At 48.5% G+C, this 50,696-nt stretch carries 43 protein-coding genes; 30 read left to right on the plus strand and 13 right to left on the minus strand.

All coding sequences use genetic code 11. The features are described 5' to 3' along the window. On the plus strand, positions 1 to 901 hold a 901-nt coding region (locus ACJAYR_RS12065), incomplete at its 5' end, for a sulfatase/phosphatase domain-containing protein (protein WP_415236831.1). Here the strand turns inward: ACJAYR_RS12065 and ACJAYR_RS12070 are convergent. Both ACJAYR_RS12070 and ACJAYR_RS12075 read right to left on the minus strand, forming a co-directional pair. After that, positions 898 to 1,869, minus strand: a complete 972-nt coding sequence (locus ACJAYR_RS12070; protein ID WP_415236832.1) for a 2-hydroxyacid dehydrogenase — start codon at positions 1,867 to 1,869, stop codon at positions 898 to 900. The genes ACJAYR_RS12065 and ACJAYR_RS12070 overlap by 4 nt on opposite strands. A 26-nt stretch (positions 1,870 to 1,895) precedes the next feature. Next, positions 1,896 to 2,762, minus strand: a complete 867-nt coding sequence (locus ACJAYR_RS12075) for an alpha/beta hydrolase (RefSeq protein ID WP_415236833.1) — start codon at positions 2,760 to 2,762, stop codon at positions 1,896 to 1,898. Between the two features lie 160 nt (positions 2,763 to 2,922). On the opposite strand from ACJAYR_RS12075, the gene ACJAYR_RS12080 reads away from it, so the two are divergent. From ACJAYR_RS12080 to ACJAYR_RS12100, 5 genes are all read left to right on the plus strand, one after another. Beyond that, positions 2,923 to 3,390: a MaoC family dehydratase gene (locus ACJAYR_RS12080; RefSeq protein WP_415236834.1), complete on the plus strand. Its 468-nt coding sequence runs from the start codon at positions 2,923 to 2,925 to the stop codon at positions 3,388 to 3,390. Between the two features lie 30 nt (positions 3,391 to 3,420). Beyond that, entirely contained in the window at positions 3,421 to 4,341 is a 921-nt protein-coding gene (locus ACJAYR_RS12085) for an SDR family oxidoreductase (RefSeq protein ID WP_415236835.1), read from the plus strand. Between the two features lie 103 nt (positions 4,342 to 4,444). After that, on the plus strand, positions 4,445 to 5,431 hold the full coding sequence (locus ACJAYR_RS12090) for a phosphatase PAP2 family protein (RefSeq protein WP_415236836.1): 987 nt from the start codon (positions 4,445 to 4,447) through the stop codon (positions 5,429 to 5,431). Positions 5,432 to 5,512: 81 nt separating this feature from the next. After that, positions 5,513 to 6,181: a TetR/AcrR family transcriptional regulator gene (locus tag ACJAYR_RS12095; protein WP_415236837.1), complete on the plus strand. Its 669-nt coding sequence runs from the start codon at positions 5,513 to 5,515 to the stop codon at positions 6,179 to 6,181. Then, positions 6,159 to 6,470 (plus strand): cupin, encoded by a 312-nt coding sequence (locus ACJAYR_RS12100; RefSeq protein ID WP_415236838.1) that lies wholly within the window; start codon positions 6,159 to 6,161, stop codon positions 6,468 to 6,470. The genes ACJAYR_RS12095 and ACJAYR_RS12100 overlap by 23 nt, the downstream gene beginning before the upstream one ends. A gap of 2 nt (positions 6,471 to 6,472) precedes the next feature. Here the strand turns inward: ACJAYR_RS12100 and hutU are convergent, their stop codons facing one another. The 4 genes from hutU to hutI are packed head-to-tail and all read right to left on the minus strand — an operon-like array spanning position 6,473 to position 11,766. Then, positions 6,473 to 8,140: a urocanate hydratase gene (gene hutU / locus ACJAYR_RS12105; protein ID WP_181017956.1), complete on the minus strand. Its 1,668-nt coding sequence runs from the start codon at positions 8,138 to 8,140 to the stop codon at positions 6,473 to 6,475. A gap of 11 nt (positions 8,141 to 8,151) precedes the next feature. Continuing rightward, complete coding sequence (hutG, locus tag ACJAYR_RS12110; RefSeq protein WP_415236839.1) at positions 8,152 to 8,961, minus strand: N-formylglutamate deformylase; 810 nt, start codon at positions 8,959 to 8,961, stop codon at positions 8,152 to 8,154. Positions 8,962 to 8,966: 5 nt separating this feature from the next. Next, on the minus strand, positions 8,967 to 10,505 hold the full coding sequence (gene hutH / locus ACJAYR_RS12115) for a histidine ammonia-lyase (protein WP_415236840.1): 1,539 nt from the start codon (positions 10,503 to 10,505) through the stop codon (positions 8,967 to 8,969). Between the two features lie 31 nt (positions 10,506 to 10,536). After that, a complete protein-coding gene (hutI, locus tag ACJAYR_RS12120) occupies positions 10,537 to 11,766 on the minus strand; it encodes an imidazolonepropionase (protein ID WP_415236841.1) in 1,230 nt (409 codons plus the stop codon). A gap of 61 nt (positions 11,767 to 11,827) precedes the next feature. Between hutI and ACJAYR_RS12125 the strand changes: the two genes are divergently transcribed. From ACJAYR_RS12125 to ACJAYR_RS12135, 3 genes are all read left to right on the plus strand, one after another. Beyond that, complete coding sequence (locus ACJAYR_RS12125; RefSeq protein ID WP_415236842.1) at positions 11,828 to 13,198, plus strand: formimidoylglutamate deiminase; 1,371 nt, start codon at positions 11,828 to 11,830, stop codon at positions 13,196 to 13,198. Between the two features lie 11 nt (positions 13,199 to 13,209). Then, entirely contained in the window at positions 13,210 to 13,959 is a 750-nt protein-coding gene (gene hutC / locus ACJAYR_RS12130) for a histidine utilization repressor (protein ID WP_415236843.1), read from the plus strand. A gap of 153 nt (positions 13,960 to 14,112) precedes the next feature. Beyond that, positions 14,113 to 16,329, plus strand: coding sequence for an ATP-binding protein (locus tag ACJAYR_RS12135; RefSeq protein ID WP_415236844.1), 2,217 nt, complete (start codon positions 14,113 to 14,115; stop codon positions 16,327 to 16,329). On the opposite strand, the gene ACJAYR_RS12140 is transcribed toward ACJAYR_RS12135, so the two are convergent. Next, entirely contained in the window at positions 16,326 to 17,864 is a 1,539-nt protein-coding gene (locus ACJAYR_RS12140; RefSeq protein WP_415236845.1) for a trimethylamine methyltransferase family protein, read from the minus strand. The genes ACJAYR_RS12135 and ACJAYR_RS12140 overlap by 4 nt on opposite strands. Before the next feature lie 256 nt (positions 17,865 to 18,120). Between ACJAYR_RS12140 and ACJAYR_RS12145 the strand changes: the two genes are divergently transcribed. The 8 genes from ACJAYR_RS12145 to ACJAYR_RS12180 all read left to right on the plus strand — a co-directional run bounded on the left by ACJAYR_RS12145 (position 18,121) and on the right by ACJAYR_RS12180 (position 26,825). Further along, entirely contained in the window at positions 18,121 to 20,559 is a 2,439-nt protein-coding gene (locus ACJAYR_RS12145; RefSeq protein WP_415236846.1) for a GcvT family protein, read from the plus strand. A 24-nt stretch (positions 20,560 to 20,583) separates the two neighbouring features. Further along, the gene (locus ACJAYR_RS12150; protein ID WP_415236847.1) at positions 20,584 to 21,270 is read left to right on the plus strand and encodes a corrinoid protein; all 687 of its coding nucleotides are present in this window, start codon (positions 20,584 to 20,586) and stop codon (positions 21,268 to 21,270) included. After that, on the plus strand, positions 21,270 to 21,905 hold the full coding sequence (locus ACJAYR_RS12155) for a DUF1638 domain-containing protein (protein WP_415236848.1): 636 nt from the start codon (positions 21,270 to 21,272) through the stop codon (positions 21,903 to 21,905). The genes ACJAYR_RS12150 and ACJAYR_RS12155 overlap by 1 nt, the downstream gene beginning before the upstream one ends. Continuing rightward, entirely contained in the window at positions 21,895 to 22,194 is a 300-nt protein-coding gene (locus tag ACJAYR_RS12160) for a virulence factor (RefSeq protein WP_169546028.1), read from the plus strand. The genes ACJAYR_RS12155 and ACJAYR_RS12160 overlap by 11 nt, the downstream gene beginning before the upstream one ends. Then, the gene (locus ACJAYR_RS12165) at positions 22,194 to 22,733 is read left to right on the plus strand and encodes a methylenetetrahydrofolate reductase C-terminal domain-containing protein (protein ID WP_415236849.1); all 540 of its coding nucleotides are present in this window, start codon (positions 22,194 to 22,196) and stop codon (positions 22,731 to 22,733) included. The genes ACJAYR_RS12160 and ACJAYR_RS12165 overlap by 1 nt, the downstream gene beginning before the upstream one ends. Further along, entirely contained in the window at positions 22,714 to 23,814 is a 1,101-nt protein-coding gene (locus ACJAYR_RS12170) for a methylenetetrahydrofolate reductase (protein WP_415236850.1), read from the plus strand. The genes ACJAYR_RS12165 and ACJAYR_RS12170 overlap by 20 nt, the downstream gene beginning before the upstream one ends. Before the next feature lie 70 nt (positions 23,815 to 23,884). Continuing rightward, entirely contained in the window at positions 23,885 to 24,790 is a 906-nt protein-coding gene (locus tag ACJAYR_RS12175; protein WP_415236851.1) for a methyltetrahydrofolate cobalamin methyltransferase, read from the plus strand. After that, on the plus strand, positions 24,783 to 26,825 hold the full coding sequence (locus tag ACJAYR_RS12180; RefSeq protein ID WP_415236852.1) for an ASKHA domain-containing protein: 2,043 nt from the start codon (positions 24,783 to 24,785) through the stop codon (positions 26,823 to 26,825). Before ACJAYR_RS12175 ends, ACJAYR_RS12180 begins: the two co-directional genes overlap by 8 nt. Here ACJAYR_RS12180 and ACJAYR_RS12185 read toward each other — a convergent pair. Together ACJAYR_RS12185 and ACJAYR_RS12190 are read right to left on the minus strand one after the other, a co-directional pair. After that, positions 26,822 to 27,823 carry a GlxA family transcriptional regulator gene (locus tag ACJAYR_RS12185; RefSeq protein WP_415236853.1) on the minus strand — a complete coding sequence of 334 codons (1,002 nt, stop codon included), beginning with the start codon at positions 27,821 to 27,823 and terminating at the stop codon, positions 26,822 to 26,824. The genes ACJAYR_RS12180 and ACJAYR_RS12185 overlap by 4 nt on opposite strands. A 57-nt stretch (positions 27,824 to 27,880) precedes the next feature. Further along, complete coding sequence (locus tag ACJAYR_RS12190; protein ID WP_415236854.1) at positions 27,881 to 29,575, minus strand: formate--tetrahydrofolate ligase; 1,695 nt, start codon at positions 29,573 to 29,575, stop codon at positions 27,881 to 27,883. Between the two features lie 387 nt (positions 29,576 to 29,962). Between ACJAYR_RS12190 and ACJAYR_RS12195 the strand changes: the two genes are divergently transcribed. From ACJAYR_RS12195 to ACJAYR_RS12210, 4 genes are all read left to right on the plus strand, one after another. Beyond that, positions 29,963 to 31,333 carry a glutamine synthetase family protein gene (locus ACJAYR_RS12195; protein WP_415236855.1) on the plus strand — a complete coding sequence of 457 codons (1,371 nt, stop codon included), beginning with the start codon at positions 29,963 to 29,965 and terminating at the stop codon, positions 31,331 to 31,333. A gap of 31 nt (positions 31,334 to 31,364) precedes the next feature. Continuing rightward, positions 31,365 to 32,819: a PLP-dependent aminotransferase family protein gene (locus ACJAYR_RS12200; RefSeq protein ID WP_415236856.1), complete on the plus strand. Its 1,455-nt coding sequence runs from the start codon at positions 31,365 to 31,367 to the stop codon at positions 32,817 to 32,819. A gap of 129 nt (positions 32,820 to 32,948) precedes the next feature. Further along, complete coding sequence (locus tag ACJAYR_RS12205; protein WP_415236857.1) at positions 32,949 to 33,803, plus strand: TauD/TfdA dioxygenase family protein; 855 nt, start codon at positions 32,949 to 32,951, stop codon at positions 33,801 to 33,803. A gap of 47 nt (positions 33,804 to 33,850) precedes the next feature. After that, on the plus strand, positions 33,851 to 34,717 hold the full coding sequence (locus ACJAYR_RS12210) for a type 1 glutamine amidotransferase (RefSeq protein ID WP_415236858.1): 867 nt from the start codon (positions 33,851 to 33,853) through the stop codon (positions 34,715 to 34,717). Between the two features lie 15 nt (positions 34,718 to 34,732). Here the strand turns inward: ACJAYR_RS12210 and ACJAYR_RS12215 are convergent, their stop codons facing one another. Next, positions 34,733 to 35,491: a DeoR/GlpR family DNA-binding transcription regulator gene (locus tag ACJAYR_RS12215; protein WP_415236859.1), complete on the minus strand. Its 759-nt coding sequence runs from the start codon at positions 35,489 to 35,491 to the stop codon at positions 34,733 to 34,735. A gap of 282 nt (positions 35,492 to 35,773) precedes the next feature. Between ACJAYR_RS12215 and ACJAYR_RS12220 the strand changes: the two genes are divergently transcribed. Together ACJAYR_RS12220 and ACJAYR_RS12225 are read left to right on the plus strand one after the other, a co-directional pair. Continuing rightward, positions 35,774 to 37,165, plus strand: a complete 1,392-nt coding sequence (locus ACJAYR_RS12220; protein WP_415236860.1) for an aldehyde dehydrogenase family protein — start codon at positions 35,774 to 35,776, stop codon at positions 37,163 to 37,165. Positions 37,166 to 37,174: 9 nt separating this feature from the next. Continuing rightward, positions 37,175 to 38,353: an iron-containing alcohol dehydrogenase gene (locus tag ACJAYR_RS12225; RefSeq protein WP_415236861.1), complete on the plus strand. Its 1,179-nt coding sequence runs from the start codon at positions 37,175 to 37,177 to the stop codon at positions 38,351 to 38,353. A 53-nt stretch (positions 38,354 to 38,406) separates the two neighbouring features. Here ACJAYR_RS12225 and ACJAYR_RS12230 read toward each other — a convergent pair whose 3' ends face one another. Then, positions 38,407 to 39,270 (minus strand): EamA family transporter, encoded by an 864-nt coding sequence (locus tag ACJAYR_RS12230; RefSeq protein ID WP_415236862.1) that lies wholly within the window; start codon positions 39,268 to 39,270, stop codon positions 38,407 to 38,409. A gap of 9 nt (positions 39,271 to 39,279) precedes the next feature. Further along, positions 39,280 to 40,167: a LysR substrate-binding domain-containing protein gene (locus ACJAYR_RS12235; protein WP_415236863.1), complete on the minus strand. Its 888-nt coding sequence runs from the start codon at positions 40,165 to 40,167 to the stop codon at positions 39,280 to 39,282. A 332-nt stretch (positions 40,168 to 40,499) separates the two neighbouring features. On the opposite strand from ACJAYR_RS12235, the gene ACJAYR_RS12240 reads away from it, so the two are divergent. The 7 genes from ACJAYR_RS12240 (at position 40,500) to ACJAYR_RS12270 (ending at position 49,736) form a co-directional block, all read left to right on the plus strand. Beyond that, a complete protein-coding gene (locus ACJAYR_RS12240) occupies positions 40,500 to 41,522 on the plus strand; it encodes a putative 2-aminoethylphosphonate ABC transporter substrate-binding protein (protein WP_415236864.1) in 1,023 nt (340 codons plus the stop codon). A gap of 108 nt (positions 41,523 to 41,630) precedes the next feature. Further along, positions 41,631 to 42,731 carry a putative 2-aminoethylphosphonate ABC transporter ATP-binding protein gene (locus ACJAYR_RS12245; RefSeq protein ID WP_415236865.1) on the plus strand — a complete coding sequence of 367 codons (1,101 nt, stop codon included), beginning with the start codon at positions 41,631 to 41,633 and terminating at the stop codon, positions 42,729 to 42,731. A 4-nt stretch (positions 42,732 to 42,735) separates the two neighbouring features. Further along, positions 42,736 to 44,442: a putative 2-aminoethylphosphonate ABC transporter permease subunit gene (locus ACJAYR_RS12250; RefSeq protein WP_415236866.1), complete on the plus strand. Its 1,707-nt coding sequence runs from the start codon at positions 42,736 to 42,738 to the stop codon at positions 44,440 to 44,442. A gap of 3 nt (positions 44,443 to 44,445) precedes the next feature. Beyond that, entirely contained in the window at positions 44,446 to 45,849 is a 1,404-nt protein-coding gene (locus ACJAYR_RS12255) for an aspartate aminotransferase family protein (protein WP_415236867.1), read from the plus strand. Positions 45,850 to 46,022: 173 nt separating this feature from the next. Continuing rightward, positions 46,023 to 47,150 carry a 2-aminoethylphosphonate--pyruvate transaminase gene (locus tag ACJAYR_RS12260; protein ID WP_415236870.1) on the plus strand — a complete coding sequence of 376 codons (1,128 nt, stop codon included), beginning with the start codon at positions 46,023 to 46,025 and terminating at the stop codon, positions 47,148 to 47,150. A 25-nt stretch (positions 47,151 to 47,175) separates the two neighbouring features. Beyond that, entirely contained in the window at positions 47,176 to 48,855 is a 1,680-nt protein-coding gene (locus ACJAYR_RS12265) for a Na/Pi cotransporter family protein (protein WP_415236871.1), read from the plus strand. Between the two features lie 11 nt (positions 48,856 to 48,866). Beyond that, positions 48,867 to 49,736 (plus strand): GNAT family N-acetyltransferase, encoded by an 870-nt coding sequence (locus tag ACJAYR_RS12270; protein WP_415236868.1) that lies wholly within the window; start codon positions 48,867 to 48,869, stop codon positions 49,734 to 49,736. A 64-nt stretch (positions 49,737 to 49,800) separates the two neighbouring features. On the opposite strand, the gene ACJAYR_RS12275 is transcribed toward ACJAYR_RS12270, so the two are convergent. Then, a complete protein-coding gene (locus ACJAYR_RS12275; protein WP_415236869.1) occupies positions 49,801 to 50,547 on the minus strand; it encodes a glycerophosphodiester phosphodiesterase family protein in 747 nt (248 codons plus the stop codon). Positions 50,548 to 50,696 lie beyond the last annotated feature (149 nt).

The raw sequence follows: 50,696 nt of genomic DNA on the forward strand, positions 1-50,696 counted from the left end.
ACCGCACCCACCGTTTATCGCCAGCCCGGATTACCATTTGATGTATCGCCCATCGGATATGAAAGATCCCATTGATTTTGGTGATGCTGATAAAGTCGCCCAGACACATCCGTTCCTTCAAAGTTCGCTTAATTCAATCCGTCAGGGTACCTTTTACATGACCGGAACGGGTCTGACAAAAGACCTGGAGAAAGCGGATGTTCAACAGATCCGGGCCACCTATTCGGCGCTGGTGTCAGAGGTTGACAACAATATCGGTGCGTTACTTTTTGAACTTAAAGAAACAGGTAAGTATGACGATACTCTGATTGTTGTGACAGCCGATCACGGCGAACAGCTTGGAGATCATCACCTGTTTGGAAAACTGGGATTTTATGATCAAAGTTTTCATATCCCTTTAATCATCAAGCCGCCAGCAAGTTGGAACGGGATACGAGGGCATTCTGTTCAGGCGTTCACTGAATCGGTCGATGTGACGCCGACTATCCTCGATCTTATAGGCCTTCCCATTCCGGCACAATGTGATGGCCGGTCTTTGTCTTCCTGGCTAAAAGGTGAAATCCCAGACAAGTGGCGGGATGCGGTTCATTGGTTGTATGATTTCAGAGATCTGGAAAAAGCGGCAATTGAAACAGAACTGGGCCTCAGCCATGAAGAGTGCAGTCTTCTCGTCTATCGGGATGAGAGCTTTAAATATGTCCATTTCGCCGCCTTGCCACCGCTATTGTTCGATTTGCAGAATGATCCGGACGAGTTGCATAATCTGGCCGAAGAGCCAGACTATCAGGCTGTCGTCCTCATTTACGCGCAAAAGCTCTTGTCCTGGCGCATGAGTAATGAATATGGCGCCTTGGACAAATATCTTCTAACCAAGAACGGATTGATTACGCCGACACTCTAAAGTGTAATCGGGTTTGGAATGGGCTTATTCGAAAAGAAAGCATCCAGATTATCGATACATTTAAAACCCATCGCGTTTCGGGTTTCAATTGTTGCACTGCCAATATGAGGTAAAACGAAAAGGTTCTCCAGTGGCAGATAGCCGGGATTCAGGGTGGGCTCGTTTTCAAACACATCAAGCCCCGCTGCGGCGATCCTGCCAGATTTCAGGGCGTTGATAAGGGCGGTATCATCAATAATCGGACCTCTGGCAGTATTAACAATGACGGCACCCTTCGGAAGAAGGTCAATTGTCTTATCGTTGATCAGATGAAAGGTCTGTTCTGAAAGGCCGCAATTGATGGAAAAGAAGTCACTTTGCCCCAGAAGGCTTTCAAGGCTGTCATGGTAAATCGCATCTTCCAGACCGCGGGCATCCGTGACAGGGTTCCTGTTATGATAATGGATTTCCATATCGAAGCCCCGCGCACGCCGAGCCACTGCCTGACCGATCCGTCCCATTCCCAATATACCAAGTCTTTTACCGCTGACATGAATGCCAAGAAACTGTGTTGTTGCCCATTTCTGCCAGCGTCCTTCCCGTAACGCCATGGCGGATGAATGGGCCATCCGGGCCGCACCCAATAGACACAGGAGCGCGATATCGGCCGTTGCGTCAGTTAATACATCCGGGGTGTTGCCAAGTTGGATCCCGTTTTCAAATGCTGCGGGTACATCAATATGATCATAGCCAACGGAAAAGGTCGTGATCATTTTCAGGCGGTCTGGCAATTGGTTCAGAACTTCTTTGTTAAAGAGATCAGTAGGACCACAGAGGATTGCATCCGCAGACGACGCACGACTGATTAATTCTTTTGTGCTGAGCGTTTCATCATTCTCGTTCTCAATGACGTTATATCCGGCCGAGAGCCGCGCCATTACATCATCAGGCAGTTTTCGTGTAACCAGAATACAGGGTTTTTCTGTCATCGCGTTGTCCGTGATTTAAGTGTATGTCAGTCCAAATTCATTGAGCGACGGATAAGGCGCGCAAGTTCGCTACTTGGATCCGCCAAAGAGGACATAATACTAAAATGATTATAAGGGGGAAGGATCTGCGGCATTGTGCTTTTTTCAGGCCAGGCATCGTGCATTGCGCTGCTTTGGGCCAGATATTCGTCACCTTCTTTGCTACCAACAACAAGATGCATCAAGCCGCTTGTTGGCTCGTTTCTATTAACCGGACTCATTTGCGCAACAGTTTCCATATCAAGTTTTAAATCAGCCTGCAGAAAACATAATTTGATCGGCAACAAGTTATAAAGACCACTGATGCCAACCGCTGACTTTATGATCTGCGCGGGAAGCGAAGCGTCCAGGTCAGTCCAGTCTGTCGCAAGACACATAGCTGCCAAATGTCCCCCGGCGGAATGTCCGCTGACATGGATTTGACCCGCATCCAGACCTAAAGCTTCTGAATGGGCATAAAGAAAGGCAACAGACCGACGGCACTGGGTGACAAGTTCCTGCATTGTTACCGTTGGAATAAGCCCATAATCTACAATCGCGGTTGCTATTCCATGTTCTGCAAACGCGCGGGCGACAAACGTAAAGTTGTCTTTTGAAAGGGCTTTCCAATAGCCGCCATGAAAGAAAATCTGAACCGGGCAGGCGCCCTTTGGTCGATCGCTGGGGTAGATCAGGTCAAGTTTTTGTCCGGAGCCTTCGTCATAGCAATAGGTCACATGGTCTTGATAATCATGCAGGGTGGTATCACAAAGGGCATTCCACTCTTTCACATAGGACATGAAATTACTGACTTTGGCCTGATTGTTATATTCAGCATCCAAACTGCTTTGGTCATATTCTTTGTAAACGATCACCGATAAGTCCAATCTGTTCTGCATTCTTCGTGTAGTTTAACGAGATAGGCAGTGAAACAAAGATTTTATTTTTTGATATTTTGTCAAAATTGATTATCGTTGCCCGCGTTAGAGGTTTAGGCCGGAAAAAATAACAATAACTCCAACCAGGGAGAGAGACATGCCCGCGACAATTTCAAAAGAAGAATTTATTGCCTCAACAGGAGCCGAATATGGCCCGAGTGAGTGGATGAAGGTTGATCAGGACCGGATTAATAAATTTGCCGATGCGACGGATGATCATCAGTTTATTCATGTGGATCCGGAAGGCGCTAAAGAAACCCCGTTTGGAACAACCATTGCCCATGGGTTTTTGTCACTTTCGCTGTTGGTGCCGCTGGTCAGCCAAATAACACCGAAGCCTGACAATGTGAAAATGGGCGTAAATTATGGTTTGAATAAATTGCGGTTTTTGGCACCGGTAAAAGTAAATTCGGAAATTCGCGTCAAAAGCAAGGTGCTGGATGTTGTTGAAAAACGACCTGGTCAATATTTGACGACAACCGAAGTTACGCTTGAAATCAAGGGTGAGAAGACACCAGCTCTTATCGCCGAATGGCTGGGAATGACGTTCCTGGCTGACGAATAACATACAAACAAACAAGAAACAGGAGACACAATGAGCATCCGATTTGACGGTAGAGTCGCCATTGTAACAGGCGCAGGAAACGGACTTGGGCGGTGCCATGCGCTTGGGCTGGCGGAACGCGGGGCGAAGGTCGTTGTTAACGATCTGGGCGGAAACCGTGATGGAAGTGGAGCTTCCAGTGATGCCGCGAAAGCCGTTGTTGCTGAGATTGAAGCCATGGGCGGTGAAGCTATTGCAAATGGAGCGGACGTTACAAATTACGCCCAGGTTGAAGCAATGGTGCAAGAAGCAAAGGATAAATGGGGCCGTGTTGACATTCTGGTCAACAATGCGGGCGTCTTAAGAGACAAATCATTCAGTAAAGTTGAACTGGAAGATTTTGATTTTGTTCTGGGCGTTCATCTGGACGGAGCGGTGAATTGCACCAAGGCTGTATGGCCACTGATGCGCGATCAGAATTATGGCCGCATTGTTATGACGACCTCCTCCAGTGGTCTGTACGGTAATTTTGGGCAGACCAACTACGGTGCGGCTAAGATGGGCGTTATCGGGCTCATGAACACACTTGTTCTTGAGGGTGGAAAATATGGTATTCGTGTGAACGCTCTTTCTCCTTGTGCTGCGACACGGATGACGGAAGATCTCATGCCTGAGAATCTGCTGGATTTGTTGAAACCGGAATCTGTTACGCCGGCGTTGCTTTATCTCGTCGGCGAAGAGGGGCCAAACCGGACGATTATTACGGCTGGTGCTGGAACCTATGCTCGGACAATCATTAACGAAACGGCTGGAATGTGGTTGCCAGAAGATGAGCAAACACCTGAAAAAATCGCTGAGAACTGGGATACGATTTCTGACGCCAAAACGCAGAAAGAATATAAAAGTGGCAACGATCAGACACAGAATATGCTGACCAAAGCAGCCGAAGGCCTGAATATCAAGCTTCAATAGACCTCTGCAAATACCGGACTGTTTATTTTAATAGTCCGGTATTCTCTTGAATACAGTCAATCCTTATGACACCCTTTCTTCAAGGAGCAACCTGGGAGGGGTGATGTTTCAGACAAATATAAACCTGTTCTTGCAAAGTTTTTCGGCCCCTTGGCTCGACAGCTTTATGCAGGCGGTTTCCTGGACAGGAGATCAAACCTTTATCGTCGGCCTTTTGTGTTTGGTCGCATTGGGTATTGATTTGAAGCGAGGATTTATTCTGGTCCAGATTTTCCTGATTACCATCATTTCCACCGATATTCTGAAGACCGTTTTTTCTCTCCCCAGACCCTTCTTTTTAGATGAGAGACTAAACGATTTTGGTGGTTTGAATGGATTGACGGCCTTGCGGGATGTGGGGACTCTTTCTTTTTTTGAAATGCTTCCTGACACCATCATTAACGCTTATAGGTCCGTTGCCTCACATTCCGATCAGTTCGGATTGCCCTCTGGTCATACCAGTTCCGCGATTGCCCTATGGGGCGGGCTTGCAATTGTCTTTCGTAAGAACCGTTTTGGGGTCATTGCCGTTGTAATGGTCACGCTGATGATGATCTCCCGTATGTATCTGGCTCAGCATTTCCTGGCAGATGTCCTGGCGGGATTAGGTCTTGGATTACTTATTCTATTGATCAGCGCCTTACTGCTTAATCGTTTGGACTGGTGGCGGCTATTCTCAACTGAAAGTTTTAACTTTTCAATATCCGGGAGCAGCTGGGTTTTGTTTGTTGCTGGGTTTGTTTTGCCGATCGGATTGCTTTTCAGCGGCGAAGGGCATGTTGGTCGTATCGCGTCGTTTCTAGCACTAAATCTGGCTTTGTTTGTGCTTATCTGGACGGGCTGCCCATTAGAATCGGGGCGTTTATGGCACCGTGTTTTTCGTACATTGTTGGGTTTCGCTTTATTCTTTGCTATTTCCAGCGGGCTCAAATATCTACCAATATCTCAGGACAGTGTGCAGTATACGGTCCTCAAAGGCTTTGCGCCTGTTTTCATTCTTTTTGTTCTAGCGCCCTTTGTGACCGCAATGTGGATGGTCAAAAGCCGGTAATATATTTCCTGTCAGTATAATAAAACTTGTTGTTTCCCCACCCATCTGGATACTATTTGGAATCACAAGTTGGGAGGCTACGTGACAAGAACAGCAGGATCAAAAGGGGAGAAGACACTCAGTGCGCTCCGCGAAGCGGGACTACGTCGATTGTCTCAGCAAGGATTTTCAGGAATGACATTGCGTGAACTGGCAGGTGATGTCGGTATTCAGGCAGGGTCCCTCTATAATTATTTCCAGAATAAGCAGGATTTTTTATATCAGGTTCTTCTCACCGTTATGGAAGATCTGTCTGAAGAGTTGAACGGAAAGCTTAAGGGGGCAGAGACCCCTCGGAAAGCAATGCTGGCCTATGTCGACTGTCATGTTTCCTTTCACTCTTCACGAAAGCAGGAAGTTGTTATCAGTACGATGGAGTTACGAAGCCTGAATAAGGAAAACTATCAGAAGATTGTCACCTTACGAGACCGGTATGAAGGTCAGTTTCGCCATATTCTGGAATGGGGGAACCAGGAACAGGTCTGGAAAGTTTCTGATCCACAAGTCGCAACGAAATTGATCCTTGGTATGATGACAAGTGTGGGGACCTGGTATAAAGCGGGCGGTCGCTACCAGATATCAGATCTGGTGCTCATTTATCAGGACATGATCGATAATTTATTGCGCAACGAGGTCGGTACTCACACCATGAACTCGATGATCGATTACGGTGAAAGGCTTGAAACCAATGCGAAAAATCGTCCCCTCTGAGTTTTCCGGGAAATCGGCGTGGGATGCGCTGGATATTGAGTTTATCAAAGAGGCAACCGTCCGTCTTCATTGGACGGATCAGCCATATAAATGGCATATCAATAATGGGCCAGAGGTTTTTGTTCTGCTGGAGGGGAATGTTGACATGTTTACCCGTGAAAACGGCGAAGAGACACTTTGGAAACTTAAGCCCGGCGATATTTTTCACGCAGAGGAAGGGGATGAGCATGTTGCCCATCCTCAAGGCGTTGCCCGCATACTCGTCATTGAGCAGGCGGGCAGTGTTTAGACTTACTTTAGCGATGGCAGGTTGAGGCCATTTTCTTTTGCGCATTCAATCGCAATATCATATCCCGCGTCCGCATGGCGCATGACGCCTGTTGCCGGGTCATTGAACAATACGCGTCCAATGCGTTCGTCGGCGTCGGCACTACCATCGCAGGCGATAACCATTCCAGAATGCTGGGAGAAACCCATTCCGACGCCACCGCCATGATGCAAGCTGACCCAGGTGGCTCCACTTGCTGTATTCAGCAACGCATTTAGCAATGGCCAGTCAGATACTGTATCTGAACCATCTTTCATGGCTTCCGTTTCACGGTTCGGGCTGGCAACGGATCCTGAATCAAGGTGGTCGCGTCCAATAACAATAGGGGCCTTCAACTCGCCAGTTCTCACCATTTCGTTAAAGGCCAGTCCAAGGCGGTGGCGTTGACCCAACCCGACCCAGCAAATACGGGATGGCAAACCCTGAAACTGGATCCGCTCTTTTGCCATGTCCAGCCAGTTATGCAGATGTGGGTCGTCCGGGATAAGCTCTTTCACCTTGGCGTCGGTTTTATAAATATCTTCAGGATCGCCGGACAATGCAGCCCAGCGGAAAGGTCCAATGCCGCGGCAAAATAACGGCCGGATATAGGCTGGCACGAATCCCGGGAAATCAAAGGCGTTGTCAACACCTTCTTCCAAGGCCATTTGCCGGATGTTGTTTCCGTAGTCGACGGTAGGAACACCTGCTTTGTGAAAATCAAGCATTGCCTTTACATGTGTGGCCATCGATTGTCTCGCGGCCTGTTCTACTTCCTTAGGGGCACGTTCGCGCTTTTCTTCCCATTGGGCTAAGGTCCAGTTTCGCGGCAGGTAGCCGTTTATCGGATCATGCGCCGAGGTTTGGTCTGTGACAATATGAGGGTGGTCTCCGCTTTCAAAAATCTGCGGGAAAACATCTGCAGCATTGCCGAGCAAGCCAACGGAAACGGCTTTTCCTTCAGCCGCGGCTTCGTGAATGATTTGCATGGCCTCTTCAAGGGTGTCTGCTTTTCGGTCCAGATACCCGGAACGAATACGGAAATCAATCCGGCTTGGCTGACATTCAACAGCCAGCATTGACGCGCCGGCCATCGTTGCAGCAAGAGGCTGAGCCCCGCCCATACCGCCAAGACCGGCGGTCAGGATCCACTTTCCTGAAAGATCACCATCATAATGTTGGCGTCCAGCTTCTACGAAGGTTTCATACGTGCCCTGCACGATGCCCTGACTGCCAATATAGATCCATGACCCTGCTGTCATCTGGCCGTACATCATCAGGCCTTTTTTATCCAACTCGTTAAAATGTTCCCAGGTTGCCCAGTGCGGAACAATGTTGGAATTGGCAATGAGGACACGCGGTGCGTTGCTATGGGTTTTAAAAACACCAACCGGCTTGCCTGACTGGACAAGAAGGGTCTCGTCTTCCTCCAGTTCTTTCAGGCTTTTTGTAATCTGATCAAACGCTTCCCAGTTACGCGCGGCCCGGCCGATACCACCATAAACAACAAGTTCATGTGGATGTTCTGCGACTTCCGGATCCAGATTGTTCATGAGCATGCGAAGGGGGGCTTCTGTCATCCAGCTTTTACAATTCAAATCTGTTCCCGTAGGGGATTTGATAATGCGGGAATTATCAATTCGATTGGTCATGTTCAATTTCCTCAGGCTTGGTTATATGTTTTCTGGGCCCAGTTCAGCAGGGTTTCCAGTAAGGTTTTTAGTTGTGGTTTCAGAAGAGCTGCTTTCCGCGGATCGAATTGGAACGGAAAGCTCTCATCCATGTAGGCACATTGCGCGGTTTCCATTTGAACCGCGTGAATATTCTGGTCAGGATTTCCATAATGCCGGGTGATATAGCCGCCTTTAAAACGACCATTAAGCACATAGCTGAAAGACCCGTTTTCCAAGGTTTCTTTTAAGTGAGATACGAGCGATGCTGATGCGCTGGTATTATCGGCTGTTCCTAAATTCAGGTCCGGTAACGTCCCCTCAAAGAAACGGGGCACTTCAGATCGAATGGAATGACAATCGTAAAGAAGGGCAAAACCAAACTTCTGATGGACCCTATTAATCTGTTCCTGCAGCGCATCATGGTAGGGACGCCAAAAATTGTCACGACGGTGATAAACCTCCTCTTCATCCGGCTCTTTCCCGTCCAGATAAAGTGGTGATCCATCGAACAGATCAACCGGGCAAAGACCTGTTACGCTTTGTCCGGGATATAAAGAAGCGCCTTCTGGATCTCGATTGAGATCAACCACATAGCGCGAGTAGTTGGCGCTGAGAACCGTTGCCGATAAATCTGAAGCGACTTCCTGATACAATTGCGGAATATGCCAGTCTGTGTCGGGGAGTTTTTTGGCGTCATCCGTCAACCGCTGTGGCAGGCCATCCATCAATTTTGTCCCTGGATGAGGCTGACTTAAAATAAGAGGGGACGTGCCGACTGTTAAGGTAAAAATTTCAGACATGGTTATTAGATACCTATTGACGGAATATGGTCGTTAAACCGGGTTCTCAGATCATCGCTTTTCACCAGCGACTTGATGGCGTCTATGTCAGGTGCGAAAAAGCGATCTTCATCATAGGCTGGCACTTTCTCCCGAATGACGTTGAACAATGTCTCCAGAGTCGACGATGATTTTAATGGATGACGGAACTCGATCCCCTGTGCTGCGGCCAGTAGTTCGATGGCGACGATGGCCGCTGTGTTATCCGCCATTCTCAGTAGCCTCCGCGCCCCATGGGTTGCCATGCTGACATGGTCTTCCTGATTGGCGGATGTCGGTATGGAATCGACCGAAGCCGGGTGCGACTGCTGTTTGTTCTCGCTGGCCAATGCCGCTGCGGTCACATGGGCAATCATGAACCCCGAATTGACGCCCGGGTTTTTAACAAGAAAGGCGGGCAGACCACTGATCGATGTATCGATGAGCATTGCAACGCGGCGTTCAGCCATGGATCCGATTTCCGCAATGACCAGGGCAAGGTTATCAGCCGCCAACGCGACGGGTTCTGCATGGAAGTTTCCGCCAGAAATGACGTCATCTGTATCTGTGAAAACCAACGGGTTATCCGAAACAGAATTTGCCTCACGTAACAGAATATCTCCGTTATTGCGCAACTGATCCAGACAGGCACCCATGACTTGCGGCTGGCATCGCAAGCAGTATGGGTCCTGAACCTTTTCGCAATCTTCGTGCGATTTACGGATTTCACTTCCCTCGATAATGCTTCGATAGGCAGCGGCCATGTCAATTTGACCAAGTTGACCGCGCACTTCATGAATTCGCGCATCAAACGGGGCGTCTGTTCCTTTGGCGGCATCCAGTGAGAGGCTGCCGGCCAATGTGGCCGCGACAAGGAGTTTCTCGGCCTCAAACAAACCAGCCAGCGCCAGCGCGGTAGACACCTGCGTGCCATTGAGTAACGCCAGCCCTTCTTTAGGCCCCAGCGTTAAAGGTTCAAGGCCCGTACTTTTTAACGCCTCAGCCGCCGGCAGGATCTCGCCGTTCAGCTGAACCATTCCCACACCCATCAAGGCCGCTGTCATATGGGCAAGGGGGGTTAAGTCGCCCGAAGCTCCAACGGATCCTTTTGCTGGAATAGTCGGATAAATTTCATGTTCCAGAAGAGACAAAAGACTGTCAATGACGATCGGCCGGACGCCTGAAAAGCCACGCGCCAGGCTACATGCCTTGGTTGCAATGATCAGTCTGACAATATTGTTTTCCAGCAACGGACCAGTACCGGTAGAGTGAGACATTACCAGATTGGTTTGCAATTTTTCCAGTTGGTCCTTGGGGATCACTTCCTGTGCCAGTCGGCCAAAACCCGTATTGATACCGTAAACCGTTCGGTCTTCATCAATAATTTTCTGGACGGTCGCCGCGCTTTTTAATACGGCTTTCTGCCAGCCATCTGCCAGGTTAAAGGTGCAGGTTTCGTTATAAAGTGTTCTGAGGTCGGAAATTGTCAGGTTACCGGGTGAAACGATTAAAATCTTGATGGTCATTTATAAGTTTCCAAAAATAATAGGGTAAACATCAAGCTAAACGGCCTGAAAAATATCTGCAGTAAAGAGGCGTGCTTCCAATGCGGTAGGTCAGTTCGGCGGGATGCTCAATCGACCAAATGGCAAGGTCTGCATATTTTCCTGCTTCGAGCGTACCGATCTGTTTTTGCAAACCAAGGGCCTGGGCTCCGTTCCGCGTAAAGCCTGCCAACGCTTCCTCTGGCGTCATCCGAAATAGAATGGCTGCCATGTTCATTACGAGTTGAGGGCTTGTGACCGGCGAGGATCCTGGATTGCTATCGGTTGCGATGGCAATCGGGACATTATGCTTACGTAACAGATCAAGGGGTGGTAATTTTGTTTCCCGAAGAAAATAGAAAGCCCCGGGTAACAGAACAGCTACGGTCCCATTTTTTGCCATTGCCTTTACCCCAGCTTCATCCAGATATTCAAGATGATCGGCTGACAGGGCATGGAAGTTCGCCGCCAGTTCTGCCCCATGTAGGTTGCTCAGCTGCTCAGCATGAAGCTTGATCGGAAGACCAAGCGCTTCTGCTTTTTTGAATAGTTGCCTGACCTGTTCTGCGGAAAAGGCGATTTTTTCGCAAAATGCATCTACAGCATCGACCAGTCCCAAGCTATGCGCGGTCGGGAGCATTTCCTGACAAACCTTCTGCATGTAGCCGTCACTATTGTCTTTGAATTCAATTGGTAAGGCATGGGCCCCCAGAAAGGTTTTACGGACGCGAACCGGATTTGTTTCTTCCAGTTTCTTTGCAACTTCAAGCATCTTGATTTCATCGGCGGTATCCAGACCATACCCCGATTTAATCTCGATGGTTGTCACGCCACCTTTGAGGGACTCGTCCAGTCTTAGTTGGCTGACCGCCAGCAGTTCAGCTTCTGTTGCAGAGCGGGTAGCGTTAACAGTCGAGACAATACCGCCGCCACGCGCAGCGATCTCTTCGTAGGATAAACCTTGCAGGGCCATTTCAAATTCTTCTGCCCGGTTACCGCCATAGACAAGGTGAGTGTGACAATCAACCAATCCCGGCGTTATCCATCGGCCTTCCAGATCAATCACTTCGCAATCATCGGGTAGATCTTTGAACGGAACGGCAGATTTGAAGCCAATCCAGTCAATTCGATTGTCAGAAATTGCAAGGCAATCGGCATCGACGCCGCCGTAGGGAACACCATTTATTGTCATGGTAGCAAGACGGGCATTGGTGAACAGAGTTGTCCATTTGGTTGTTTGCATTTTCCCTTTCCTCGCAACGTTAAAAATTGTATATACAAATTATTATGATAGGAATGACGAGATGATCAAGCATTTTTTTGACTTTGCCTTCGTTCAGGGGAAATGGGCGCAGAATGTTTTACTGTCGATTTCGGCTGACGGGACAATAAATGATATAGTTTCAAATAGTCCTGCCGGTGATGCGGTCAAGCATCGTGGCTATATGGTGCCGGGTATGCCGAACCTGCATTCCCATGCCTTTCAGCGGGCAATGGCCGGTTTGGGGGAGCTTGCGGGTCCTTCAGATGATACGTTCTGGAGTTGGCGGCGGGTGATGTACGATTTTCTTCAGCATCTAGGACCAGATGAATTCCAAGCGATTGCCGACCAGCTTTATATGGAAATGTTGAAAGCAGGTTTCACTTCTGTTGGCGAATTTCACTATTTGCATCATCAGGTTGGCGGCGCCCCTTATTCGGATCGGTTGGAAATGAGCCATCGGGTTATAGCAGCGGCTGAAAAAACAGGCATCGGGCTTACGCTACTACCAGTTTTGTATAGCTATAGCGGTTTTGGGGCACAGACGCCTAGTTCGGGTCAGGGCAGATTTATCAACGATGTTGATCAGTATCTTGCATTGGTCGAGGCCCTGAACACTGCGTCCAAAGAAAAGGCGGGCGTGTGTATTGGTGTTGCCCCCCACTCACTGAGGGCAACATCACAGGAACAGATAAAAACCGTTCTAGACGTTGTCTCTGCGGATATGCCCATACATATTCATATCGCTGAACAGATGAAAGAAGTCGATGATTGTATCGCTTGGTCAGGGCAGCGGCCTGTAGAATGGCTGGCAAATCAAGTCGAACTTGATGAAAGATGGTGTCTGGTACATGCAACCCATGTGACAGAGGCAGAAATAAAGACCATTGCAACTGCAGGTGCCGTTGTTGGCCTGTGTCCAATAACAGAGGCAAATCTGGGAGATGGTTTGTTCCCGGTAAATCAGTTTATGAACGAAAAGGGAAGCTGGGGCATTGGTTCAGACAGCAATATCAATATTTCGAGTGCGGAAGAGTTAAGGACACTGGAATATGGCCAGCGTCTTTTGCATCAAAAAAGAACGTTGATTGCTGAACCCGGCCGGTCTAATGGGGATTATCTCTACGATGCTGCCTGTAGGGGGGGACGTAGAGTCCTGAATCCGGGACAAAAGGCAGGCTTGCAAATTGGCACCGTCGCTGATTTTGTCATTCTGAAAGACGATCACCCTGCTTTGATTGGCAAAAAGCCCTCACAGATCTTGGATGGCTGGATATTCGCTGGCAATAATGAGGTTGTGAAAGAGGTGTTTGTGCGTGGGAAGCAAGTTGTAAATGACGGACATCATATACAGGAAGACAGTATCAAAGAACGCTTTCAAAGGGTAATGACTGACCTTTCACATAAACTCTAAGAGTAAGCCAGATGACATCAAATGCACTTAATTTTAGTCCGGACGCTGATCCCTCCGAGCCGTTGTATAAACAGATCAAACGGCTAATCGTTAGTCGTATTGATAGTGGGCAATGGAAGCCTGGCGATAAAATTCCGACAGAACATCGACTGGTCAAAGAGCTGGATGCCTCCCGCATGACTGTCAACAGGGCTTTGAGGGAGCTGACGCAGGAAAATATTCTGGTTAGACGTCAGGGGTCAGGGACGTTTGTTTCGCCCGCTCGTTTGGAGACCGGATTACTGGAAATTCGGAATATTGCGGAGGATATCGTCAACCGTGGAAACGAACATTCCTGTAAGGTTCTCGTCCTGGAAGAAGTTTCATTGCAAGAGGAAATGGCAGCATTGATGGGATGCCCGATTACTTCAGAAAATTATCATTCTGTTTGTTTGCATCTGGAAAATGGGACACCTGTTCAGTTGGAGGACAGATATGTGAATAAAGCGTTGGTCCCGGATTTTCTCAATCAGGATTTTTCGCGACAGACAACTGGTGGATATCTTCTGTCCAATATTGCCTACACCCATGCAGAACATAAGATCAGTGCAGCCATCGCGACCAATGACCAGCACAGCAGTCTGGAATTATCGGAAAATGAGCCAGTTCTCGTCTTACAAAGAAGGACTTATTGTTCGAATGGGGTGATCACAGTTGTAAATTTGTACCATCCGTCCAGTCGTTTTGAGTTTGCGGGGACGTTTATTCCAGACCGAAATTAACACATTTCATGCCAAATATAACGGCGGTACAAAGGTTTTTTATTAACAAACATTAATATTATGGCTGTTCTAGTAAGATGTTTGTATTTATAATAACAGCCAGTTCGATTGTTTAAGTCCTGATTGTAAAGTCACTGTAAGGGCTATTGTTTAATGACTGATAATCAACTGTTGCAAGAACAGTCCGTGACCAGACGTAAGATAGCAAACTTAATACTTCCCGTATTACTTTTCGTAATCGGGACATTTGGGTTGGTTTTTCTTGGAATTTGGCAGTCAACCAAAATTGTCGACAAAAAAGCGGTTCTATCATCCGAAAAACTATTGGTCTCCCTTTTCGAAGATGATGATGAGTCACATCGAGCTCTGGTTCTTGACTATGCGTATTGGGATGCCTCGCTTATCAATCTTGTTATTGACCCTGATTGGGACTGGGCGGATAGTAATATCGGTCCATACCTTCATGAAGCCTATAAAATAAGCGGTAGTTTTGTCATCAATCAGAGCTTTGATACGCTCTATGCTGCCGAAGACGGCGAACGGTCGTCAACTGAATTGCTGGATACTTTTCCACTGATCGAGACTTTCATTCAGGTTAATCAGGACACGGTGCAGAAATCAGATAATGGACAAGGAAAATCATCCTATCTTTTTGACGATGAAGGAGTTTTACACCGAATTGCAGTCGCTCAAATACGTCCAGATTATTCTTCATTAAAAGAAGGTGATGCAAAAAAGCTCCAGCTGACATCACATTATCTTATACTGGTTAAAAAGCTCGATGCCGCTTTTTTGAAAACATTAAGCAAAAGATTTTCTTTTTCCGATTTGCAGATATCCAGTGAAGAGCCCATTGGTGGAAAAGAATTGGCTGTGGTCAGGCTGGAAACGCCGATAAAACATGAGGGGCTGTGGATTTCGTGGCGTCCGGAGTTGCAGGGAGAAGAGCTCTTTGCGCTTTCTTTGAAAAGTATTGCATTAGCCATCATCGTCTCCCTGATCTTGCTGTGCTTTATAGTATTCCGGTCAATCAAGTTGCTGGATTATCTTGACTTCAAGTTGCAGGAGAACCGCGAGCAGGCTCGAAAGAACAAAGACTATGAAGATGCGATATCGGATCTTGTAAAGGGAGATTTCGATCAGGATAATTCGGTTGTGGAAGCCGTTAAAAAACTGACTGAAAATGCGGCTAAAACATTAGAAGTAGACCGCATCGGTATTTGGAGAATGGATCAGAAGCAGGAACGACTGGAGTCGCTTTGCCGTCATGATACCCGCGGGAACAAGTTTCTGAAAAATTTCGCCTTAGATGTGTCTGATTATCCAGAGCTGTACGAACTTCTATTAAGTGAAGAAAAAATCATTATTTCAAATGTCAGCGAAAACAAGCTTGTCAGAAATCTGGCAAACCTGTTGATGGCCCCGGGAGAAGTGGCTTCCGTTCTCGCACAACCGATTGTTATCCGGGGAAAACTTATAGGGGTTGTTCATTTTGCCCGGTGGGATATAGATTACCAGTGGTCAGAGGGTGAGATCCGCTTCATGCGGTCTATCGTTAATATTGTTAATCTCCTGATGGAAGCTCAGGAAAGGGCCATGGTTGAACGGGAACTTAGGGCCGCAAAAAACAAAGCTGAAGCAGCAAACCTGGCCAAATCAGAATTTCTGGCGAATATGAGCCACGAACTCCGGACCCCCTTAAATGCTGTGATCGGTTTTTCGGATTTGATGCTTCAGAAAATTTATGGTGATTTAGGCTCTGAACGCTATGAAGACTATGTCAGCGATATCAATATGAGTGCCCGACATCTTCTGAGTTTGATCAATGAAATACTCGATGTTGCGAAAACTGAGGCTGGGCGTTTCGAAATCTTTCCAGAAGATGTGGATATTAACAGTGAATTTTCGGCAGCGATCCGCATGCTCAAAGGGCGCTTTAAAGACCGCAAGATTGACATCGATTTTGACAATGCTGACGACGTAAAGAGTATATTTGTAGATCCAAAATGCTTCCGTCAGGTATTGATCAATATCCTTACAAATGCCGTAAAATTTTCGAACGAAAAATGCAAGATCTGCGTCCGAATTCAGCGAAAGGATGGTCAGGTATTTTTGTCATTTGAAGATAATGGCGTTGGTATTCCCAAAGACAAAATTGACGATGTCTTTATTGCCTTCAATCAGGTTGAGAACACAATGAATAAAACAACGGAAGGAACCGGATTGGGGTTGTCCATTTCGAAAGCATTGATTGAAATGCATAAAGGATCAATTTCGATCGAAAGTGAACTCGGTAGGGGAACAACAATATTTGTTACCCTACCGGAGAAATCATCCAGCAATCAGCGTGAAGACTTGGATGCTGCCTAGACGTTTGAATCAGGGAAACTGCTTTTGCGTTTTTGTATGAACTCTATAAGGGCTTCATCGATTGCCGGATCTAGAGCAGGGGCTTCATACTCTGCCAGCATTTTCTTCCATAGCTGATTAGCCCGCATTGCCATATCCAACGATCCGTCAGCCTCCCATTGTTCCACGGAGTTGTTGTCGGCAAGTTTTGAACGATAAAATGCTTGCTCAAAATTGCGCTGGGTATGATCACATCCAAGATAGTGTCCGCCGGGCCCAACTTCACGCACAGCATCCATCGCTTGCCCGTTTTCATCTGTTGCGATACCCCGTGCCAAGACTTCCATCATGGCGCACTGGTCTATATCCATCACAAATTTTTCATAGGAAGAGCAAAGGCCGCCCTCCAGCCAGCCCGCTGAGTGAAGGGCAAAGTTGACCCCGGACATAACCGTCATAAGCAACGTTTGGCTTGCCTCATTGGCCGCTTGGGCATCCGGAAGCTTCGATGCCGTAAACGCACCACCCGACCGGAACGGAACATTGAGCCTGCGGGCAAGCTGGGCCGCCCCGCTCAAAACGAGAAGCGATTCTGGTGTTCCAAAAGTGGGCGCGCCGGATTGCATGGAAATTGAACTAACGAATGTGCCAAAAACAACTGGCGTTCCCGGTTTTATCAGTTGCGTCATAGCAATGCCAGCCATGGCCTCTGCCAGCAGCTGCGACAGAGTCCCCGCGGGGCTCACCGGGCTCATGGCGCCCGACAGAATGAAGGGAGAGACGACCGCCGCCTGATTGTTGGCCGCATATACCTTAAGCGCTCCCAGCATTGTCGCATCATAGGTGAGTGGCGAGTTTGCATTAATCAAATTTAACATCACGCAGTTATTCTGGACAAATTCTTCGCCAAAGACCAATGAGGCCATATCGACGCTGTCTTGCGCCCGCTCCGGGGCGGTTACAGATCCCATAAACGGTTTGTCTGAATATTTGATATGACTGTAAACCATATCGAAATGACGTTTATTGACGGGCAAGTCTACAGGTTCGCAGACGGTGCCGCCTGAATGGTGTATGGCAGGCGCCATATAAGCCAGTTTCACAAAGTTCTGGAAATCTTCCAATGTGCCATAACGCCGGCCCTTATCCAGGCAATGCACGAAGGGCGGGCCATAGACTGGCGCAAGCACAATGTTTTTACCGCCAATTTGGACGTTGCGAGCAGAGTTTCGGGCAAATTGAGTAAATTCAGAAGGTGCCGTTTTTATGAGGTTGCGGCAAAGGCCTTTTGGAAACCGGACCCGCTCGCCGTCAATGTCAGCACCTGCGTCTTTCCAAAGCTGAATACTTTCGGGATCATCGACAAAATTAATGCCGATCTCTTCCAGAATCGTATCGGCATTGGCTTCGATGATTTCCATCGCCTCGTCCGACATTAGATTGGAGACCGGTATATTCCGGGTGATATAGGGAATGGAGTGAGCCGACCGGTTTTGCCGCGCCTCCCGCCTTGCGCTCCTGCCGCGTCTGCTGCCTCTTGTCGTGGTTTCCGTCATGGGTGCCTCACATTGTTTTAAAGACCTTCTCCTGCATTCTTTCATTTAATCAGAACAATTTTTGGCGACTAGCGCAGGGCCGTCTTATTTGCGCCCCGGATTGGCGTTTCTGGAATAGTCGAATTTTCTGGATCAGGAATGAAGAACAAAGATGGCGTTTCAGGAACAGCGAATGTCGCGGTTTGATTAGCGGCCACTGGACGCCGAGGTCAACCTGTTTAGATAAAAATAAATTAGACAGGCAGAAGGTGGGATTATGAAATCGCATGCGCGCGTAGTGGTAATTGGCGGTGGTGTTGTAGGCGTGAGTACCTTGTACCACCTGACCAAAAAAGGCTGGTCTGATGTCGTCCTGTTGGAGAGAACGGAACTGACCGCTGGTTCGACATGGCATGCGGCGGGTTTGCTGCCTCTTTTTAATATGAGCTACGCGGTTGGAAAGATCCATAAATACAGTGTGGATCTATACAAGCGGCTAGAGGCAGAAACCGGTCAGGATGTCAGCTTCCATGTTACGGGAAATCTGCGCCTTGCAACCAACAAAGAGAGAATGGATGAGTATCTTAAATATTGCGGGACCGCGAACACAATTGGGGTTCCCTTTGAGATCATCACGCCTTCAGAAGTAAAAGAGTTATGGCCTTTGGCGGACACAGACGGATTGGTTGGCGCGCTTTATCATCCGGATGACGGTCATATTGCGCCGGTTGATGTAACCAACGCTATGGCTGCTGGCGCCCGGCAAAATGGCGGCACGATTTATCGGCAAACAGAAGTTCTGTCCATAGAACAACAGTTAAATGGCGAATGGCTGATCCGAACTAACAAAGGTGATATAACGGCTGAGCATGTTGTTAGCTGTACCGGCAACTATGCCCGCCAGACCCTGTCCATGGTTGGGCTGGATATACCTGTGATCCCGGTTGAACACCAATATATTGTGACAGACGAAGTGCCTGAACTGGTTGAGCGTAAAAAAGCCGGATTGCCGGAAATGGCCGTCCTCAGGGAAAGTGATGCCTCTTATTACCTGCGTGAAGAACGTCAGGGTTATATTTTGGGGCCCTATGAAAAAGGCGCGCCGGCGTGTTTTGTTGATGGTGTTCCAGATACGTTTGGGCAGGATTTGTTTCCGGGAGATCTGGAACGGTTACTGCCTCATGTGGAGGCCGTTATTAAGCGTGTTCCTTCCTTTGCTGACGCCGGTATCAAAGACATTGTCAATGGACCGATTGCCTATACGCCAGATGGAAGCCCCATGATTGGCCCGGCTTGGGGGTTGAAAAACTTCTGGATGAACGAAGGCCATAGCTTTGGGGTTACGGCCGCCGGGGGATCTGGTTGGCAGCTGGCCGAATGGATTACCGAGGGTGAACCCGGCATCGACATGATGGATGTGGATCCTCGTCGATTTGGTGCCTATGCAACGAAACCTTATACGAAGATTAAAAACGAAGAATGTTACGAACATGTGTTTGTTATCCATTATCCGGATGAAGAACGGGCAGCGGGCCGTCCCCTAAAACAAAGCCCTTGTCATGATCGTTTGGCGGCAAAAGGCGCGGTCTTCGGTCAACGCTATGGCTGGGAGAGACCCAATTGGTTTGCTCCTGAAGGCGTTGAGCAAGTCGATGACTGGAGCTTCCGTCGGTCCAGTTATTTTGAACATGTTGGTAATGAAGCGATCAATACACGCAAAAATGCAGGATTGATCGACATTACAAGTTTTTCGAAATTCCAAATAACCGGACCGGGCGCAGAAGCGTATCTGGATCGACTGGTTTGCCGGAAATTACCAAAAGCGACCGGTCGTATTCACCTGGCGCATGCCTTGAACAAGCGGGGCGGCATCCGGTCTGAATTCACCATCATGAAAGATGGCCCGAATGCTTATTATGTCGTTAGCTCCGGCGCGGCAGAGAGATTTGATTTTGACTATCTGTTGAAAAATCTGCCCGAGGACGGTTCCGTGCGTCTGGACAATGTAACAACCCAGCATGGCGTGCTTGTTCTTGCCGGTCCGAGGGCGAGGGATATTCTGTCAAAAGTGACGGATGCTGATTTGTCGAACGAAGCGTTTAAGTGGCTAACGGGTCAGCATATTACGGTCGGTCTGGCACCGTGTAGAGCGATGAGAGTTAATTTTGTCGGTGACCTTGGATGGGAATTACATCATCCGATTGAATATCAGAACCATATCTTTGATGCCTTGGTGCAGGCTGGTGAAGAATTTGGACTTGGCATGTGCGGTATGCGTGCAATGGATAGTTTGCGCATGGAGAAAAACTACCGCATGTGGGGTCAGGATCTAACCCGCGAATACACCGTTTTTGAAGCTGGCCTCGATCGGTTTGTGCATTTGGACAAAGGCGACTTTATCGGTCGGGAGGCGTTGATCTCGCAGAAAGAAAATGGTGTTCCTCAACAGTTTGTGGCGCTTGAAATACATGGCATCAAGGATGCGGACGCCATTGGAAATGAACCTCTTTTTGATCATGACGGGAATATTGTTGGTCGCGCGACAGCTGGTGCCTTTGGGCATTGGACTGGGAAGTCTTTAGCGCAGGGCTATGTAAAAACTGGAACGACCCAGATCGGAAGCAGCCTGCTGATTGACATTCTGGGAGAAAAATTTGAAGCAACGGTGATCGAAGAGTCTGCTTATGATCCCGAAAATATAAGTTTGCGTAGTTGATCACGGCGGTTTGGGAGAAAGTAAATGGACGAAGAAGAAATTGATCTGAGTAGCCTGAATGATCAAGAACTGGTCGAGCAAATGCACGACGATCTATATGACGGTTTGGCTGACGAGATCGTTGAAGGGACCAGAATTTTGCTCGATCGGGGCTGGGCGCCCTATCAGGTTCTCACAGATGCCCTGGTCGAAGGAATGAGAATAGTGGGAGTGGATTTCAGGGACGGTATATTATTTGTTCCTGAAGTCTTGCTTTCTGCAAATTCGATGAAAGCGGGCATGGAAATCCTGAAGCCCCTTCTTGCAGAAACGGGAGCCCCAAAAGCAGGTAAGATGGTCATCGGCACTGTCAAAGGTGATATTCACGATATTGGCAAAAATCTGGTCATCATGATGATGGAAGGGGCCGGGTTTGAAGTCATTGATATTGGTATTAATAACCCTGTTGAAAATTACCTTGAAGCGTTGGAAGAACACAAACCTGACATTATCGGTATGTCCGCTTTGCTGACGACAACCATGCCGTATATGAAGGTCGTGATTGACGCCATGGTCGAGAAGGGTATCCGGGATGACTATATCGTTATGGTTGGCGGGGCGCCTTTGAACGAAGAATTTGCGGATAATGTCGGCGCGGATGCTTACGGTCGGGATGCGGCTATGACCGTGGAGCTTGCCAAGCAGAAGATGCTGGAACGCAGGGCCGCCTAATGACAACAAAGGGCAATGGTTCTGCGACACCGCCAACATTGCTCATCGCCTGCGGGGCTCTCGCAGCAGAAGCGAAACAGGTATTGGAGCAGGACGGCCTGAGGCATATCAAGCTGACCTGCTTACCTGCTCATTTGCATAATACACCGGATAAAATACCGGCATTGCTCCGCCAGAAAATACGAGCCAATCAGGCAGAATACTCAAAGATATTGGTTCTATACGGAGATTGCGGGACCGCCGGTGGCATCGATGACGTTCTCGAGGAAGAGGGGGCTGAGCGTATTGCCGGGGCCCATTGCTATGAATTTTATGCGGGCAGCGAGACGTTTAAAAAAATGTCAGACACGGAGCCGGGAACGTTCTATTTGACCGACTTTCTAGTCCGTCATTTTGATCGCCTGATTTGGAAGGGTCTAGGCATGGACCGGCATCCTGAATTACGGCCACTCTATTTCGGAAACTACAAAAACCTTGTCTATTTGGCTCAAAATCCGTCGACGATGCTTGTCGAACAGGCGAAGGAGGCGGCCGCTAGACTGGAGTTGGAGTTCGTAAATCATCAAACAGGATTGTTGGGGCTAGAGATGTTTTTCGACGAGACAGTCATAAGGGAACAGGTGAATGCAGATTAACATAATTTATTGGCGTGATATCCCGTCGCAAGTTTCCGTCCAAAAAGGTCGGCGGTCCGCCAAGCTTTTATTGGAACAGCGGTTTCAGGAAGCCATTGATCAGGCGGCAATGCGGTCTGGCGCACATGAAAGTGACGCATATCTGCAAGACTGGCGCCGGGTGCTTTTAGGGAACTATGATGGTGACTTGCAGACTTTGGCGGATGCAAAGGCCGCTGAGTTAGAAGCCAGCATTGGTGAAACCGAATTGAGTGCGTTGGTAAAAAACAACGGTTGGAAGGAGGCTTGATGCCGAAAGCTGCTTATCAACCCGCCCGGCGAAGTCCGGTTACGCGATCCAGTTCATTTTATACAGTGCGTTTGTGGTCTGTTCGTCACTCAAAGACGTTGGAGAGCCTCTACAAAGCGCTTGCCCATGTGTTTTTAAAACTTCATCCCGTCTGGCAGTTACTCGGATATAAACGGGTTGAAAAACCGATAAAATCAGCCGAAAAGCTTGTGAAGGGCTTTTTGTTTGATTGTCGGATGTGCGGACAATGTGTGTTGAGTGAAACCGGTATGTCTTGCCCTATGAATTGCCCGAAAAGCCTAAGAAACGGGCCTTGTGGCGGGGTGAGGGCGAACGGGAATTGTGAGGTGGAACCTGACATGCCCTGTGTATGGGTTCAGGCCTGGAAGGGAAGCCAAAGTATGCGCGCAGGAAACACCATATTGAACGTTCAAAAGCCGGTTGATCATTCGTTGAGGGAAACGTCATCCTGGTTGCGGGTCACATCAGAAGCGGCCAAGGAAAAAGAAAGGCAGGCAAATGGGCTTTCTGACGCTTGATGAGAACGAAAAGCAGTTACCACCCTTGCCGGGTCATACTTCGAGAGGACGTCTGGAGAGGGTTTTAAGGGCAGGGGAATTCGCAATCACTGCTGAACTGAACCCGCCAGATAGTGCTGACCCCAATGAAGTCTTTGAGCGCGGCGCCATTTTTGACGGTTGGATAGACGGGATTAATGCGACGGATGGGTCCGGTGCAAATTGTCATATGTCGTCTGTCAGCATTTGTGCGCTCTTAACGCGCGTGGGCTATTCCCCCATCATGCAGATTTCCTGCCGGGATCATAATCGAATTGCCATTCAGGGGAATGTCTTGGGGGCCGCGGCGATGGGTGTGAATAACATCCTGTGCCTGACCGGGGATGGTGTTCAGGCCGGGGACCAACCGGGCGCCAAGCCGGTGTTCGATCTGGACTGTATGTCCCTGTTGCAAACTATTCGGCAAATGCGCGATGACGGCCGTTTTCTCTCTGGCCGAGCGATAACCTCTCCGCCGCAAGTGTTTTTAGGGGCGGCGATCAACCCGTTTGCTCCTCCCTATGATTTTAGACCCCTTCGTTTGGCAAAAAAAATCGAGGCGGGCGCACAATTCGTTCAAAGTCAATATTGCTTCGATATACCAATGTTAGAGCGCTATATGCAGGATGTTCGGGACAGAGAGCTGGACAAAAAATGCTTTATTCTGATTGGTGTGGGACCGCTGGCGTCTGCCCGGGCTGCGCGCTGGATCAGGAGTAACGTTCCGGGTATCCACATTCCCGATAGTATTATCGAACGGATGGAAGGGGCAGATGATCAAAAGCTTGAAGGAAAGAAAATCTGTATTGAAATGCTCCAGCAGGTCCGGGAGATGAAAGGTGTTTCGGGGGCTCACGTGATGGCATATCGGCAAGAAGAGCTGGTTGCTGAAATTGTTCATGAGTCTGGTGTTCTGAAGGGGCGGAAACCCTGGACCCGTGAAGCCAATCCGGGCTTTGAGGCTGTCGTCGAAGCAACGGACAATACGAAAGAGAATTTGGGAGAGACAATTAATCCCTCTGAGGCTGTTGCTGCCGCTTCTGATGAAGAGCATGTCGTTTGAAGGCTAGTTCTTGGGATAATTTGATCGTCTAGTAAGGATACAATTAACTCCCGTACGAAGGGTTTCGAAAATGACAGATACAGTTCTTTCTTCCGCCACCAAAGAGGTCATTATAGGATTTGACAGACCTTTTGTAATAATTGGGGAAAGAATAAATCCCACGGGACGAAAATTATTGTCTGCTGAAATGATGGCCGGTGATTATAGCCGCGTTGAAGCCGATACGTTGGCGCAGGTGGCGGCCGGCGCCCAAATGCTGGACGTGAATGCGGGTATTCCGTTGGCGGACGAGCCGCGGATGCTGGCTGAAGTCGTGCAGTTGGTGCAAACTCTAACCGATGTTCCGTTATCCATTGACTCGTCCATCGTAGCGGCGCTGGAGTCCGGTCTGGGGGTATATCAAGGCAAAGCTCTGGTAAATTCGGTCACCGGCGAAGAAGAGCGTCTTGAGACGGTTCTGCCTTTGGTAAAAAAATACGGTGCAGCGGTCGTTGCCATTTCAAATGATGAAACCGGCATTTCGGAAGATCCGGATGTACGGTTTGAGGTGGCAAAGAAAATTGTTCAGCGGGCGCAGGACTATGGTATTTCACCGGCCGATGTTGTGGTTGATCCCCTTGTGATGCCGGTCGGTGCCATCAACGATGCGGGTAAACAGGTTCTAAGGCTTATCCGCCGATTGCGCGAAGAGCTGAAAGTCAACACAACGTGCGGGGCTTCAAATTTCAGTTTTGGCCTGCCGAACCGGCATGGCTTGAACGCTTCGTTTCTGTCTATGGCAATAGGTGCCGGGATGACATCCGCGATTACAAACCCTTTGCATGAGCCTGAAATGGCAGCCGTCATGGGCGCGAATGCGGTCATGGGGGTTGATCCAAACTGTGCCCAGTGGATTAAAAAATATCGGGAACCCGCGGCGGAAGGTGAAGAAGGAGCCGGTCGTCGCGGAGGACGTAGGCGGCGGCGGAATGCCTGATATTATTAACACCAATCCAGCAGATTATCTTGTCGTTTTTACCCCTTCTGGTATTCGGGGTCGGTTTCCGAAGGGCACATCCTTGCTTAAAGCAGCCCGGGATCTGGGGGTCGATATCGATAGTGTTTGTGGTGGCAGAGGGATTTGTGGCCGCTGTCAAATTGAACCTGTCGTCGGGGATTTTCCAAAATTTGGTGTAAAGTCATCTGCGGATTCATTAAGCCCGCTTGCCGCAAACGAAAAAAAATATGACGAAAGAAGAGGTCTTCGCGAAGGGAGGCGTCTAAGTTGTCATGTCACCTTGCAAGGGGACACAGTCATTGACGTACCGCAGTCCAGCCAGGTTCATAAACAGATCATTGTAAAGGCGGCAGAAGACCGGGTCATTGAAATCGATCCTGCCGTTCGGTTGCATTATGTGACTGTTCAGGAACCTGACATGCATAATCCGACCGGTGATTTTGAGCGTCTGGCTCTTGCATTGGAACAACAATGGGGCCTGAGGGATCTAGAATGCGATCTCAGAATTCTTCAAAAGCTTCAGAAAGAACTCCGAAAAGGGGACTGGGCGGTTACAGTCGCCGTTCACAGGGAGACGCGCATTATGGCGCTTTGGCCAGGCTTCCACAGTGATGCATATGGTATTGCGGTGGATGTGGGGTCAACTACAATTGCCATGCATCTTTGCAATTTGTCGACCGGTCAGGTGATGGGATCCAACGGGATGATGAACCCTCAAATTCGGTATGGCGAAGACCTGATGAGCCGGGTCTCTTATGTTATGATGAACGAAGGCGGCGAAAAAGTTCTGACATCCGCCATACGAACGGGCATTAATCAATTACTGACCGAACTTTGTGAAAACACAAAAATTGATCCTATGAATGTCTTGAGCGCAGTGTTTGTGGGTAACCCGATTATGCATCATCTTTTGTTGGGAATTGACCCGACCGAGCTGGGCGGCGCCCCTTTTGCACTGGCTTCAAACTCCGGGATGATCTTGTGGGCAACAGAAATCGATCTGTGCAGCAATCCGGATGGTCGGGTGTATTTCCTGCCCTGTATTGCCGGGCATGTCGGTGCGGATACCACCGCGGTGATCCTTTCAGAAGCCCCTCATTTGCAGGAAAAGGTAACTCTGATCGTTGATATCGGAACAAATGCAGAGCTGGTTTTGGGAAATAACAGTCGCCTGCTTGCCGCATCCTCACCAACAGGTCCGGCATTTGAAGGTGCGCAGATCGCCTGTGGGCAGCGGGCGGCGGCAGGAGCAATAGAAAGGGTTCGAATTGACCCGGTGACAAAACAGGCCCGGTATAAGGTCATCGGTTGTGACCTTTGGTCAAATGAAGAGGGTTTTGAAGACGCTATAGACGGATTTGGTGTTACAGGGATTTGCGGATCCGGTATCATTGAAGCATTGGCTGAAATGTTCCTCGCCGGCATTCTTTCAGAAGATGGTGTGATTAATGGAGATCTGGTTGATCAGTCTCCTTGGATTATCGCGGAAGGGCGTACGTTTGCATATGTTCTACGCGAAGATCCGGTCAATCCGATCAGAGTTTATCAAACGGATGTGCGGGCCATTCAGTTGGCTAAGGCCGCGTTATATGCTGGGGCCAAATTGTTAATGGACCGTTTTGGCGTCAGTGAGGTTGAACGTGTTTTGCTAACCGGTGCCTTTGGCAGTCATATCGATACGAAATATGCCATGATATTGGGGATGATCCCTGATTGTGATCTCGCGGAAGTGTCGGCAATTGGCAATGCGGCCGGTATTGGGGCCCGTATCGCGCTGTTGAATAAACAGGCCCGTTCTCAAGCAGAAGAACTGATCAGTAAGGTCGAAAAAGTAGAAACAGCGGTGGAACCTGACTTCCAGCAATATTTTGTGGATGCGATGGCATTGCCGCATAAATCCGAACCTTATACCAATCTGGCTAAAGTCGTCAGCCTGCCGGAGAAGGCAGAGCCATCGAATGGAGCCGATAAAAACAGGCGACGGACCAGACGTCGAAGAGCGGCAAGCGATTAGTGCGGTAATTTACGTTCTTCGCTTGGGGTATGGCCAAAATGTTCCCGGTGGCATTTGGAAAAATGCGAGGCCGAGACAAAGCCGCAGGCAAGCGCGACTTCAATGATTGGCAAGCTGGTTTGGGTAAGGAGATACCGTGCCCGATCCAGACGAAGCCCGAGATAATATCGGGTTGGAGACCGGTGCAGATATTTTTGAAATAATCTCTCCAGCTGTCGTGTTGAGAGGTTAACATTGGAGGCCAGATCGCTGCAGCTTAGCGGCTCTTCCAGATTCTCTTCCATACAGGAAATCGCCGCCAGCAATTTGGGGTGAGATATCCCTAAACGGGCCCTCAACTCCATGCGCTGCCGTTCATGACCGTCCCGAATCCTGTGATGAATTAATTGCTCTGCAATTGCGAGGGCGGTTTCATGACTGGTATGGACGGATACGAGGCTTAGCATCATATCCAGAGACGCTGTTCCGCCAGCACATGTATACCGGTTTCGATCAATTTCAAACAGTTCGGTCGTTATATCCAGATTGGGAAATTCTTCGCGGATACCGGACGTGTTCTCCCAATGGATTGTGCTGCGATAGCCCGACAGCATGCCAGCTTTGGCCAGTATATAGGTTGCGGTGCAGATTGCCCCGATGGCGGTGCCGCGAGACGCTGCTTTACGTAACGATGCAACGACGCCTGTTGTGGTGTAGGTTTTAATGTTCAAACCACCACAAACAAAGAGGATATTCTGGTGCGGCATCTCGGCAAGGTTGCCGGCGACAGGAAAGGACAAGCCCGCACTACTGACAACGGGTTCGCCATCTTCAGAATAACAGGTCCAATCATAGACTTTGCGGCCGAGCACCCGATTGGCCAGCCGCAAGGGCTCGATTGCCGAAATAAAGGCAATCGATGAGAACTCGGGCAGCAGGCAGAAACCAATTTTGAACTCGGCTTCTGCTGCCCCATCCAACGGATGTTGGTCTATGAAGGTATGGTCAAGATCACTCATACAAAAACGCTACTTCAACTCTCATTTTCCAGCAACTTAAATTGTCGTTTTTGAGCGCTAAAAAAGACCCACGATTTGACCATTTTCGTCGACATCAATTTTGTCCGCTGCAGGGACACGCGGCAAGCCTGGCATGGTCATGATATCACCGCAAACCACAACGACAAATTCGGCGCCACTGGCCACCCTGATTTCACGAATGGGAACGGAGTGATTTGAAGGAGCGCCTTTCAGGGTTGGATCCGTTGAAAAGCTGTATTGGGTCTTAGCTATGCAAACAGGAAAATGGCCAAATCCTTGTGCTTGCAAATCGTCGAATTGGTCGCGCACTTTCTGGTTGGCCATTATGTCATCTGCCCGATAGATGTTTTGCGCAATGGATTTAACTTTGTTCCACAAGGTTGTTTCATCGTCATAGATAAAGTTAAGCGCGCTTGAATTTTCGTCAATTTTATTGGCAACCACATGGGCCAGCGCTTCTGCGCCAGCACCGCCATTTCCCCAATGATCTGAGACAATCGCATCCACACCAACTTCAGCACAAATCTTAATAATGGCGGATACTTCTGCTTCTGTATCCGCTGAGAATTTATTAACAGCAACAACAACAGGCAGGTTAAATTTCTTCATATTTTCAATATGCCGGATAAGATTCATTGCGCCATCCTGAACGGCTGTCACGTTTTCTTTGCCTAGATCCTCTTTACTGACACCGCCGTGCATTTTCAAAGCCCGGATCGTTGCAACAATGACCGCGACTTCAGGGCGAAGGCCAGATTTTCTGCATTTTATATCGAGGAATTTTTCTGCTCCAAGATCTGCGCCGAAACCTGCTTCTGTGACAACATAATCAGCAAGCTTCAACGCTGTTTTTGTCGCGAGAACAGAATTGCATCCGTGGGCAATATTGGCAAATGGCCCGCCGTGGATGAACGCCGGATTATTTTCCAGTGTCTGCACAAGATTGGGTTGAAACGCATCTTTCAGCAGAGCCGTCATGGCACCATGCGCGTTCAAGTCCTTGGCAAAGACAGGCGTGCGGGTCCGGGTATATCCCACAATGATGTTGCCAAGACGGTTCTTTAGATCATCCAGATCGGATGCCAGACAGAAAATTGCCATCACTTCAGAGGCAACGGTAATGTCAAAATGGTCTTCACGGGGAAAGCCATTTGCGACACCGCCCAGACTGTTTACGATATTCCGAAGCGCCCGATCGTTCATGTCCACGACACGCCGCCAGGTAACGCGCCGTTCATCAATCTCAAGCGTATTGCCCCAATATATATGATTGTCGATCATTGCCGCCAAAAGGTTGTTAGCAACGCCAATAGCATGGAAATCACCAGTAAAATGAAGGTTGATATCTGTCATCGGAACGACCTGCGCGTAACCCCCACCTGCGGCGCCACCCTTCATACCAAAGCACGGGCCCAACGATGGTTCACGCAAACAAATCATCGTGTTTCTGCCAATTCGGTTCAGCGCGTCTCCCAGTCCCACAGTCGTAGTTGTTTTGCCTTCTCCAGCGGGGGTTGGGGTCATCGCCGTCACCAGAATCAGCTTTCCATCCGGTTTGTCTTGTAAGGTTTGGATATAATCCAGTGAAATTTTTGCTTTGTAATGACCATATGGTTCTAGATTCTGCGCATCAACGCCCAGTCTGTCTTTTGCAATGTCCAAAACGGGCTTCATGCGGGCTTGGTTTGCAATCTCAATATCGCTTTTAGGATTACTGTGCTGTGAGGTCATTTGGCTTTTCCACTGATCGATTATTGGCATTGGTGAGAGGGTATGCCCTCTTCGTGGACTTGAATTATTAAACAGAGTGTGTCGCTGGAGGGCTTCTCGCTATCCATGATACGACATTTAGTCTTCAAAACACGCTTATGACGATAAGGTGAGGACAAAAACTGCCCGTATATAACGCCTTTTTTACGGTATAAAGTGCGTGTTGCAAAGTGACTGGAAAATTTGGACATATCAGAATTTTGTGAATTTATGTTTGAATTTTGTTGTGAAAGGCCCCTCAATTTTGTTGATTTTAACGTCCTTTTGAGAGATTCTCTCCTCATTCTAATTATATGGCTCAAATTTGAGTATTGGGCCGGAACAATAAATTTCAGGTAGTTGGACATTATGATGGAAGCGAGAGACGTCAAAACGGTTGAGGACGCAAAGAAAATTGTCGAAGAGCGTGGCCTTGACTATGTAAAAGTCGGTATTTTTGATATCGACGGCGTAATGCGGGGAAAATATCTCAGTAAATCCAAGTTTTTTGGTATTCTGGAAAAAGGATTTGGCTTCTGTGATGTTGTCTTGGGCTGGGATGCCAACGACCAACTTTATGACAAAGAAAGTTATACCGGTTGGAAGACAGGGTATCCGGACGCGCACGTTGTTCCCGTTATCGACAGCTGCCGCGATCTTCCGATGGAAGACAATATGCTTTTGTTCCTGCTTGAATTTGGTGACCGTGCTGAAGCGGTTTGTCCGCGCGGTACATTGCGCAAGGTGCTGAGAAAAGCCGAAGCAATGGGGTATAAGGCAACCGCTGCCTGTGAATATGAATTTTTCATGTTCAATGAAACGCCCAAATCGGTCCGCGAAAAACACTATAAGGATCTTGAGAATTTTACACCCGGCTTCTTTGGGTACTCCATGTTGCGGGCGTCAGTCGAATCTGATTTTTACGAGCAGCTTCTGGAATTATGTACCTTGATGGATATGGAACTGGAAGGGCTGCATACAGAAACCGGCCCCGGGGTTCTTGAAGCGGCGATCGGGTATGATGAAGCGTTGGCAGCGGCCGACAAGGGCGCCTTGTTTAAAACCTTTACAAAAGTTCTGGCGCAGCGCAACGACCTTATGGCAACCTTTATGGCCAAATGGTCTGCTGATTATCCGGGTCAAAGTGGTCACATTCACCTGTCACTTGCCGGATTGGATGGAAAAAGCGTCTTCTTTGATCCATCTAAAGCCGACAGTATGAGCGATGAAATGCGGTATTTCATTGGCGGACAGCAGAAACTTATGCCCGAATTGCTGGCCATGGTTTCTCCGACGATCAATAGTTACACTCGCCTTATTCCCGGCGCATGGGCACCAACGGAGGCCAGCTGGGGTGTTGAAAATAGAACCTGCGCCTTGCGGGCCATTCCGGGCGACGCCAAATCCCAGCGGGTTGAATACCGGATCGCTGCCGCAGACATGAACCCTTATCTTGCAATTGCCGCCGCACTTGGTTCTGGTCTCTGGGGAATTGAAAATAAAGTAGAACCAACCGAAGGGATTGTAGGCAGTGCCTATGATCAGGAATTCCCGGATCACCTGGCATTGCCGCAGACGTTGTGGGATGCGGCAGGGCGCCTGAAAAAATCGGACGCTGCCCGTGAATTGTTCGGCGATGCCTTTGTTGACCACTATGCAATTACACGCGAATGGGAAGAACGGGAATTCCGTAAAGCCATCACTGATTGGGAAATGCAACGGTATTTTGAAATTATCTAGCCTTGTCGTTGTCTTTGCGATTGGGTGACACATGCTTTTCTCAATCAACAAAAACAGTCAAACCAGCATTCAGGAGCAGCTGCGAAACACAATTGTCGCAGCGATCCTGAATGGACAGCTAAAGGGCGGCGTTCGTCTCCCTTCAACGCGCCGTCTTTCCTCTGATCTAAGCGTTTCCCGAACAACGGTCGTTCTTGTTTACGAAAAACTCGTTGAAGACGGATTTCTGATTTCTGCCAATCGTTCCAGTTTCAGGGTCCGGGAGGGACTGCCCGGTGTCTCTCGCGGTGGCTTGATACAGGAGGGCGGATCTGAAAAGACTTCACTGGACTGGCAGTCCCGTTTCAAGAAAAAGCCGGGGCAACAAAGCAACATCGTCAAACCTGCCAATTGGCAAGATTATAAATACCCCTTTGTCTATGGTCAGCCTGACCCCGTTCTTTTCCCACTTGCTGCATGGCGTGAATGCTCTCGTCAGGCAATGAGCGAATTGGCCATGCGGGAATGGACAACGGATGCGTTTGCCCAGGATGATCCTCAGCTTGTTAATGAAATTCGAACGAAATTATTACCAAAACGGGGTATCTATGCGGACGAAAGTGAAATCCTGATTACCTCCGGGGCGCAAAATGCATTATTTTTGATTGCGGCTCAATTGATGGCCCGCGGAACCGTTGTCGGTGTTGAGGATCCCGGATATCCGGATGCTCGCAATATCTTCTCTATTCAAGGGGCTGAACTTGTACCAATTCCGCTTGATCGGGATGGGGCCTGTCTTTCTGGAAAAGCGAACGCCTGTGACTATCTTTTTTTAACGCCCAGCCATCATTCTCCAACAAACATCCGGATGTCAGAAGAACGTAAAACGGCCTTTCTGAAAATGGCGTCTTTGCATGACCAGATTATTATTGAGGACGATTATGAAAGCGATATTCATTCTCAGAATAATCCGTCCCTTGCTTTGAAGGCATTGGATCAAACCGCCCGGGTGATTTATGTGGGAAGTTTATCAAAATCCATTTTTCCCGGGTTGCGCCTCGGATATATTGTCGCGGATCGGGTTCTTATTTCAGAGCTGCGGGCCTTTCGGCGATTAATGCTTCGGCATGCACCCAGCAATAATCAGCGCACCACCTCTTTATTCATCGCCCTTGGATACCATGACACTTATATCCGAAAACTCCATCGGATTTACAAAGAGCGCCGAGAAATCATGAAGGATTGCCTGGATAAAGATCTGCCCGGTTTGTGCCGAATTCCAGATGCCGGCGGAACAAGCTTTTGGATGCAGGGCGATGACGTAATGGATGCTGAAAATCTTGCGCGCAGGGCATTGGAAAAAGAAGTGGTTATAGAGCCGGGGCATCTCCATTTTTTTGAACCGGAAAAAAACCGTAACTTCTTTCGCTTGGGTTTTTCGTCAATTGACGGGGCTCGAATTCCGGATGGTATTCGCGCGATTGCCAGCTTGATGCCAACCGAATAATCTGGTCTTATCTAATGTTTAAAACTGGACCTAACGAGTAGGGGCCTTATCCTCTAACTAGAAGGTATGATGTAATCAGGACCGCGCGAAATCTGGCGTGAAAACTTTTGTGATGGAAAGGTTTGGACAATGGGATCAAGTACGATTGAGGTTGAACCGCTAGCCAGCTCATTAGGGGCTTTTATTCACGGTGTTGATTTATCTAAGGCGCTGTCTGAAGAACAGTTTCAGGACGTTCACGATGCTCTTGTTGATAATTCCGTGGTTTTTTTCCGGGATCAGGATCTGACGCCGGAACGCCAACTGGAATTTGCGCGTGGGTTTGGTACACCAGAAGTACACCCGATTGTCGCAGGGTCAAATGATCATCCTGAATTGATTGAAGTCTTAAAACCTGCGGGTGAAGGCGCATCCTTTGGAACAGGGTGGCATACGGATAATACGTTTTTTGAAAAGCCAAGCATGATCACAATGCTTTACGGCATTGAAACACCCCCCGTCGGCGGTGACACTATGTGGGCCAGTATGGAAAAAGCCTATGATCATCTGTCAGACGGTATGAAGGAGCTTCTTGACGGACTGGTCGCAGTTCATTCAGCTAAAGTGGCTTTTGACCCGCGGACAACAGCAGAAAAATACGAAGGAAAACACTCCCTTAAATATACGTACTCTGATGCGGTTACACAGGAAGTGGAGCATCCCCTGATCCGGACCCATGATGTTTCCGGCAGGAAAAGTATTTTCGTCAATCCTATGTTCACAATTCGCATCAAGGGAATGACTGAAAAAGAAAGCGCTCCGATCCTTCAATATCTTTACGAGTTTTCCACCCAGCCAGAATTCGCCTGTCGTTTTCGTTGGGAAGATAAGTCGGTGGCGATGTGGGATAATCGCTGCACCCAGCATTACGCGATGAACGATTATGTCCAATATCGCCGTTTAATGCGCCGCGTGACAATTGGTGGTGATAAACGGCCTGTTTGATCAGGTAAAAAGAACAGAAGTGGATTGGTGGGTTTTGGGGATGACGGATGGATTTTAAACAGGCACGTTTTCTGGTTTTGGATGGCTACCCGAAAGAACACCGGGGGCCTCTTGCCGATAATCAGGGAACGTTGGCAGGTGAGCTTTATGCGGCTTTAATACGCGAATGTGCTCCCGGATGTCAGGTCGATATCGCATTTCCTGCTGATCTGGACAGCATGTTGCCGTCAGGAAATGATCTGCTGGCGTATGATGGTGTTGTTTGGACCGGATCCAGTTTAACCATTCATGACGAACAGGATGAAAGGGTTATCAGGCAAATCCGATTTGCCCAAGCTGTGTTCGAAAATGGTGTGCCCATGTTTGGCAGTTGCTGGGCCGCTCAGATGGCGGTCACGGCTGCAGGGGGTACCTGTGCGAAAAATCCCCGAGGCCGTGAGTTTGGCCTTGCTCGAAAAATTTGCCTGACCGGGGCAGGGCGCGGGCATCCGATGTTCAGTGGTAAGAAAACCGTGTTTGACGGGTTTACCAGTCATGAAGATGAGATCACTCACCTGCCTGAGGGCGGGGTTTTGCTTGCCTCTAATGACTTCACGTCGGTTCAGGCTGTTGACGTAACATTTAAAGGCGGATCCTTCTGGGCGGTTCAGTATCATCCTGAATATGATCTGCATGAAATTGCCAGTTTGTGTCGCTGGCGTCGGGAAGGGCTGACAGCGCAAGGGAACTTTGCCTCAATTGCAGAGGCCGATCTGTTTATTGAAAAGATGGAAACGCTTCATTTAGCGCCAGAGCGCAAAGATTTGAGATGGCAGCTTGGTGTTGATCAGGATGTGCTTAATCCAGATGTCCGCTGTCAGGAGCTGAGAAATTGGCTTGCTTACAAAATTAAGCCCAATATCAAGAAAAAATAGAGGGCGCTGTAGGCGCTAAGGGGTGACTTTAATTTTGCTGGCACCGATCTGGTCAACAATCTCGTCCGGGGGCATTTTGTCCGTCAGTAACAGATCAATCCGGTCCAGATCACAAACCTTAACGATGCCCGGTTTCTGGAATTTGGTGTGATCGGCGGTCACGATCAATTTCTCCGCCATCGGTAAGACAGCCCTTTTAAATTCGGCTTCTGCCAGATCGAAATCCAGGCATCCTTGAGCCGGATGCAAGGCACCAATTGACATAATGGCATATTGTGTTGTGAATTGGCGGGCGAATTCAATGGCGGTTGGACCATAAGCAGCACTATCATCTGAGCGGATTTCACCCCCTGCCATAAACACACGGTTATAGTTGCGGGAGCAAAGCTCTCGGGCCACTTCTGTGGAATTGGTCACAACAGTAAGGTTTCGATGGGCAATCAGTTCTTTTGCGAAGTAGCATGAAGTGCTGCCATTATCGATCAACAATGTTGTTCCGTCCGGAATTATTTCAGACGCCATCTTAGCAATCTTAAGTTTTTCGTCCCGTTGTTCCTGAAGTCGACTGAGAAACGGGGGCTCCAAAGAGCTGTGCGGCAGCATGACACCACCATGAATTTTTTCAACAGAGCCGGCAGAGGCAAGATGACGGATGTCTCGCCGAATTGTTTCGTCCGAGACATCGAGCTGGCTTGCCAGTTCAATGACACTGCAGGACTTTCGAACCTGTAAAACCTTCATTATTTCAAGCTGGCGTTTGGATTGTTTTATCATGAAGTGCTGACTTTTTATTCGGGTAGGGTGAAATTGGTAGCATAAAATGAGGAAAACGGAAAACAAAATGTGGAATTCCAAAAAAGTGTATTAAATTTTGTTGAGTTAATGAAGGTATTCGTCATAAAGCCAAGATTTTTGAGTAAAATATGTGAAAAAAATAGTTGAGCTATATGGGTGAAAGTGGGTAAATACGATTTGTTTTTTGAGGAGCGAATGTATGCCAAAAAATGGCCGCTCCTCTCTTTAATTTCTTCACATGCCAGATACGGGATTTCGTATATGTCCGATAGTTTGAAAACCTACAGCCCTGTCGATGGGACCCTTTATGTTGAACGTCCCTATATGTCTGAGGATGCAATCCCGGGTTTACTGGATACGGCGACCGCGGCGCAAGCCGAATGGAAAAAGAAGTCGGTTGCCGAGCGCGCAGAAATTTTGACTCGTTGCGTCGCGAATTTTGAAAGTAAGAAAGACAAAATTGGTGAAGAGCTCGCTTGGCAGATGGGACGACCTGTCAGATATGGCGCGGGGGAAGTCGGTGGCTTCGTTGAGCGCGCAACTTACATGATTTCAGTTGCGGAAAACGCATTGCAGCCAGTTGCCGTCGATGAAAAAGAAGGCTTTACCCGATATATCAAACGGGAACCACTGGGTGTGGTCTTTACAATTGCGCCCTGGAATTTCCCTTACATGACGGCAGTAAATTCCATCGTTCCTGCTTTGATGGCTGGGAATGCCGTTATTCTGAAACACGCAACGCAGACACATTTATGCGGCGAAACAATGCAGCAGGCTTTTGAAGAAGCGGGCTTGCCAAACGGATTGTTTCAACTGGTAACAGCAACACATCAGTTTGCTGCCAGCCTTATTCAGTCTGGTCGAGTTGATTATGTGGCGTTCACAGGGTCCGTTCCTGGCGGCGCGGCAATGGAAAAAGCGGCGACTGGCCAGTTTATTGGTGTTGGTCTTGAGCTTGGCGGTAAAGACCCGGCCTACGTCCGTGCGGATGCAGATCCCGCTTATGCAGCAGAGAATCTGGTCGATGGCGCAATGTTCAATTCCGGTCAGTCCTGTTGTGGTATCGAACGGATTTATGTGCATGAAGATGTGTATGATGCGTTTGTCGACGCTGTTGTAAAAACGGTAAACGGCTATGTACTTGGTAATCCGTTGGATCCGGAGACAACCCTCGGTCCTTGTGTGAATGCAAAGGCTGCTGATTTCGTACGTGGCCAAATCAAAGATGCTGTTGCTGCGGGAGCGAAAGCCTTGATTGATCCTGCTTCCTTCGAAGCAGACAAGGAAGGAACACCGTATCTAGCGCCGCAGGTCTTGGTAGATGTGGACCACACTATGCGCGTGATGACTGAGGAAAGCTTTGGTCCGGTTGTTGGTATTATGAAAGTTTCTTCCGATGAAGAAGCGATCAACCTGATGAATGATAGTGAATTTGGTTTGACCGCCTCAGTCTGGACCAATGACGAAGCCGCCGCCATCGAGATCGGTGACCAGGTAAATACAGGAACATGGTTTATGAACCGGTGTGATTATCTGGATCCTGCATTGGCTTGGACAGGCGTGAAAAACTCTGGTCGGGGATGCACATTATCCACGGTTGGTTATGAAAGCCTGACCCGTCCAAAATCCTATCATTTGCGTACCAAGATTTAAGGAAGTTCAATGTCTGATACTATCGAAAACTTACAGGGTAACTGGAACTACCCAACTGCCGTTCGTTTTGGCGTCGGTAAAGCAGCCGGGATCGGAGAAGCATGCCGGGATTTGGGTATGAAAAACCCTTTGCTGGTAACGGATCCGGGACTGGCAGGACTTCCAATGATTGCCGATGCGGTCGCCAGCTGTGAAAAAGCTGGTTTGACCTGCGGTGTGTTCAGCGACATCAAACCAAATCCGATTGGCCAAAATGTAGACGATGGCGCAGATGCTTATAAAGCGGGAAATCATGATGGCGTGATCGCTTTTGGCGGTGGCTCCGGACTGGATGCAGCCAAAGCAATTGCCTTGCTAGTTGGTCAGACCCGTCCGCTTTTTGATTTTGAAGATGCAGGGGATAACTGGACCCGCGTAATTGAAGAGGGCGTAGCCCCAATTGTTGCGGTTCCGACCACCTCCGGAACAGGCTCTGAGGTTGGTCGTGCATCGGTCATTACCGATGAGGCCAACCATGTAAAGAAAATCATTTTTCATCCGAAAATGATGCCGTCTATTGTGGTGGCGGACCCTGCCTTGACTGTCGGATTGCCTGCCCATATTACGGCGGCAACCGGTATGGATGCATTATCGCATAATCTGGAAGCTTATTGCTCACCATTTTTCCACCCAATGGCTGAAGGGATTGCGGTAGAAGGTATTCGGCTGGTGAAAGAGTATTTGCCAGCAGCGGTGAAGGATGGCAATGATTTGGTTGCCAGAAGCCAGATGATGATCTCATCAACAATGGGTGCGACAGCTTTTCAGCGTGGCTTGGGCGGTATGCATGCTCTGGCTCATCCGCTCGGTGCTTTGTATGATGCTCATCATGGATTGCTGAACGCGGTTCTGATGCCGTATGTCCTTATCCGCAACCGCTCTGTCATTGAAAACAGAATGAGCCGTTTGGCAGCTTATATCGGACTAGAAAATGCGTCTTTTGATGGCGTGTTGAATTGGGTTCTGGAGTTGCGTCAGGAACTCAAAATCCCGAATGATCTAGGCGCCCTGAACATCGACGATGCGCAGGCCGATCTTGTCGGTCGTATGGCAACTGAAGATCCATCAGCTGGCGGAAACCCCATACAGCTTACGGCTGATGAGTATAAAGATGTGTTTGTAAAAGCTGTTAAAGGTGATTTGAGCTGACGTTAAAATCAGCCAATATGGTAAAGAGGCAGGTAATGATGACCTGCCTCGTCTTACCCGTACAGAATAACGGTAATAATTCCGGCAGATAATATCGCCGAGGCGATCAGTCTGCGGGCAATCGCCCCTTCATTTAAAAAATACCCTCCCAGAATGACAGAGAGCGGAATGGAGGCTTGGCGAATGGTTGTGACAATCGCAACATCGCCCCCCATTGAATAGGCTATTAAAATCAGAATATAAGATCCATAGACACAGGCAATCAGCTGAGCGTTCAGGAAGGGTTTTTCCACGAGCCGCGAAAGCCCCATGAATCGAGGCGGACGGTTCCCCATCAGGAAGTTTGCCGTGACGAGCAGTGGCCAACAAATAAGTTGTGTCCAGAAAAAGAGAACGGGCGGTTCTAATCCAAGCATCAGGCGGGAATCTGCCAGAGAATAAATACCAGTGGCACACATGGCGAGTGTCGCAAGGCCTAATGTTTTACCGTCGTCCAGCAGGTTGTGCCCTCGGCGATACAGGAGAAGAACGGCTCCGATCAAGACAAGAGTAATGCCGACAAGGACCAGAAGGGAGTAGTGAATTCCCAAAACAAGAAAGCTGAAGGCAACGATAAAAACGGGAGAGGCTCTGATAATCGGGTAATAGGCCGAAAGATCTCCACGTTTTAACGTTGCGGCCAGCGCCAGATTATAAAGAAGCTGTCCGGCGACTGAGGCAGAAATCAGCATCCATTGATCTGCGTTAAGCCAGAAATTTGCACCGATCAGCAAGCCATGGATAAGGCCAACCACCGCGATACCAAACGATAGGGTAATGAAAGCGAATTGAGGTTCATTGTCCTTTTTTGCAAGTAAGTTCCATAACGGATGCAAAAAAGCAGAACAGAGAACGAGGAGTATAATTGTAAGAGTCAAAATATTTACTTACTGAACAGATGGCGCCTCTGTTTCGACAATTTTGTTGGCATTTAGAAAAGCTTTAACGCTGCGGAGTTCCAGTTTCTCGCGCAGGCAAACCAGCGATTCTGTCATGGTTGCTGAACAATCAGATAATGGAATTTCCACCAGACGCGAGTCGTGCCCAAATTCTGGTTTGCTGACTATCCCCACTCCTAAGTTGGAGGCAACTGCTTCTTTGGCCGCTTCTCTTCCCTGAACTTCCAGTGCAACTTTCAAGCTAAGCCCAGCCATTGCAAATTCTCTTTCGACATGATTGCGGGTTCGCGAGCCCGGTTCTCTCAGTATGAGTTCCGTTTCGGTTGCAAGCTCTTTCAGGGTAACACCTTGCTTTGTCGCCCAAGGATGGGTTTTCGAGACGAAAGCAACCAGTGGGTCCCGGCATAGTGTAACAGAATGAAAACGGTTGTCTTCCTGCATATCGGCAACGATTCCAAGATCGTATGAAAAATTCTGCAAGCCGCTTAGAATTTCTTCTGCGTTGCCTATTCTGAGTGAAATTGTGATCCCTTCAAAGTCGCGCTTGAACCGGGCGATTAACGGAATAACATGAAGGGGCGTGTCTGCCGCGATATTCAAGTGCCCTTTTTCAAGTTTCTGATGGGCGGACAGCAGGTCAACTGCTTGTTTTTCAAGTGTGAATTTTCTTTGAGTGATTTCCAGCAATTGTTCGCCCAGTTGGGTCAGCCTGACAACCCGCTTATGTCTATGAAACAATAAGACGTTAAATCGCTCCTCTAGCTTCTTCACCTGATCGGATAAAGCAGGCTGAGTTAGACCAAGATGAGCGGCCGCTTTTGAGAAGCCGCCTTGGGTTGCAACGGCATGGAATGCCCGCAACTGAGAATGATACATAACCTGAGCCTATAAGATTAATAAAATAAAAAACTTTTGATTATGTTAAGAAACGCGTTATCGTTTGGTCAAGAGATTTGGGAGAATCTCGTTCATTTATTCTAAAATGTGGGATTTTTGAGCATAAATTTGGAAATTGGCTTAAAAAGTGTCGTTTGACAGAAATATTTTGGAAGATTTTGAAACTATAATCAAATAAAGTCGTTCTATGAGGGTTGTCATAAATTTATAACAATAAGCCTTCATTAGTTCAGCGTGTTTTCGGTTCACAGTTTTGTGTGACAAGTGTGAGCCGATAAAATTATTGGGTGTCTAACAGAACGGAGCTAACCATGAAGTCACAAATTCTCAAATCCATACTTGGAAGTGTTGCAGGCATTCTTGCCTTGTCATCTGTAGCCGCAGCGGCAGAATTAACTGTCTATACAGCTGTCGAAGCAGAAGATCTTAAGAAATATGCGGCAAAATTTAATGAAGATCACCCAGATATCAAAATCAACTGGGTTCGGGATTCGACCGGTATCATTACAGCCAAATTGCTGGCCGAAAAAAACAATCCTAAAGCTGATATCGTTTGGGGTCTGGCCGCAACAAGTCTGATGCTGCTGGGTGAAGAAGGCATGCTGGAAGCTTATTCACCAAAAGGTGTTGAAAAGCTTGATCCAAAATTCCGCGATAGTGCAAATCCAACCAAGTGGACAGGCATGGATGCCTGGGTTGCTTCTGTTTGTTACAATACAGTTGAAGCCGGAAAAGCAGGTCTTCCAATTCCAACGTCGTGGAAAGATCTGACAAAGCCTGTTTATAAAAACCAGATCATTATGCCTAATCCGAACTCATCCGGAACCGGCTTCCTTGACGTTTCTTCCTGGTTGCAGCTTTTCGGTGAAGAGGGTGGCTGGAAATACATGGACGCACTCCATGAAAATATTGCCCGTTATACCCATTCAGGCTCCAAGCCTTGTAAACTTGCGGCTGCTGGTGAAATTCCAATCGGTATTTCATTCGCTTTCCGGGGAGCCAAATCCAAAGCAAAAGGCGCTCCGCTTGAAATCGTTGTGCCTACCGAAGGCGTCGGCTGGGATATGGAAGCGACAGCGATCCTGAAAGGATCAAAGAACATGGAAGCGGCTAAAACGCTTGCAGACTGGTCCGTCACCAAGAAGGCAAACGAAATGTATAACGAAGGTTATGCGGTTGTTGCCTATCCAGGTGTTGCGAAACCGGTTGAGCATTTCCCACCACAAATTGCGACAGCAATGATCAAAAACGACTTTGCCTGGGCGGCTAAAAACCGCAAAAACATTCTCGCTGAATGGCAGAAGCGTTACGATTCTAAATCAGATCCAAAATAGTTCGTACCTATTGTGAACTGCAGGCATTCCCGCACGCAAGATTGCGGGAATGCCATCTGTTAAGCTGTAAATTGGCAAAGTGTCAAAAGAGAGAATGCGAGTAGCCTTATGAAAAGTAGTGGGACCGATGCGGCGAAAAGCGCCTATCTGAAAGCAGAAAATATTACCAAGAAATTTGGAAGTTTTACCGCCCTGAAGAATATTTCTTTAGAGGTATTCGAAGGTGAATTCGTTTGCTTTCTTGGGCCGTCCGGGTGCGGAAAAACAACCATGTTACGTGCAATCGCCGGTCTTGATATCCAGACATCGGGCAGCATTTTTCAGGGCGGTATCGATATTTCGGCCTTACCCGCTTCGGAACGTGATTTCGGTATTGTTTTTCAGTCCTATGCATTGTTTCCAAATCTAAGCGTTTCAGCAAATGTTGGATATGGGCTGGTGAATATGCGGTCATCCAAAGCGGATGTCGCATCCCGGGTATCAGAATTATTATCGTTGGTTGGACTTGAAGGACAGGAAGACAAGTTTCCGGCCCAATTGTCTGGTGGGCAGCAGCAGCGTGTCGCGCTGGCCAGAGCCTTGGCCATGTCCCCCGGTCTCTTGCTTTTAGATGAACCGTTATCGGCCCTTGATGCGAAGGTGCGTGTGCATTTGCGTCATGAGATGAAAGAATTGCAGCGCCGACTTGGCGTAACAACAATTATGGTGACTCACGATCAGGAAGAAGCCTTAACAATGGCGGATCGGATCGTCGTGATGAATGATGGTGTCATCGAGCAGGTTGGTACACCAATGGAAATTTACCGGCATCCTGCCTCTCCTTTTGTGGCGGAGTTTGTGGGAACCATGAATTTCCTCAAAGCGCAAAAAAGTAATGAAGGCACGGTCTCGCTTGGCGGCCACGCCCTGACATTATCCGACGCGGAAAAACAACGGCTGGATGGCAATGAAGTTCTAGCCTGCGTCCGGCCTGAAGACATTGCTGTTCGGGACCTGGATGAGACAACCGACAATTCGTTCGATGTACGCGTAAAGGATCTGGAATTTTTGGGGTCATTCTGTCGTGCATCTTTGGATTATGGCGACGGGAATAGTGAAATTTTAGCTGATTTCTCTATCAACCTCATCCGCGATAAAAAGATTACGGTAGGTGAAACAGTGCGCGTCGCATTGCCGAAAAACCGTATTCATATTTTCTCACAAGGGTAAGGCGATGACAGATCACACTTTATCCGAACGAGAGCCTATTATCGTAAAACCAAAATTGAGCCGTGATGACTGGGTCATGCGGGCCTTCATTCTTGGTATTGGCTTATGGCTGGTTATTACCTTGTTGATGCCGCTCTATGCCATGTTGTCAAAGAGTACGCAAAACAAAGATGGCGTTTTTATTGGCTTGGCCAATTATATAGACTATTTCTCAACGCCCGCTCTGTTTTATTCGATCAACAACAGTTTCTTCATTGCGATCGTCTCAACGATCATCACGATAAGCCTGGCCTCAGTCTTCGCCTTTATTCTGTCTCGGTCAACCATACCCGGTAAGGCTTTGTTCAAAGGGGCGGCACTTCTTCCGTTGCTGGCACCTTCCTTATTGCCCGGCATTTCTTTTGTATACCTTTTCGGGCGACAGGGGGTTTTGAAAGGGTTGATGGGCGATTACAGTATTTATGGTCCTATCGGGATTATTATGGGCGAGGTTTTTTATACCTTTCCCCACGCTTTGATGATTTTGATTGCCGCATTTTCAATTGCTGACGCGCGTTTGTATGAAGCAGCAGAAGCTTTGCGAACAAGTCGGGTCCGCACGTTCTTTACAGTAACGCTACCGGGCATAAAATACGGTTTGATCAGCGCAATCTTTGTGGTTTTTACACTGGTGATCACAGACTTTGGTATTCCAAAGGTGATTGGCGGACAGTATAACGTTCTGGCGACCGATATTTACAAGCAGGTCATTGGACAGCAGAATTTTGAAATGGGTGCCGTGGTAAGTGTGGTCCTGTTGGTTCCTGCGATCCTCGCTTTTATGGTGGACAGGTTCGTTCAAAGAAAACAGGTGGCGATGCTGACGGCGAGGGCCGTACCTTATCAGCCAAAACCGCATTCCCTGCTGAATAAGATTTTCTTCCTATATTGTCTGACAGTCAGCCTGATGATTATCGGGATTATTGGAATGGCGGGATATGCCTCGTTTGTAACTTTCTGGCCTTATAATCTCGAATTATCCCTGAACAACTATAATTTTGATGTGATGGATGGCGGCGGCTGGGAGTCTTTTTATAATTCCCTGAAAATGGCAGCTTATACGGCTGTTTTTGGAACTATAATCATTTTCACCGGCGCGTATATGGTCGAGAAGGCCAAGGGTGCCAAGGTTATGCGCGGGGTCATTCAGTTCCTGTGCATGATCCCGATGGCTGTGCCCGGTATGGTTCTTGGTCTAGCTTATATTTTCTTCTTCAATCATCCCGACAATCCATTGGAAGTGATTTATGGAACCATGGCGATCCTGGTCATTGTGACGATTGCCCACTTTTATACGGTTAGTCACTTAACGGCGATGACGGCATTGAAGCAAATGGATCCAGAATTTGAAACGGTTTCGGCCTCTTTGAAAGTACCGTTTTTCCGGACATTCATAAGGGTAACGATCCCGGTCTGTATGCCGGCCATTCTGGATATTTCGATCTATCTGTTCGTCAACGCGATGACAACAGTTTCGGCTGTCATATTTCTGTATTCATCAGATACGACACTGGCGTCTATTGCCGCTCTTAATATGGATGATGCCGGAGATGTCGCACCCGCTGCGGCGATGTGTATGGTGATTGTTGCAACCTCTGCTGTTGTTCGTATTTTCCATGCGCTGCTAACGCGTGGACTGGCTGCCAGAACACAGGCCTGGAGAAAGCGCTAAGTTATGTCAGTAGGAGCTTCGGGGTCACGGGATGCGTTGAAACCGCACCAGTCGGAGGGGGATGTCAATTCCTCTCCCCGGCGACAGGAATGGGCGGCTCGAAATATTGATCCGCACTCAAAACAACTTTTGGACCGGGACGCGCAGGCTTTTCTGCATCAATCGGTTTCCACGCCCTGCCTGAATACCATTCAGGCGGCTGACGGCGCATATATTATTGACGGGCAGGGGCGTAAGCTTCTGGATTTTCACGGCAATAATGTCCACCACATCGGCTATGGGCATCCGCGATTGAAAGAGGCAATCACCCAGCAAATGAATGAGCTGCCATTTGCTCCCCGGCGATTTACCTGTGATCCGGCTGTTGAACTTGCTGAAAAACTCCGGGATATCTCTCCAGGGGATCTGGGCAAGGTTCTTTTTGCGACCGGCGGGTCTGATGCCATTGAAATGGCGCTTAAAGTGGCCCGTGCCAAGACCGGGCGATTTAAGACAATTTCGTTTTGGGATGCGTTTCACGGGGCCGGGTTTGGTGCCTCCAGTATCGGAGGGGAGCAACTTTTCCGTGGTCAGGCGATTGGCCCGTTGTTGCCAGGGACAGAACATGTTGCCCCTTATGCCTGTTATCGATGCCCTTACGGATATGAAGTGAATGAGGACGGCCAGCCGGACCTGCTGCTATGCAAAACAACCTGCGCCAATATGATCCGGTATGTCCTGGAGAAGGAGGGCAATGTTGCTGCCGTTATCGCAGAGCCTGCCCGGGCCGTACCTTATAATCCTCCTGAAGGGTTCTGGAAAATGGTACGACAGGCCTGTAATGACGCTGGTGCGCTTTTGATCTTTGATGAGATCCCGACAGGGCTGGGTAAAACAGGCAGAATGTTCGCCTGTGATCATGATGATGTCATTCCTGATATTTTAGTAATGGGCAAGGCACTAGGAGGAGGTATTCTGCCGATCGCCGCGACTTTATGCCATCCTGATCTGGATGTTTTAGGAGATTATGCCATTGGTCACTATACCCATGAGAAAAACCCGGTAACGACGCGCGCGGCGCTCACCACTATTCAGATTATTGAAGACGAAGGGCTTGTTGAAAATGCTGCGAAAATAGGGGCCTACGCCTTGGAGCGCATGCGGCATATGAAGTCCAAATATTCGCTGATTGGCGATGTTAGAGGGCGTGGTTTTCTGCTGGGTCTGGATCTTGTGCAGGACAGGGCAACAAAGGAAGGTGCCAATGACGCGGCTGAGGAAATTCTGTACCGCTCCTTTGATGAAGGCCTTAGTTTTAAAACGACCATGGGGAATGTTTTGACGCTGACGCCACCTTTGATAACGACGCAGGATCAGATGGATTTTGCCCTGGATATTCTGGATGCAGCGATCAAAAAGGTGTCTTAAACCCCTATATCGTTTCAACTTATATATTGGATTATAAATAGCAATTTGACTTATCGATGACGGCTCGGCCATATGGACCTACAGGCAATTATTCCTCTGAGCTAAGGAGAAGGAATGTGACACAGAACGCCGTTTCAAAAAATGAAATCTCGACCAGTCAAGGCGTCTTCCCGATGGGGGAAGAGCCGTATTTGCTGACACCCGGCCCGTTGACCACCGCCGCTTCAACGAAGGCGGCGATGTTGAAGGATTGGGGGTCCTGGGATGATGATTTCAAAGCGGTTAGCAAGGAAATCCGAACCCGTCTTGTCGCGATGTGTGGCGGTGAGGCAGAATATGATTGTGTCTTGATGCAGGGAAGTGGAACTTTCTCTGTGGAGGCCGCTCTTGCCTCCTTCATCCCAAAGGACGGAAAAGCCTTAATTTTGATGAACGGGGCCTATGGGCAGCGATCGGCAAAAACACTGGATTATATTGGTCGTGCCTATGTAACCCTTGATAAAGGCGATTACCTGCCGCCGATGCCTGAAGAAGTTGATGCGTTACTCACAGAACATAAAGACGTGACACATGTTGTTGTTGTTCAATGTGAAACCAGTTCCGGTATCCTTAATCCGGTCAAAGCAATTTCTGATGTTGTCAGACGTCATGGCCGGAAGCTGATCATCGATAGTATGAGCGCGTTTGGGGCCGTCCCATTGGACGTTTCGGAAATTCCGTTTGAAGTCATGGTGTCCTCTGCCAACAAATGCATTGAAGGCGTGCCCGGCTTTGGTTTTCTGATTGCTCGTAAGGATGCGTTGGAGGCAGCTAACGGCAATAGTCATTCCCTTAGTCTGGATGTTCATGATCAGTGGGTCTATATGAATAAGACCGGTCAGTGGCGTTTTACACCGCCCACTCACACGGTTGTCGCTTTCCTGGAAGCCCTTCATTTACATGAAGCTGAAGGGGGTGTTCAGGGCCGCCTCGCCCGTTATACCAACAATCGAAATGTTTTGGTTTCCGGAATGCGGTCGATGGGGTTTGAAACCCTCTTGGAAGATGCGTGGTTATCCCCTATTATCACCACCTTCTTCAGCCCGAACGATCCCAATTTTGAGTTTGGTCGCTTTTACAAAGAAATTAAATCCAGAGGATTTATTATTTATCCCGGTAAGCTGACTGTTGCTGACAGTTTCAGGGTTGGGTGTATTGGCCTTCTTGATCAAACCGTGATGGAAGGGGTGCTGAGGGCCATTAAAGAAAGCTGTGAAGCTATGGGGGTAAAAAACTTTGCCCCACCAGACGGAGTGAAATAAAGAAGCATTGGACGCAACATCGGTATTGATTAGCCTGCTGGGCGGAGTTTCTCTGCTTTTGTGGGGACTGAGAATGGTAAATACAGGCGTCACCCGCGCTTTTGGGCGGGAGCTTGGAAAAATACTGAATTTCAGTCTGAAAAACAGGTTTAAATCCTTCCTTGGTGGGCTTGGTGTCACCATGCTTCTACAAAGTAGTACGGCAACGGCCTTGTTGACGGCCTCTTTTGCCGGGCGGGGCTTGGTCACCGCGTCTGCCGGGATCGCCGTTATGCTGGGTGCTGATGTGGGAACAACGCTGGTTGCTCAGGCCCTTAGTTTCGATCTTTCCTGGATGGCACCGGCGTTGTTGTTTATTGGCTTTATCCGCCATTCTACAGCCAAAACAACGCGGGCTAAAAACCTGGGCCGAATATTCCTTGGCTTGGGAATGATGTTAACAGCTCTTAAGTTGCTGGTTGTTGCGTCTGGTCCGATACGAGATTCTGAGGTTGCCCAGTTTGTCTTCAGCTCGCTGGCGGGCGAGCCTGTCTTAACCGTTGTTATCGGCGCCCTGATTACTTTTGTTGCTCATTCCAGCTTGGCGACTGTTCTGTTTATCCTGACGTTAGTGGCGACAGGCGGCATCCCGCAAAATGTTGCACTGGCCATGGTATTAGGGGCTAATCTTGGCGGCGCGTTGCCCCCGGTATTAGCAACTTTAAACGGGGATGAAGCCTCCCGCCGCCCACCGCTTGGAAATTTTCTTTGCAGACTGACAGGCGTCGTTGTCTTGCTACCGGTCCTTGGGCTTGTCGGGCCAGAGCTAGCTAAGCTTGAAGCCGATCCCGCGCGGCAGGTTGTCAACTTCCACACCCTGTTTAATTTGGGTCTGGCGCTATTTTTCATCTTCTTTACCGGCCCTCTTGGAAAGTTGACAGAGCGGCTTATTCCAGCAAAAACAACAGGCAGCGATAACGCCCGCCGTCCAATTCATCTGGACCGGGCCGCATTAGACAGCCCCCAGCTTGCACTGGCCAATGCCGTTCGAGATACGTTAAGAATGGGCGATGTTCTGGAGAAAATGTTCCGCGATCTACAGGTCGCATTTGCACAGAATGATAACTTCTTGTTGAATGAAGTGCGCGAGTCCGATGAGGTCATTAAGGAGTTTAATGCCGGTATCAAGGCTTACCTGACGGAATTGGGCCGGGAAATGCTGGAAGATGAAGACGAGCGACGCTGCACGGAAATCATGACATTCACCACTAATCTGGAAAATGTGGGTAATATCGTTGTTTTGAACCTTGCTGAACTGGTCGAACGAACAGCCAGTAAACAGGTTACATTCTCTAGTGACGACATCGTCGATCACAAAAAGCTCTTTGATATGCTTCTGTCAAATCTAAAGCTGTCTTTCAGTGTCTTCCTGACGCGCGAGGAAATGCAGGCGGCCAGCCTCATTCACCAAAAGCAAGCGTTGCGGGACGCCGAACAGAAAGCGGTGAACGGTCACCTGGAACGGTTGCGTAAAGATGGCAATATGGATGAAAGTTCCAGTGCTATTCACCTTGGATTGCTCAGTGATTTGAGGCGCGTCAGTTCTTTGATTTCTTCTGTCGCTTACCCCATTGTTCAGGAAAAAGAAAAGCGTCTCAAAGACGCGAAAAAGGCGAAGAAGAAGGAAAAATCAAGAAAAAACGTTGGGCAACCTGAAAACCTTTAATAAGAAAACCCATGACCTACTCAGATTTTCGGTTTCGGCAACTCCATAGAAATGAAGTTGAAAATCTGGTCCAAATGACCGATGAAGTCGGCTGGGGATTTAGTGCTGAAAACTGGCGTATCATTTTATCATCAGGACAGATTTTTTTGCTGGTTGACGAGGCAAATGAAATTGCCGCCACCGCCGCGTTATTTAGATATCGTGATCATCTGGCGTCCATTGGCAGCGTCATTGTAAGAGAGCGTTTTCGAGGGTTGGGGCTGGCCTCCCGGGTGCTGGATGCAGCTGAAGACAGTCTTGATCTGGACCGATCTATTGTCCAACTTATTGCAACCAAAGACGGCTTTCCTGTTTACCAGTCTCGCGGCTATCGTCCTATCGCTGACTGTCATCGCTTGGTCCGTCCGAAGCGCGCAACGCAGATTTCTGTTCCTTCTTTGCCAGCCTGCCGATTTGACCCTGTTCCACCTGACATGTGGGAAGACGTTCTTGATTTTGACAGGAAGTGTAATCAAGTGGATCGTGGTCAGGTTCTTACTGCCATGTTTCACGCTGGATATCGGACGATGGCGGTTTTCGATCAAAAAACGGGGCAAATCCTGGGATATGCGATGTCCGGGCCACGGAAATCAATGACTGTGATCGGGCCTGTTGTCGCAAAAGACCTGTCCATCGCTTGTGCTTTGGTTCAGATGTTAATTTATGGTCGTTCCGAAGACTTCAGAATAGACATATTGAGCCATCAGGAAGCCTTTTGTGCGGTGATGAATAGGGAGGGTTTCTGTTTGGAAGACACATCGCCGGTAATGGTTCGCGGCAAGGGACCTCTCAAAAATCTACAATCAGATGCATATGCTATTATTTCTCAGGCTTTTGGGTGAGCAAAACCTGAGAAATATATCGAGTGCCCGGTTTGCATGAATTGATCAGAAGGGGCCGGGCTTTTTAAACGAGGCGCCCTAATCGGTCCGGAAAATCTGTGATGATTGCATCAACATTCCAATCCAGCAATCGGGTCGCTGTATCTTCATCATTCACGGTATAGACTAGAAACTTATAACCAGCAGCCTGCACTTTTTGAACAATTTCGCGGGTAACAAAAGGATGGTAGACGTGAAGGCTTGCAGCCCCTGTGTCAATCAGCCGACGTTCCCAGTCAGGCGGAATAGCGTCCGTCAGATACCCTAACGGAATATGCGGAACATAGTGGCCTGTGCGAACCAACGCTTCTTCGCTAAACGACGAAATCAGCATGGGATAATCCTTGGGCAGATCGTCTTTTAATTGCTGCCCGACAATATCGGCGGTGGGGATCTGCCAGCCATCAACTGGTTTCACCTCAAGATTGAGGCTCATTCCTAACTCAGATGTTAATTCAAGAGCCTCTGCCAGTGTCGGTATTTTTTCAGCAGAAAATTCAGGGGCAAACCAGGATCCGGCATCCAGCGCACGAACCGCCTCAAAGTTATTCAACAAAACAGGGCCATCACCGTTGGTGCATCTGTTAAGGTTTGTGTCGTGGTGAATAACGGTTTTGTCGTCTTTGGTAACGGTAACATCTATTTCAATGGATTTTGCTCCGGCACTCGCCGCTGCTTTAAAGGACGCCAGCGTATTCTCCGGGGCCAATCCCTTTGCGCCACGATGCCCAATGATACGAGGCATTGTGTCAAAAAAATAATTGGATGTCATACCAGAAGCTCCTGCTGTTTATCCTGCTGGTCTTTTATGGACCAGTCTATTGGTGTTTGAAAATGCTTGATTAAGTATTCGTTTGCCTGCGAAAAATGCGAATTTCCTATGAAACCGCGATGTGCCGACAAGGGTGAGGGATGGGGGCT

The sequence above is a fragment of the Sneathiella sp. genome, from assembly GCF_047631475.1.
Classification (GTDB): domain Bacteria; phylum Pseudomonadota; class Alphaproteobacteria; order Sneathiellales; family Sneathiellaceae; genus Sneathiella.

Bases quoted from the DNA above. Each gene is read 5' to 3' on its own strand.
- hutC (WP_415236843.1), top strand. From the start codon at position 13,210: ATGACATCAAATGCACTTAATTTTAGTCCGGACGCTGATCCCTCCGAG.
- ACJAYR_RS12140 (WP_415236845.1), bottom strand. From the start codon at position 17,864: ATGACGGAAACCACGACAAGAGGCAGCAGACGCGGCAGGAGCGCAAGG.
- hutU (WP_181017956.1), bottom strand. From the start codon at position 8,140: ATGACCAATCGAATTGATAATTCCCGCATTATCAAATCCCCTACGGGA.
- ACJAYR_RS12215 (WP_415236859.1), bottom strand. From the start codon at position 35,491: ATGATAAAACAATCCAAACGCCAGCTTGAAATAATGAAGGTTTTACAG.
- ACJAYR_RS12270 (WP_415236868.1), top strand. From the start codon at position 48,867: ATGACCTACTCAGATTTTCGGTTTCGGCAACTCCATAGAAATGAAGTT.
- hutI (WP_415236841.1), bottom strand. From the start codon at position 11,766: ATGCAAACAACCAAATGGACAACTCTGTTCACCAATGCCCGTCTTGCT.
- ACJAYR_RS12100 (WP_415236838.1), top strand. From the start codon at position 6,159: ATGCGAAAAATCGTCCCCTCTGAGTTTTCCGGGAAATCGGCGTGGGAT.
- ACJAYR_RS12210 (WP_415236858.1), top strand. From the start codon at position 33,851: ATGGATTTTAAACAGGCACGTTTTCTGGTTTTGGATGGCTACCCGAAA.
- ACJAYR_RS12190 (WP_415236854.1), bottom strand. From the start codon at position 29,575: ATGACCTCACAGCACAGTAATCCTAAAAGCGATATTGAGATTGCAAAC.
- ACJAYR_RS12090 (WP_415236836.1), top strand. From the start codon at position 4,445: ATGTTTCAGACAAATATAAACCTGTTCTTGCAAAGTTTTTCGGCCCCT.
- ACJAYR_RS12080 (WP_415236834.1), top strand. From the start codon at position 2,923: ATGCCCGCGACAATTTCAAAAGAAGAATTTATTGCCTCAACAGGAGCC.
- ACJAYR_RS12155 (WP_415236848.1), top strand. From the start codon at position 21,270: ATGACAACAAAGGGCAATGGTTCTGCGACACCGCCAACATTGCTCATC.
- ACJAYR_RS12170 (WP_415236850.1), top strand. From the start codon at position 22,714: ATGGGCTTTCTGACGCTTGATGAGAACGAAAAGCAGTTACCACCCTTG.
- ACJAYR_RS12135 (WP_415236844.1), top strand. From the start codon at position 14,113: ATGACTGATAATCAACTGTTGCAAGAACAGTCCGTGACCAGACGTAAG.
- ACJAYR_RS12260 (WP_415236870.1), top strand. From the start codon at position 46,023: ATGGGGGAAGAGCCGTATTTGCTGACACCCGGCCCGTTGACCACCGCC.
- ACJAYR_RS12255 (WP_415236867.1), top strand. From the start codon at position 44,446: ATGTCAGTAGGAGCTTCGGGGTCACGGGATGCGTTGAAACCGCACCAG.
- ACJAYR_RS12185 (WP_415236853.1), bottom strand. From the start codon at position 27,823: ATGAGTGATCTTGACCATACCTTCATAGACCAACATCCGTTGGATGGG.
- hutG (WP_415236839.1), bottom strand. From the start codon at position 8,961: ATGTCTGAAATTTTTACCTTAACAGTCGGCACGTCCCCTCTTATTTTA.
- hutH (WP_415236840.1), bottom strand. From the start codon at position 10,505: ATGACCATCAAGATTTTAATCGTTTCACCCGGTAACCTGACAATTTCC.
- ACJAYR_RS12070 (WP_415236832.1), bottom strand. From the start codon at position 1,869: ATGACAGAAAAACCCTGTATTCTGGTTACACGAAAACTGCCTGATGAT.
- ACJAYR_RS12150 (WP_415236847.1), top strand. From the start codon at position 20,584: ATGGACGAAGAAGAAATTGATCTGAGTAGCCTGAATGATCAAGAACTG.
- ACJAYR_RS12205 (WP_415236857.1), top strand. From the start codon at position 32,949: ATGGGATCAAGTACGATTGAGGTTGAACCGCTAGCCAGCTCATTAGGG.
- ACJAYR_RS12225 (WP_415236861.1), top strand. From the start codon at position 37,175: ATGTCTGATACTATCGAAAACTTACAGGGTAACTGGAACTACCCAACT.
- ACJAYR_RS12145 (WP_415236846.1), top strand. From the start codon at position 18,121: ATGAAATCGCATGCGCGCGTAGTGGTAATTGGCGGTGGTGTTGTAGGC.
- ACJAYR_RS12160 (WP_169546028.1), top strand. From the start codon at position 21,895: ATGCAGATTAACATAATTTATTGGCGTGATATCCCGTCGCAAGTTTCC.
- ACJAYR_RS12180 (WP_415236852.1), top strand. From the start codon at position 24,783: ATGCCTGATATTATTAACACCAATCCAGCAGATTATCTTGTCGTTTTT.
- ACJAYR_RS12165 (WP_415236849.1), top strand. From the start codon at position 22,194: ATGCCGAAAGCTGCTTATCAACCCGCCCGGCGAAGTCCGGTTACGCGA.
- ACJAYR_RS12240 (WP_415236864.1), top strand. From the start codon at position 40,500: ATGAAGTCACAAATTCTCAAATCCATACTTGGAAGTGTTGCAGGCATT.
- ACJAYR_RS12235 (WP_415236863.1), bottom strand. From the start codon at position 40,167: ATGTATCATTCTCAGTTGCGGGCATTCCATGCCGTTGCAACCCAAGGC.
- ACJAYR_RS12195 (WP_415236855.1), top strand. From the start codon at position 29,963: ATGATGGAAGCGAGAGACGTCAAAACGGTTGAGGACGCAAAGAAAATT.
- ACJAYR_RS12125 (WP_415236842.1), top strand. From the start codon at position 11,828: ATGATCAAGCATTTTTTTGACTTTGCCTTCGTTCAGGGGAAATGGGCG.
- ACJAYR_RS12200 (WP_415236856.1), top strand. From the start codon at position 31,365: ATGCTTTTCTCAATCAACAAAAACAGTCAAACCAGCATTCAGGAGCAG.
- ACJAYR_RS12175 (WP_415236851.1), top strand. From the start codon at position 23,885: ATGACAGATACAGTTCTTTCTTCCGCCACCAAAGAGGTCATTATAGGA.
- ACJAYR_RS12085 (WP_415236835.1), top strand. From the start codon at position 3,421: ATGAGCATCCGATTTGACGGTAGAGTCGCCATTGTAACAGGCGCAGGA.
- ACJAYR_RS12275 (WP_415236869.1), bottom strand. From the start codon at position 50,547: ATGACATCCAATTATTTTTTTGACACAATGCCTCGTATCATTGGGCAT.
- ACJAYR_RS12250 (WP_415236866.1), top strand. From the start codon at position 42,736: ATGACAGATCACACTTTATCCGAACGAGAGCCTATTATCGTAAAACCA.
- ACJAYR_RS12220 (WP_415236860.1), top strand. From the start codon at position 35,774: ATGTCCGATAGTTTGAAAACCTACAGCCCTGTCGATGGGACCCTTTAT.
- ACJAYR_RS12245 (WP_415236865.1), top strand. From the start codon at position 41,631: ATGAAAAGTAGTGGGACCGATGCGGCGAAAAGCGCCTATCTGAAAGCA.